At 71.9% G+C, this 55,415-nt stretch carries 54 protein-coding genes and 1 pseudogene (1 of these 55 running past the window's edge); 33 read left to right on the top strand and 22 right to left on the bottom strand.

What is annotated here, in order from left to right:
• The 7 genes in view from paaC to VFH10_RS12125 are tightly spaced (at most 35 nt apart) and all read left to right on the top strand, a layout consistent with a single transcriptional unit that may run on beyond the window.
• Nucleotides 1-255 carry the 3' end of a 1,2-phenylacetyl-CoA epoxidase subunit PaaC gene (gene paaC, locus VFH10_RS12155; protein WP_325128857.1) on the top strand. 537 nt of this gene lie to the left of the window's left edge, so 255 of the gene's 792 nt are visible here — the last part of the coding sequence; the start codon falls outside the window, past its left edge; it ends in the stop codon at nt 253-255.
• A gap of 8 nt (nt 256-263) precedes the next feature.
• Entirely contained in the window at nt 264-764 is a 501-nt protein-coding gene (paaD, locus tag VFH10_RS12150) for a 1,2-phenylacetyl-CoA epoxidase subunit PaaD (RefSeq protein WP_325128855.1), read from the top strand.
• A 31-nt stretch (nt 765-795) separates the two neighbouring features.
• A complete protein-coding gene (paaE, locus tag VFH10_RS12145; protein WP_325128852.1) occupies nt 796-1,884 on the top strand; it encodes a 1,2-phenylacetyl-CoA epoxidase subunit PaaE in 1,089 nt (362 codons plus the stop codon).
• A 35-nt stretch (nt 1,885-1,919) separates the two neighbouring features.
• Nucleotides 1,920-2,714: a thymidylate synthase gene (locus tag VFH10_RS12140; RefSeq protein ID WP_325128850.1), complete on the top strand. Its 795-nt coding sequence runs from the start codon at nt 1,920-1,922 to the stop codon at nt 2,712-2,714.
• Entirely contained in the window at nt 2,711-3,211 is a 501-nt protein-coding gene (locus tag VFH10_RS12135; RefSeq protein WP_325128848.1) for a dihydrofolate reductase, read from the top strand. The genes VFH10_RS12140 and VFH10_RS12135 overlap by 4 nt, the downstream gene beginning before the upstream one ends.
• Before the next feature lie 18 nt (nt 3,212-3,229).
• Complete coding sequence (gene dapA / locus VFH10_RS12130) at nt 3,230-4,141, top strand: 4-hydroxy-tetrahydrodipicolinate synthase (protein ID WP_325128846.1); 912 nt, start codon at nt 3,230-3,232, stop codon at nt 4,139-4,141.
• A 7-nt stretch (nt 4,142-4,148) separates the two neighbouring features.
• Complete coding sequence (locus VFH10_RS12125) at nt 4,149-5,843, top strand: ribonuclease J (protein ID WP_325128844.1); 1,695 nt, start codon at nt 4,149-4,151, stop codon at nt 5,841-5,843.
• Here the strand turns inward: VFH10_RS12125 and VFH10_RS12120 are convergent, their stop codons facing one another.
• The 4 genes from VFH10_RS12120 to VFH10_RS12105 form a co-directional block, all read right to left on the bottom strand.
• Nucleotides 5,844-7,394 carry a GGDEF domain-containing protein gene (locus tag VFH10_RS12120; RefSeq protein WP_325128842.1) on the bottom strand — a complete coding sequence of 517 codons (1,551 nt, stop codon included), beginning with the start codon at nt 7,392-7,394 and terminating at the stop codon, nt 5,844-5,846.
• Between the two features lie 73 nt (nt 7,395-7,467).
• On the bottom strand, nt 7,468-8,244 hold the full coding sequence (locus VFH10_RS12115; RefSeq protein ID WP_325128840.1) for a MerR family transcriptional regulator: 777 nt from the start codon (nt 8,242-8,244) through the stop codon (nt 7,468-7,470).
• Nucleotides 8,245-8,259: 15 nt separating this feature from the next.
• On the bottom strand, nt 8,260-9,078 hold the full coding sequence (locus VFH10_RS12110; RefSeq protein ID WP_325128838.1) for an ABC transporter permease: 819 nt from the start codon (nt 9,076-9,078) through the stop codon (nt 8,260-8,262).
• Nucleotides 9,075-10,043: an ATP-binding cassette domain-containing protein gene (locus VFH10_RS12105; RefSeq protein WP_325128836.1), complete on the bottom strand. Its 969-nt coding sequence runs from the start codon at nt 10,041-10,043 to the stop codon at nt 9,075-9,077. Before VFH10_RS12105 ends, VFH10_RS12110 begins: the two co-directional genes overlap by 4 nt.
• 116 nt (nt 10,044-10,159) lie before the next feature.
• Between VFH10_RS12105 and VFH10_RS12100 the strand changes: the two genes are divergently transcribed.
• Nucleotides 10,160-10,381, top strand: coding sequence for a hypothetical protein (locus VFH10_RS12100; RefSeq protein ID WP_325128834.1), 222 nt, complete (start codon nt 10,160-10,162; stop codon nt 10,379-10,381).
• Between the two features lie 197 nt (nt 10,382-10,578).
• Here the strand turns inward: VFH10_RS12100 and gvpJ are convergent.
• Nucleotides 10,579-10,773: pseudogene (gene gvpJ / locus VFH10_RS18330) on the bottom strand (gas vesicle protein GvpJ); the annotation flags it as partial.
• Between the two features lie 168 nt (nt 10,774-10,941).
• Between gvpJ and VFH10_RS12090 the strand changes: the two are divergent.
• From VFH10_RS12090 to VFH10_RS12070, 5 genes are all read left to right on the top strand, one after another.
• Complete coding sequence (locus tag VFH10_RS12090; RefSeq protein ID WP_325128829.1) at nt 10,942-13,491, top strand: FtsK/SpoIIIE family DNA translocase; 2,550 nt, start codon at nt 10,942-10,944, stop codon at nt 13,489-13,491.
• Nucleotides 13,492-13,510: 19 nt separating this feature from the next.
• A complete protein-coding gene (locus VFH10_RS12085; RefSeq protein WP_325128880.1) occupies nt 13,511-15,535 on the top strand; it encodes a helix-turn-helix domain-containing protein in 2,025 nt (674 codons plus the stop codon).
• Between the two features lie 119 nt (nt 15,536-15,654).
• Nucleotides 15,655-17,151, top strand: a complete 1,497-nt coding sequence (rimO, locus tag VFH10_RS12080; RefSeq protein WP_325128827.1) for a 30S ribosomal protein S12 methylthiotransferase RimO — start codon at nt 15,655-15,657, stop codon at nt 17,149-17,151.
• On the top strand, nt 17,148-17,765 hold the full coding sequence (gene pgsA, locus VFH10_RS12075) for a CDP-diacylglycerol--glycerol-3-phosphate 3-phosphatidyltransferase (protein WP_325128825.1): 618 nt from the start codon (nt 17,148-17,150) through the stop codon (nt 17,763-17,765). The genes rimO and pgsA overlap by 4 nt, the downstream gene beginning before the upstream one ends.
• Nucleotides 17,766-17,859: 94 nt before the next feature.
• A complete protein-coding gene (locus tag VFH10_RS12070) occupies nt 17,860-20,520 on the top strand; it encodes an ExeM/NucH family extracellular endonuclease (protein WP_325128823.1) in 2,661 nt (886 codons plus the stop codon).
• Nucleotides 20,521-20,551: 31 nt separating this feature from the next.
• Here VFH10_RS12070 and VFH10_RS12065 read toward each other — a convergent pair whose 3' ends face one another.
• Nucleotides 20,552-22,348 (bottom strand): glycoside hydrolase family 15 protein, encoded by a 1,797-nt coding sequence (locus VFH10_RS12065; protein ID WP_325128821.1) that lies wholly within the window; start codon nt 22,346-22,348, stop codon nt 20,552-20,554.
• 45 nt (nt 22,349-22,393) lie between these two features.
• On the opposite strand from VFH10_RS12065, the gene VFH10_RS12060 reads away from it, so the two are divergent.
• Nucleotides 22,394-22,876: a nicotinamide-nucleotide amidohydrolase family protein gene (locus VFH10_RS12060; RefSeq protein WP_325128819.1), complete on the top strand. Its 483-nt coding sequence runs from the start codon at nt 22,394-22,396 to the stop codon at nt 22,874-22,876.
• A 124-nt stretch (nt 22,877-23,000) separates the two neighbouring features.
• Nucleotides 23,001-23,357 (top strand): helix-turn-helix transcriptional regulator, encoded by a 357-nt coding sequence (locus VFH10_RS12055; protein WP_325128817.1) that lies wholly within the window; start codon nt 23,001-23,003, stop codon nt 23,355-23,357.
• A gap of 13 nt (nt 23,358-23,370) precedes the next feature.
• Here the strand turns inward: VFH10_RS12055 and VFH10_RS12050 are convergent, their stop codons facing one another.
• Both VFH10_RS12050 and VFH10_RS12045 read right to left on the bottom strand, forming a co-directional pair.
• Nucleotides 23,371-24,156, bottom strand: a complete 786-nt coding sequence (locus VFH10_RS12050) for an Fpg/Nei family DNA glycosylase (protein WP_325128814.1) — start codon at nt 24,154-24,156, stop codon at nt 23,371-23,373.
• 13 nt (nt 24,157-24,169) lie between these two features.
• The gene (locus VFH10_RS12045) at nt 24,170-28,873 is read right to left on the bottom strand and encodes an ATP-dependent helicase (RefSeq protein WP_325128812.1); all 4,704 of its coding nucleotides are present in this window, start codon (nt 28,871-28,873) and stop codon (nt 24,170-24,172) included.
• Nucleotides 28,874-28,955: 82 nt separating this feature from the next.
• Here VFH10_RS12045 and VFH10_RS12040 point away from each other — a divergent pair, with 82 nt between their 5' ends.
• Both VFH10_RS12040 and VFH10_RS12035 read left to right on the top strand, forming a co-directional pair.
• Complete coding sequence (locus tag VFH10_RS12040; RefSeq protein WP_325128810.1) at nt 28,956-29,795, top strand: class I SAM-dependent methyltransferase; 840 nt, start codon at nt 28,956-28,958, stop codon at nt 29,793-29,795.
• Between the two features lie 98 nt (nt 29,796-29,893).
• A complete protein-coding gene (locus VFH10_RS12035) occupies nt 29,894-30,697 on the top strand; it encodes an endonuclease/exonuclease/phosphatase family protein (RefSeq protein ID WP_325128808.1) in 804 nt (267 codons plus the stop codon).
• An 18-nt stretch (nt 30,698-30,715) separates the two neighbouring features.
• On the opposite strand, the gene VFH10_RS12030 is transcribed toward VFH10_RS12035, so the two are convergent.
• Nucleotides 30,716-31,534 (bottom strand): endonuclease/exonuclease/phosphatase family protein, encoded by an 819-nt coding sequence (locus tag VFH10_RS12030; protein ID WP_325128806.1) that lies wholly within the window; start codon nt 31,532-31,534, stop codon nt 30,716-30,718.
• A gap of 89 nt (nt 31,535-31,623) precedes the next feature.
• Nucleotides 31,624-32,295: a hypothetical protein gene (locus tag VFH10_RS12025; protein WP_325128804.1), complete on the bottom strand. Its 672-nt coding sequence runs from the start codon at nt 32,293-32,295 to the stop codon at nt 31,624-31,626.
• Nucleotides 32,296-32,465: 170 nt separating this feature from the next.
• Here VFH10_RS12025 and VFH10_RS12020 point away from each other — a divergent pair, with 170 nt between their 5' ends.
• From VFH10_RS12020 to VFH10_RS12010, 3 genes are read left to right on the top strand one after another with little or no spacing between them, the layout of a single operon-like run.
• Nucleotides 32,466-33,386: an ABC transporter ATP-binding protein gene (locus VFH10_RS12020; protein ID WP_414689869.1), complete on the top strand. Its 921-nt coding sequence runs from the start codon at nt 32,466-32,468 to the stop codon at nt 33,384-33,386.
• Entirely contained in the window at nt 33,386-34,222 is an 837-nt protein-coding gene (locus VFH10_RS12015; protein WP_325128801.1) for an ABC transporter permease, read from the top strand. Before VFH10_RS12020 ends, VFH10_RS12015 begins: the two co-directional genes overlap by 1 nt.
• Complete coding sequence (locus VFH10_RS12010) at nt 34,222-35,031, top strand: ABC transporter permease (RefSeq protein ID WP_325128799.1); 810 nt, start codon at nt 34,222-34,224, stop codon at nt 35,029-35,031. Before VFH10_RS12015 ends, VFH10_RS12010 begins: the two co-directional genes overlap by 1 nt.
• A 12-nt stretch (nt 35,032-35,043) precedes the next feature.
• Here VFH10_RS12010 and VFH10_RS12005 read toward each other — a convergent pair whose 3' ends face one another.
• The gene (locus tag VFH10_RS12005) at nt 35,044-35,580 is read right to left on the bottom strand and encodes a GNAT family N-acetyltransferase (RefSeq protein ID WP_325128798.1); all 537 of its coding nucleotides are present in this window, start codon (nt 35,578-35,580) and stop codon (nt 35,044-35,046) included.
• Between the two features lie 91 nt (nt 35,581-35,671).
• Here VFH10_RS12005 and VFH10_RS12000 point away from each other — a divergent pair, with 91 nt between their 5' ends.
• The 6 genes from VFH10_RS12000 to VFH10_RS11975 all read left to right on the top strand — a co-directional run bounded on the left by VFH10_RS12000 (nt 35,672) and on the right by VFH10_RS11975 (nt 41,407).
• Complete coding sequence (locus VFH10_RS12000) at nt 35,672-35,869, top strand: DUF3046 domain-containing protein (protein WP_325128796.1); 198 nt, start codon at nt 35,672-35,674, stop codon at nt 35,867-35,869.
• A complete protein-coding gene (locus tag VFH10_RS11995; protein WP_325128794.1) occupies nt 35,866-37,257 on the top strand; it encodes an MFS transporter in 1,392 nt (463 codons plus the stop codon). Before VFH10_RS12000 ends, VFH10_RS11995 begins: the two co-directional genes overlap by 4 nt.
• Before the next feature lie 196 nt (nt 37,258-37,453).
• On the top strand, nt 37,454-38,503 hold the full coding sequence (gene recA / locus VFH10_RS11990) for a recombinase RecA (RefSeq protein WP_325128792.1): 1,050 nt from the start codon (nt 37,454-37,456) through the stop codon (nt 38,501-38,503).
• A gap of 36 nt (nt 38,504-38,539) precedes the next feature.
• Nucleotides 38,540-39,232, top strand: coding sequence for a regulatory protein RecX (locus VFH10_RS11985; protein WP_325128789.1), 693 nt, complete (start codon nt 38,540-38,542; stop codon nt 39,230-39,232).
• A gap of 212 nt (nt 39,233-39,444) precedes the next feature.
• Nucleotides 39,445-40,890 carry a ribonuclease Y gene (rny, locus tag VFH10_RS11980; protein WP_325128788.1) on the top strand — a complete coding sequence of 482 codons (1,446 nt, stop codon included), beginning with the start codon at nt 39,445-39,447 and terminating at the stop codon, nt 40,888-40,890.
• A gap of 49 nt (nt 40,891-40,939) precedes the next feature.
• Nucleotides 40,940-41,407, top strand: a complete 468-nt coding sequence (locus tag VFH10_RS11975) for a hotdog fold domain-containing protein (RefSeq protein WP_325128786.1) — start codon at nt 40,940-40,942, stop codon at nt 41,405-41,407.
• Between the two features lie 10 nt (nt 41,408-41,417).
• On the opposite strand, the gene VFH10_RS11970 is transcribed toward VFH10_RS11975, so the two are convergent.
• From VFH10_RS11970 to VFH10_RS11955, 4 genes are all read right to left on the bottom strand, one after another.
• The gene (locus tag VFH10_RS11970; RefSeq protein ID WP_325128784.1) at nt 41,418-42,260 is read right to left on the bottom strand and encodes an amino acid ABC transporter permease; all 843 of its coding nucleotides are present in this window, start codon (nt 42,258-42,260) and stop codon (nt 41,418-41,420) included.
• Nucleotides 42,257-42,910: an amino acid ABC transporter permease gene (locus VFH10_RS11965; RefSeq protein ID WP_325128782.1), complete on the bottom strand. Its 654-nt coding sequence runs from the start codon at nt 42,908-42,910 to the stop codon at nt 42,257-42,259. The genes VFH10_RS11970 and VFH10_RS11965 overlap by 4 nt, the downstream gene beginning before the upstream one ends.
• A gap of 117 nt (nt 42,911-43,027) precedes the next feature.
• A complete protein-coding gene (locus VFH10_RS11960) occupies nt 43,028-43,918 on the bottom strand; it encodes a glutamate ABC transporter substrate-binding protein (protein WP_325128780.1) in 891 nt (296 codons plus the stop codon).
• A 60-nt stretch (nt 43,919-43,978) separates the two neighbouring features.
• A complete protein-coding gene (locus VFH10_RS11955; protein WP_414689868.1) occupies nt 43,979-44,719 on the bottom strand; it encodes an amino acid ABC transporter ATP-binding protein in 741 nt (246 codons plus the stop codon).
• Nucleotides 44,720-44,883: 164 nt separating this feature from the next.
• On the opposite strand from VFH10_RS11955, the gene VFH10_RS11950 reads away from it, so the two are divergent.
• Together VFH10_RS11950 and miaB are read left to right on the top strand one after the other, a co-directional pair.
• Nucleotides 44,884-45,534, top strand: coding sequence for a hypothetical protein (locus tag VFH10_RS11950; RefSeq protein WP_325128778.1), 651 nt, complete (start codon nt 44,884-44,886; stop codon nt 45,532-45,534).
• Nucleotides 45,535-45,561: 27 nt separating this feature from the next.
• The gene (miaB, locus tag VFH10_RS11945; RefSeq protein ID WP_325128776.1) at nt 45,562-47,106 is read left to right on the top strand and encodes a tRNA (N6-isopentenyl adenosine(37)-C2)-methylthiotransferase MiaB; all 1,545 of its coding nucleotides are present in this window, start codon (nt 45,562-45,564) and stop codon (nt 47,104-47,106) included.
• A gap of 74 nt (nt 47,107-47,180) precedes the next feature.
• On the opposite strand, the gene VFH10_RS11940 is transcribed toward miaB, so the two are convergent.
• The 5 genes from VFH10_RS11940 to VFH10_RS11920 are packed head-to-tail and all read right to left on the bottom strand — an operon-like array spanning nt 47,181 to nt 48,818.
• Complete coding sequence (locus tag VFH10_RS11940; protein ID WP_325128774.1) at nt 47,181-47,672, bottom strand: NUDIX domain-containing protein; 492 nt, start codon at nt 47,670-47,672, stop codon at nt 47,181-47,183.
• Between the two features lie 32 nt (nt 47,673-47,704).
• The gene (locus tag VFH10_RS11935; protein ID WP_325128773.1) at nt 47,705-48,016 is read right to left on the bottom strand and encodes a hypothetical protein; all 312 of its coding nucleotides are present in this window, start codon (nt 48,014-48,016) and stop codon (nt 47,705-47,707) included.
• The gene (locus tag VFH10_RS11930; protein ID WP_325128771.1) at nt 48,013-48,243 is read right to left on the bottom strand and encodes a hypothetical protein; all 231 of its coding nucleotides are present in this window, start codon (nt 48,241-48,243) and stop codon (nt 48,013-48,015) included. The genes VFH10_RS11935 and VFH10_RS11930 overlap by 4 nt, the downstream gene beginning before the upstream one ends.
• The gene (locus VFH10_RS11925) at nt 48,236-48,574 is read right to left on the bottom strand and encodes a hypothetical protein (RefSeq protein WP_325128769.1); all 339 of its coding nucleotides are present in this window, start codon (nt 48,572-48,574) and stop codon (nt 48,236-48,238) included. The genes VFH10_RS11930 and VFH10_RS11925 overlap by 8 nt, the downstream gene beginning before the upstream one ends.
• A 40-nt stretch (nt 48,575-48,614) precedes the next feature.
• Nucleotides 48,615-48,818 carry an antitoxin gene (locus tag VFH10_RS11920; protein WP_325128767.1) on the bottom strand — a complete coding sequence of 68 codons (204 nt, stop codon included), beginning with the start codon at nt 48,816-48,818 and terminating at the stop codon, nt 48,615-48,617.
• 50 nt (nt 48,819-48,868) lie between these two features.
• Between VFH10_RS11920 and miaA the strand changes: the two genes are divergently transcribed.
• Nucleotides 48,869-49,840 carry a tRNA (adenosine(37)-N6)-dimethylallyltransferase MiaA gene (miaA, locus tag VFH10_RS11915; RefSeq protein ID WP_325128765.1) on the top strand — a complete coding sequence of 324 codons (972 nt, stop codon included), beginning with the start codon at nt 48,869-48,871 and terminating at the stop codon, nt 49,838-49,840.
• 34 nt (nt 49,841-49,874) lie between these two features.
• Nucleotides 49,875-51,737, top strand: coding sequence for a gamma-glutamyltransferase (gene ggt / locus VFH10_RS11910; protein WP_325128764.1), 1,863 nt, complete (start codon nt 49,875-49,877; stop codon nt 51,735-51,737).
• A gap of 31 nt (nt 51,738-51,768) precedes the next feature.
• Here the strand turns inward: ggt and VFH10_RS11905 are convergent, their stop codons facing one another.
• The gene (locus VFH10_RS11905; RefSeq protein ID WP_325128762.1) at nt 51,769-51,948 is read right to left on the bottom strand and encodes a hypothetical protein; all 180 of its coding nucleotides are present in this window, start codon (nt 51,946-51,948) and stop codon (nt 51,769-51,771) included.
• Between the two features lie 73 nt (nt 51,949-52,021).
• Here VFH10_RS11905 and VFH10_RS11900 point away from each other — a divergent pair, with 73 nt between their 5' ends.
• From VFH10_RS11900 to hflX, 3 genes are read left to right on the top strand one after another with little or no spacing between them, the layout of a single operon-like run.
• The gene (locus VFH10_RS11900) at nt 52,022-52,492 is read left to right on the top strand and encodes an SRPBCC family protein (protein ID WP_325128760.1); all 471 of its coding nucleotides are present in this window, start codon (nt 52,022-52,024) and stop codon (nt 52,490-52,492) included.
• Nucleotides 52,493-52,501: 9 nt separating this feature from the next.
• Nucleotides 52,502-53,362, top strand: a complete 861-nt coding sequence (dapF, locus tag VFH10_RS11895; protein WP_325128759.1) for a diaminopimelate epimerase — start codon at nt 52,502-52,504, stop codon at nt 53,360-53,362.
• A gap of 8 nt (nt 53,363-53,370) precedes the next feature.
• Nucleotides 53,371-54,888, top strand: a complete 1,518-nt coding sequence (gene hflX / locus VFH10_RS11890; RefSeq protein WP_325128758.1) for a GTPase HflX — start codon at nt 53,371-53,373, stop codon at nt 54,886-54,888.
• 130 nt (nt 54,889-55,018) lie between these two features.
• Here hflX and VFH10_RS11885 read toward each other — a convergent pair.
• Nucleotides 55,019-55,415, bottom strand: a 397-nt coding sequence (locus tag VFH10_RS11885; protein ID WP_325128756.1) for an alkaline phosphatase PhoX, incomplete at its 5' end; no start/stop codon positions are given.

Genomic DNA, 55,415 nt, shown 5'->3' with positions numbered 1-55,415 from the left:
TACGTCGACGAGCTGTTCGAGGGGTCGTGGGTCGCGCCCGCCCTGGTCGAGTCCGGCGTCGCCGCCGACCCCGCGAGGCTGCGGGCGACGTTCGACCGGCGGGCCGCGGCCGTGCTCGCCGAGGCGACGCTGACTGTGCCCGAGGTGACCCCCGCGGTCACCGGCGGACGCCGGGGCGTGCACACCCAGGAGATGGGCTACCTGCTCGCGGAGATGCAGCACCTGGCGCGCTCGCACCCGGGGGCGACGTGGTGAGCCCGGGCATGACGGTCCCGACGGGCTCGACCACCGAAGCGTCCAGCACCGCCTGGCACATCGCCGCGGCTGTGGAGGACCCCGAGGTGCCGGTCGTCACCATCGAGGACCTCGGCATCCTGCGGTCGGTCGACGTCGACGCGGCCGGAGCCGTGCGGGTGGCCATCACGCCGACGTACTCCGGCTGCCCGGCGATGGACACGATCCGCGCCGACCTGCTGGCCGCGTTCGCGCGCGCCGGCTACGACGACGTCCGGGTGGACTTCGTGCTCGCGCCGGCGTGGACGACGGACTGGATGACCGAGGAGGGGAAGCGCAAGCTCGAGGATTTCGGCATCGCGCCCCCGCGGACGGTCGGCGGCGTGGTGTCCCTGACCCTGTCGCTTCGCTGCCCGCAGTGCGGCTCGCCCGACACCCGCGAGCTGAGCCGGTTCGGGTCCACGGCGTGCAAGTCGCTGTGGGTCTGCAACGCCTGCCGCGAGCCGTTCGACCACTTCAAGGCCCATTGAGCGCCGCCGAGCGACCCGAGGACCCTGCCGCGTGAGCCACAGCCACTCCGTCTTCCACCCGTTGACGATCGCGTCCATCGAGCCCGTCACCGACGACTCGGTCGCGATCACCTTCGACGTGCCCGACGACCTCAGGGACGACTACGCCTACTCCCACGGCCAGCACCTGACCATCCGCACGGAGCTCGCCGGCGACGACGTGCGCCGCAACTACTCGATCTGCTCGCCGGTCTCCTCCGGGCAGCTCCGCGTGGCCGTCAAGCGGCTGCCCGGCGGTGCGTTCTCCGAGCATGCCCTCGACGTGCTGAAGCCGGGCGACGTGCTCGACGTGATGACCCCGAGCGGGCGGTTCTTCACCGAGCTGGACCCGGAGCACAAGAAGCACTACGTCTGCATCGCGGCCGGCTCGGGGATCACGCCGGTGCTGTCGATCGTGGCGACGACGCTGGAGACGGAGCCCGAGTCCTCGGTGACCCTTCTCTACGGCAACCGCACCCACAAGTCGGTGATGTTCCTGGAGGACCTCGAGGACCTCAAGGACACCTACCCGCAGCGGTTCCACCTCGTGCACGTGCTGTCCCGCGAGCCGCAGGAGGTGGAGCTGTTCTCCGGTCGGCTCGACGTGGAGCGACTCAGGCGGATCACCGACACCGTGCTGCCCATCGACACGGTGGACGAGTGGTTCCTGTGCGGACCGTTCGAGATGGTCTCCTCGCTGCGGACGTTCCTCGTGAACGAGGGAGTCTCCAAGCGCGCGGTGCACGCGGAGATCTTCCACGTCGAGTCGACGCCACCCGTGCGACGGGCGCCGGCACCGGGAGCCGACGCGGCCCCCGAGGGCGGCGCCGACGTCACGATCACGCTCGACGGCCGCACGTCGTCGTTCCGGCTGGCCACCGATGGTCCCTCCGTGCTCGAGGCGGCGCTGACCGTCCGCGCCGACGCGCCGTTCGCCTGCAAGGGCGGCGTGTGCGGCACCTGCCGGGCGAAGGTGCTCGAGGGCAGCGTCGAGATGGACACCAACTGGGCGCTCGAGCCGGACGAGGTGGAGAAGGGCTACGTGCTGACCTGCCAGTCGCACCCGACCAGCGACACGGTCGTGGTCGACTACGACGCCTGACCCGCCACCGTTGTCGCCACGGCTACCCTGACCCAGTGCAGCAGTACCTCGACCTCGTGCAGCGGATCCTCGACGACGGCGTCGCCAAGGGCGACCGCACCGGCACCGGCACGCTCAGCGTGTTCGGGCACCAGATGCGGTTCGACCTGCGCGAGGGCTTCCCGCTGGTGACAACCAAGAAGGTCCACACCCGTTCGGTGTTCGCCGAGCTGCTGTGGTTCCTGCGCGGTGACACCAACGTCAAGTGGCTCCAGGACCGCGGGGTGACCATCTGGGACGAGTGGGCCGACGCCGACGGCGACCTCGGACCCGTCTACGGCTACCAGTGGCGCTCGTGGCCGACCCCGTCCGGCCAGCACGTCGACCAGGTGGCCCAGCTCGTCGACAACCTGCGCCGCGACCCGGACAGCCGACGGCACATCGTGTCGGCCTGGAACGTGGCCGACATCCCGCAGATGGCGCTGGCGCCGTGCCACGCGCTGTTCCAGTTCTACGTGGCCGAGGGCCGGCTCTCCTGCCAGCTCTACCAGCGCTCGGCCGACGTCTTCCTCGGTGTGCCGTTCAACATCGCGTCCTACGCCCTGCTCACCCACATGGTCGCCCAGGTCACCGGCCTCGAGGTCGGTGACTTCGTGCACACCCTCGGCGACGCGCACCTGTACTCCAACCACCTCGAGCAGGCGAGGCTGCAGCTCTCCCGCGAGCCTCGGCCGCTGCCGACGCTCTGGCTCGACCCGTCGGTGACCGCGATCGACGCGTTCGACCTCGAGCACGTCCGGGTCGACGGCTACGACCCGCATCCCGGGATCAAGGCACCGATCGCCGTATGACGGAGGCGACGCCGGCCCGCAAGCGGGTCGTGCTCGTCGCGGCGGTGGCCGACAACGGCGTCATCGGCAACGGTCCCGACATCCCGTGGCGCGTCCCGGGGGAGCAGGCCGAGTTCAAGGAGCTCACGCTCGGCCACGTGCTGGTCATGGGCCGCACGACGTACGAGTCCATCGGGCGTCCGCTGCCCGGCCGGACCACGATCGTGCTTACGCGGGACCCCACCTGGTCGGCCGAGGGTGTGCTGGTGGCCGGGTCGCTCGACGAGGCGCTCACGCTGGCCGGCGAGCTCGACGGTGACGTGATGGTCGCCGGCGGGGCGCAGGTGTACGCCGCCGCCCTGCCGGTCGCCGACGCGCAGGTGATCTCCCGGGTGCACCTCGAGCCGGAGGGCGACGTCCGCTACCCGGCGTACGACTCCAGCCAGTGGCGGGAGACCCGGCGGGAGCCGCGGGAGGGCTACGACCGGGTCTGGCTGGAGCGCGACAGCGCGAGCTGACCCGCTAGCCTGACCGACATGACGCTCGCCCCCGCTCCGTTCGGTCGCGTGCTGACGGCGATGGTCACCCCGTTCCGGGCCGACGGGTCGCTGGACACCGATGCCGCCGCCCGGGTCGCGGAGCACCTGGTCGACCACGGCAACGACGGCCTCGTCGTGTCCGGCACGACGGGGGAGTCACCGACCACCAGCACCGAGGAGGACGGCCGTCTCCTCCGCGCCGTCCTGGAGGCCGTCGGCGACCGGGCCACGGTGGTGGCCGGCGTCGGCACCAACAACACCGCCCATTCGGTGGAGCTGGCCGTCCAGGCCGAGAAGCTTGGCGCCGCCGGCACGCTGGTCGTGACGCCGTACTACAACAAGCCGACCCAGGAGGGCCTGGCCGCGCACTTCGAGGCCGTGGCGGACGCCGCCGGGCTGCCGGTGATGCTCTACGACATCCCCGGCCGGTCCGCGATCGCGATCGCCGAGGACACCTACCGCCGGGTCGCCACCCACGAGCGCATCGTGGCCGTGAAGGACGCCGTGGGCGACCTCTACCGCGGCGTCCGCGTGATGGCCGACACCGGCCTGGCGTTCTACTCCGGCGACGACGTGCTCAACCTCGCGTGGCTCACCCATGGAGCCTCGGGTGTCGTGTCCGTCGTCGGGCACGTCGCCGGGCGCCGCTACGCGGCGATGGTCGAGGCCGTCGACCGCGGCGACCTCGACACGGCCCTGGAGATCTACCGGTCGCTGGTCCCGGTCGTCGACGTGATCATGCACCGCGCCCAGGGCGCGATGACCGCCAAGGCCGCGTTGCAGGTCCTCGGCGTGCTCGACGGGCGACACGTCCGCCTGCCCCTCGTCCCCGCCGGCGACGACCTGGTCGCCGAGATCCGCACGGTGCTGCGAAGCGCCGGGCTGTTGGAGGAGCCCTCCCCGAAATGAGCTGTGAATGAGCCGCCCGCATCCCGAGCTGTCCGCCCCCGGCCCGCTGCAGAAGAACGGGCTCCGGGTCACCCCGCTCGGCGGTCTCGGCGACGTCGGCCGCAACATGACCGTGTTCGAGTACGACGGACGGCTGCTGATCGTCGACTGCGGCGTGCTGTTCCCTGAGGACCACCACCCCGGCGTCGACCTGATCCTGCCCGACTTCGAGTCGATCCGGGATCGGCTCGACTCGGTCGAGGCGCTGGTGCTCACGCACGGCCACGAGGACCACATCGGCGCCACGCCGTACCTCCTCCGCGAGCGGCAGGACATCCCGCTGGTCGGCTCGAAGCTCACCCTGGCGCTGCTGATGTCGAAGCTGCGCGAGCACCGGCTCAAGGAGACCGCGCAGCACGTCGTCAAGGAGGGCGACAGCATCACGTTCGGGCCGTTCCAGCTCGAGTTCGTGGCGGTCAACCACTCGATCCCCGACGCGCTCGCCGTCGCGATCCGGACCGGCGCCGGGACGGTGCTGCACACGGGCGACTTCAAGATGGACCAGCTGCCGCTCGACGGCCGGATCACCGACCTGCGCGCGTTCGCCCGGCTCGGCGAGGAGGGCGTCGACCTGTTCATGGTCGACTCCACCAACGCCGAGGTGCCGGGCTTCACGACGTCCGAGAAGGACATCACCCCCGTCCTCGACCGGGTCTTCCACCAGGCCCGCGACCAGCGGATCATCGTGGCCTGCTTCGCCTCCCACGTGCACCGGGTGCAGCAGGTGATGGACACCGCCGTCGCGCACGGCCGCAAGGTGGCGTACGTCGGACGCTCGATGGTGCGCAACATGGGGGTGGCCCGCGACCTCGGCTACCTCAACGTCCCGCCCAACACCCTGGTGGACGCCAAGGAGCTCGCGAACTTCCCGCCGGAGCGGACGGTTCTCATCTCGACCGGCTCGCAGGGCGAGCCGCTGTCGGCGCTGTCGCGGATCGCCCAGCGCAACCACAACTTCGTGCACATCGAGGAGGGCGACACGGTCGTCCTCGCCTCGTCGCTGATCCCGGGCAACGAGAACGCCGTCTACCGCGTCATCAACGGACTGTCCCGGTGGGGCGCCAACGTCGTACACAAGGGCAACGCGCTCGTGCACGTCTCCGGCCATGCGTCGGCCGGGGAGCTGCTCTACTGCTACAACATCGTCCGGCCGCGCAACGTCATGCCGGTGCACGGCGAGATCCGGCACCTCCGTGCCAACGCCGAGCTGGCCCGCGCGACCGGCGTGCATTCGAAGGGCATCGTGATCGCCGAGGACGGTGTGGTCGTCGACCTCGTCGACGGCAAGGTGCGGATCGCCGGCAAGGTCGACTGCGGCTACGTGTTCGTCGACGGCTCGTCCGTCGGCGACATCAGCGAGACGCTGCTCAAGGACCGTCGCATCCTCGGCGAGGAGGGGTTCATCTCGGTCATCGTCGTCGTCGACTCGGTGAGCGGGAAGGTCTCCGGCGGCCCCGAGATCCATGCTCGGGGGTTCGCGGAGGACGACTCGGTCTTCGAGGACATCAAGCAGCCGGTGATCGACGCGATCAACGCCGCGCTGCAGGAGGGCGTCGACGACACCTACCAGCTGCAACAGACGATCCGCCGCGTGATCGGCCGTTGGGTGTCCAACCGGCACCGTCGCCGGCCGATGATCATCCCGGTCGTCGTCGAGGCCTAGTCAGGCACCCTGCGCGGTCCGCCGGCCCTTGCCGCGGTACATGTCGAGGTCCGCGACCTCCAGCAGGTCCGTGGCCGTGGTCCGGTCGTCGGTGGTGCCGACGCCGACCGTCGCGGTCAGCCGGACGCAGCCGTGCGGGGTCGACACCGTCACCGCCGCGATCGCCTCCCGCAGGCGCCCGGCGAGAGCGGAGCCCCCGGCCTCGTCCGTGCCGCGCGCCAGCACCACGAACTCGTCGCCGCCGAGGCGGACCACGATGTCGTCGGCACGGGCGACGCGACGGATCGCGTCGGCGACGCCGCGGAGCACCTCGTCTCCGAGAAGGTGTCCGTAGCGGTCGTTGACCGTCTTGAACTCGTCGAGGTCGACGACGAGCAGGCTCCACGGCCCGTCCTCGTGCCGGCTGCGGCCCAGTGCGGCGTCGAGGGCACGCCGGTTGCCGACGCCGGTCAGCGGGTCCTCCAGTGCGCGGCGCTCGGCCACGGCGGTGTCCCGCCTCAGGCCCTCGACGGCGAGCGCGGCCCGGGCTCCTTGCAGGGTGCTGAGCCGCTGCTGCCAGAGGACGCGGGACAGCAGCCGTGCGTAGGCGTGCCCCGAGGCCGCGCCCGGCAGCCCCGCCTGGTGCTCCATCTCGACCAGCAGCCAGCGCACGGTGGCCGCGACGTGCCAGTCGCCGGCCGCGGCCGACAGCTCCGCGGCCTGTCGGGCCACGTCGAGGGCCTCGTCGTGCCGGCCGGTGCGCCACAGGGCCCGGGCCAGGGAGCTGCCGACCACGGCCCGACCGCCCTGGTGGTCGTTGTGGTCGGGGCTCTCGTAGGCCGCCCGGAGGTCGGCGACGGACGCCTCGGCCTGCGCCCGCGGACGGGAGCAGAGCGCGAGCGCCCCGGCGACCGCGGCCAGGCCGGCGGCACCCACCCGCTGGGCCTCGGCGAGGGCCGCCGACGCGATGTCGTGTCCGGCCGCGCGCAGCTCGTCGGCCTCGTCCTCCGCCGAGTCGTGGGGGAGGGCCCGCTCGAGCTCGTCGGCCCAGCGGACGTGCAGCTCGGCCAGGTTCAGCAGGTCGATCGCGCGGGCCTCGTTGAGCGGGATCGGACTCGCGTCGAGGTCGACGGCGGCCTCGAAGTGCGGCCGGGCGAGCTCGTACAGCCGGAGCTCCAGGTATCCATAGCCCAGTCCGGTGTGCGCCCAGCACGCCAGCGCGTCGTCCTCGATGCCGAGCAGGGCGGCCTCGGCCCGGGCGAGGTCCAGCAGCGCGGGCTCGACCCGGTCGGCGCGGAGGTGGGCCATCGCCCTGATCGACAACGCGTTGGACTGCCAGCCGTGGTCGTCCGCCCCGCGCGCGATGTCGAGGCAGCGGTCGGCGGCCAGCGCCTGCGCCTCGTAGTCGCCGTCGGCGTGGTGGGCCACCGCGAGGGCGTACCACAGCGCGGCGCGCTCGGCCGCCGAAGCGCTCCCGGCGTCGCGCAGCGTCGCGTGCGCCAGCCCCAGGGCGCCCTCGACGTCGCCGTCCTGGGCGAGCGTCATGACCTGGGCGGCCGCGTGGGAGAGCACGGGTCGATTGTCCCGGGTCGTCGGTCCGCGCACCGGGATTCCCCGAAGTCGGTCAAAACGGACAGGATCCGGTTCAGGACCCGCGGGCGTCGGACGTCGGCTCCAGCTGGGTCCACCCCGACCAGCCGCGCTCCTCCAGCAGCTCCAGGAGCCGCCGGGCCGCGGGCACCGAGTCGATGAAGATCGAGTCGATGAGCTCGGCGAAGTCGGCCGCGAGGACGTCCTCGGGGTCGTAGTCGTCCCAGTCGTCGGCGTTGGAGATGGCGGCCGCCAGCCAGTCGGCCAGCTCGGGAAGCCGCGGGTCGTCGGGCTGCCAGTCGATCATCTCGTAGAGCCGCCGGTAGAGCTCGACGACCTCAGGGTTCTCGATCTGCTTCCGCTTGAGGCTCATCCATCTCGCCATCCGCTCGGGCGAGTGTGCCGCGATCAGGATCCAGGCGTCCCGCTCGCCCTCGACGACGCGTTCCGGCACGCCGAGCTCGCGCAGCCGGTCCAGGTAGGCGACGGCCTCGGGCGGCAGTGCCAGGCTGTCGCCCGCCGCCAGCCGGAAGATCCGCTCCCGGTGTCGCTCCCGCTGCCGGATCTCGGCACGGAGTCGCCTGTCGATCTCGCCGACGGCGGACGCGAACTCCTCCTCGTCCGCCACCATCAGCTGCCCCACCCGCGAGAGCGGCACGCCGGCCTCGGCGAGCGTGCGGATCTTGATCAGGTCGACCACGGCCTTCGCGTCGTACCGCCGGTAGCCGGACGCGTCGCGCTCCGGCTCCGCCAGCAGGCCCTTGGCGTGGTAGTGGCGCACCGCACGGACCGTGACGCCGGCGTGCGCTGCCAGCTGACCGATGGTGAGCATGAGGCCAGTGTCCCCCTACTTCGTCGGGACCTTCGTGTACAGCCGTCGCGACCACAGGTAGCCGGCCACGGCGATCAGTGCCGCCCAGCCGATCGCCAGCCACAGGTCCGACCCGGCGCTCTGCCCGGCGGTCAGCGCCCGGAGACTGTCGATCATCGGCGTGAACGGCTGGTACTCCGCGAAGTGCCGCAGACCCCACGGCATCGCGTCGGTGGGCACGAACGCGCTGCTCAGGAACGGCAGCATCACCAGGAAGAGCGGCGTGTTGCTCGCGGTCTCCACGCTGTCGGCGGCCAGCCCCATGCCGACGGTCAGCCAGGTCAGGGCGAACGCCATCAGGACCAGCAGCGCGAGCGCGAGCAGCCAGTGCCCCACCCCGGCGTCGGACCGGTAGCCGAGCAGCACCGCGAACGCGAGCGTCACGACCACGGCGAACACGGTCTTGACCACCGCGCCGAGCACGTGACCGGTGAGCACCGACACCTTCGCGATGTCCATGGTCCGGAAGCGGGCGATGATCCCGCCGGTCATGTCCAACGCCACCTCGACCGCCGTGCCCAGCGCCACGCTGGCGACGGCCATGACCAGGATGCCGGGGGTGATGAACACCAGGTAGTCGCCGCGGTCGCCGACACCGGCAGCTCCGGGCAACCCGGCACCCAGCGTCCCTCCGAAGACGTAGACGAACAACAGCAGGAACAGGATCGGCTGGGCGACGAGCATGATCGCCAGCGAGGGGTAACGCAGCCAGTGCAGCAGGTTGCGGCGCAACATCGTGGCCGAGTCGCGGACCACGTAGCTCGTTGCCGGACGGGCCATCGTCTGGGTGCTCATCGCACTGCCTCCATCTCGTTCTCGTCCTCGGACGATCCCCGGGGCTCTGCCGGGTGGCCGGTGAGCGCCAGGAACACGTCGTCCAGGTCGGCGCTCTGCACGGTCACCCCGGCGACCGCGTCGTCGTCCAGCCGGTCCAGCAGCCGGCGCAGGGAGGCCACCCCCTCGTTCGCCATCCGCAGGGTCAGTGACTCGACGTCGGCGGTCGCCTCCGGGAGCACGGCGGCCAGCTCGGCCAGCCGAGCCGCATCCTTGAGCTGCACCTCCACACGCCCGCCCGGCACCCTGCTCTTCAGCTGGGCGGGCGTGCCCTCGGCGACGAGGACGCCGCCGTCGAGCACCCCCACCCGGTGGGCGAGCTGGTCGGCCTCGTCGAGGTACTGCGTGGTCAGCAGCACGGTCACGCCGTCGGCGACCTGCTCCCGGACGATCTGCCACAGCTCCCGGCGACTGCGCGGGTCCAGCCCCGTGGTCGGCTCGTCGAGGAAGATCAGCCGTGGTGAGCCGATCATGGTCATCGCCAGGTCCAGGCGGCGCTTCATCCCGCCCGAGTACGTCTGGGCCCGGCGGCCCGCCGCGTCCGCGAGCTCGAACCGCTCGAGCAGCTCGCCGATGACCTTCCGCGCGCGAGCGCGGTCGAGGTGGTTCAGGTCGGCCATCAGCTGCAGGTTCTCCCGGCCGGTGTGGAACTCGTCGATCGCCGAGAACTGCCCGGTCACTCCGATGGACCGGCGCACCTGGTCGGCTTCGGTCCGCACGTCGTACCCGGCGACCCGGATCTCCCCGGCGTCGGGGGTGAGCAGTGTGGAGCAGATGTTGACCGCCGTGGTCTTGCCGGCCCCGTTGGGTCCCAGGAGGGCGTAGACGCTCCCCTCCGGCACCTCGAGGTCGACGCCCTTGAGCACCTCGTTGTCGCCGTAGCTCTTGTGGAGCCCGGCCACCGATATCGCTGTGTTCGTCCTCATGCAGATCATGGTCGAGGGTTGACGCTGCGTCAGGGTCAAGCCTCGCTTCTCCGCGAGTTCCGGCAGGGTCCGGCGGGGCCTTGCCTCCGGGCGAGGGCGGGCCGCAGGGTGGTCCTATGAACCCCGACGAGCCGACCACCGCGGATCGCCCTGGAGGCGACGACAGCGGCGAGGACTACTCCTACGACCTGGCTCACGAGGTGCCGGAGTCGGCGCCCCGGGCACCCGCCGCCCAACCGGGGCACCGCTCGGGCGACGCCGAGCAGGATCCGCCGGTCGACCCGCACGGGGACTACTCCTACGACCTCGCCCACGAGGTGCCGCGCCACGGCGGCTGACGGATCCCGGACGACTACTTGCCGGGCACGACCTTCTTGACGACCTTCTCGGCCGCGTCGACTGCGGTGTCCACGACGTCGTCGACCTTCTTCTCGGCGACGTTGGAGGCGACCTTCTCGATGGCGCCACCGCCCACGTCCTCGACGAGCTCCGGAAGCGTCGCGCCGCCTTCGGGGTACAGGTCGAGACGGCTGGTCGCCTCCGCGAAGCGGAGGTAGGTGTCGACGCTCGAGATCACGATCCGGGCGTCCACGGTCAGCAGCTCGATCCCCACCACCGACACCCGCACGTAGGCGTCGATCACGACGCCCTTGTCGAGGATCACCTCGACCACGTCGGCCAGGCCGCTGGGCGCGGGCCGCTCGAGGTAGCCGCCGGACGGGCCGGTCATCGGCGGGCCCGGGTGGCGCTGGTCCGGTCGGTACGACGCAAGGGGGTCACCGGCCCTCCGTACCCGCCCAGGCCGCGTCGAAACGGCCAAGACCGCGGTTGTCGAGCCGGAGGGAACACGCGGCGTGTGAAGCATGTGACGGGAGTGACGATCACCTAGATTGTCACCATGGCGACCCGTACGTCTTCCCCGCCGGCGTCGTCGAAGAGCGGCACGTCTCGTTCCGCCTCTTCGAAGACCCGGTCGTCCGGTAGCCGGTCCCGGAGCAAGTCCGCGTCCAAGAGACGGTCGAAGTCGACCCGTCCCGCGCCGCGGGCGGTACGCAACGGCACCGGTCCCATTGCGCTGTTCTTCGGAGCCGTCGGTCGCGGCGTCGCGGGTTTCTGGCTGGGCGCGGCGCACGTGCTCGGGGCCGGCGTGCGCAAGGTCGGCCACACCGCCCGCGAGCTCGAGCCCGAGCACCGGCGCGACGGAGCGGGCCTGTTCCTGATCGGCCTGGCCGTGGTCGTCGCCGCCGCCGTCTGGTGGCAGCTGCCCGGGGGGGTCGGGGACTTCACCCGCACGGTCGTGAACGGGTCGGTCGGACTCGTCGGCTGGTTCGTGCCGCTGCTGCTCTGCTTCGTCGCCTGGCGCAACCTGCGCGACCCGGAGGCAAACGGTCCGATGGGTCGTCAGGTGATCGGCTGGGCCGCCCTCCTCTTCGGCGTCCTCGGGCTGATCCACATCGGCAACGGGATGCCGGAGCCGGCCCGCGGCGACATCGCGGCCCTCCAGCAGGCCGGCGGTGCGATCGGCTTCGTGATCGCCTCGCTCTTCGTCGACCTGCTCCGCAGCACGCTGGTCGTGATCCCGCTGCTCACGCTGCTCGCGATGTTCGGCGTCCTCGTGATCACCGCGACCCCGCTCTACCAGGTGCCCGCCCGGATCGCCGAGCTCCGCGACCGGATGCTCGGGCGCACGCCGACCCCCGACGGGGAGGCCTCGCCGACCGAGGACACCGCGCCGATCAAGCGCGGTCGGACCCGCCGGCGCGTGGGCGCCATGGCCGAGGACGACATCGACCCCGAGCTCGGGGACGCGCCGTACGACACCCCGGTCCTCGAGGAGCGCGCCCTCCTCGGCCGCAGGAAGAAGAAGGCCGCCCCGGACGCGACCGTCGAGGCGCCCGCCGACGAGGCCGACGAGAAGGTCGAGGCTCCGCCGCACACCCCGCTGCCGGCGCGCGTCGAGCAGCTCTCGCTGTCCGGTGACATCGCCTACGCCCTGCCGGCCAACGACGTGCTCAAGCCGGGCAGCCCGCACAAGGCGCGCTCGAAGGCCTCCGACGACGTGGTCGGCCGGCTCACCGAGGTGCTCGAGCAGTTCGACATCGACGCGCAGGTGACCGGCTACATGCGCGGCCCGACCGTCACGCGCTACGAGGTGGAGCTCGGCCCGGCCGTGAAGGTCGAGAAGGTCACCGCCCTCGGCAAGAACATCGCCTACGCCGTCGCGTCAGCCGACGTGCGGATCCTGTCGCCGATCCCCGGCAAGTCGGCCATCGGGATCGAGATCCCCAACAGCGACAAGGAGATCGTCTCCCTCGGTGACGTGCTGCGCTCGCCGATCGCGCGCAACGACCACCACCCGATGATCGTCGGGCTGGGCAAGGACGTGGAGGGCGGCTTCGTCGTCGCCAATCTCGCGAAGATGCCGCACCTGCTGGTCGCGGGAGCGACCGGTTCCGGCAAGTCCAGCTTCGTGAACTCGATGATCACCTCGCTGCTGATGCGCTCGACGCCTGACGAGGTGCGGATGATCCTCGTCGACCCGAAGCGTGTGGAGCTCAACATCTACGAGGGTGTCCCGCACCTGATCACGCCGATCATCACCAGCCCGAAGAAGGCCGCGGAGGCCCTCCAGTGGGTCGTGCGCGAGATGGACATGCGCTACGACGACCTGGCGGCGTTCGGGTTCCGGCACGTCGACGACTTCAACAAGGCGGTGCGCGCCGGCAAGGTGCAGCTGCCTGCGGGCAGCGAGCGGGTGCTCGCGCCGTACCCCTATCTCCTCGTCGTCGTCGACGAGCTGGCCGACCTGATGATGGTCGCGCCGCGCGACGTGGAGGACGCCGTCGTGCGGATCACCCAGCTGGCCCGTGCCGCCGGCATCCACCTGGTGCTCGCCACGCAGCGGCCGTCGGTCGACGTGGTCACCGGGCTGATCAAGGCCAACGTGCCGTCGCGGCTCGCGTTCGCGACGTCGTCGCTGGCCGACAGTCGGGTGATCCTCGACCAGCCGGGCGCGGAGAAGCTGGTCGGCCAGGGTGACGGGCTGTTCCTTCCGATGGGCGCTGGCAAGGCGGTCCGTGTGCAGGGCTCGTGGGTCACCGAGGCGGAGATCCACCACGTGGTCAAGCACTGCAAGGGCCAGCTGCAACCGACCTACCGCGAGGACGTCACCGCACCCGCGCAGTCCAAGCGTGAGCTCGACGACGACATCGGTGACGACCTGGACCTGGTGGTCCAGGCCGTCGAGCTCGTCGTCTCCACCCAGTTCGGCTCGACCTCGATGCTGCAGCGCAAGCTGCGCGTCGGCTTCGCGAAGGCCGGGCGCCTGATGGACATCTTGGAGAGCCGCGGCGTCGTCGGCCCCAGCGAGGGATCCAAGGCACGCGACGTGCTGATCAAGCCGGACGACCTCGATGACGTGATCGCCACCCTGCAGGGTGAGCAGTGAGGGGCAACCTGTGAGCGCCATGTACGACGAAGGCCGGCGCGCGGCCGACGACACCTCCGACCCGACCGGCGACGACCGCACCAGGGCGACGCCGGCCGAGCTGGCCGGCGCCCCGGTCGTGGTGCGCCGCAACGCCGCCTTCGCGGCGGCGATCGGGGCCGCCGCCTCGGCCATCGCGATCGCCTATCTGTGGCGCGCGATCCAGAGCGGTGCCGCCCTCGACTGGGCGCTGTGCGTGGTGATCACGCTGGTCGCGGGGTTCCACCTGAAGGGCCTGCTCGACGCACGCACCCCGCTCGCGGTCGCCGACGAGCTCGGCGTGCGGATCCGGCTCGGCGCCCAGTGGCGCGGTCTGCCGTGGGACGCCGTCGCCGCCGTCGAGGTGCTGCCTCGCCGCGGGCTGCTGCGCGACGGGCGGCTGGTGTTCCGGCCGCACAGCCTGGAGCGTGCGCTCGACGGTCTCGAGACCCCGGGACGGCGCGCGGCCGCCCTGAACCAGAAGCTGTACGGCGCCCCGCTCGCGGTGCCGATGGGCCTCACCACCCGCACCTCCGCCCCGCGCGCGGCCCTGGCCGACGAGCTGGCCGCTCTGGTGCGCGGCCGGACGACCGTCGAGGTTCTGCTGCCCGAGCCTCCCGAGCCTCTCGGGCTGCCCGAGCCGCCGGTGGACGAGACGCCGGCCGTCGACGTCGAGCCGGCGGGCGTCGAGAGCCCCCCGGTCGGTTCGGCCACCGAGACCCTCGACGTCACGGAGTCCGAGACCGCCCCGGCATCCGCCGCGGAGCAGCACGAGGATGAGCAGGACGTCGCGTCCGGGAGCGCGACGCGCGCCCCCCGGCGCAGCCTGGTGGGTGGTCTGGGAACGATCGTCTCCCGGGTCGCCAAGGGGCGCGGCCACGACGTCGACGCCGGGCCGGTCGTCGTACCCGGGGACGCCGAGGACACCGAGGACACCGCGAAGGCCGTGGAGACCGAGGTGCCCGAGGAGCACGACTCCGCGGACCCGGCGTCCGCCGACGCCGGCCCGGCCGCCCTCGCGGTGCCGCTGCGGGACGCCCGGCGCGGACTCCGCTCCGAGGTCAGGCGCGACGTGCCGGCGACCACGCTCGGGGCGGGCCGCTCGCAGGAGACCGGCGCCGGCGCGCCGGAGGGGCGCGAGCTGCGCCGTCCCGGCAGCGTCAACCTGGTGTTCGAGTCCGTGGACACCGCAACCGTCCGCCCGATCGCCCAGCTCGCCGACCCGGTCGAGCCGCTGGTCATCGACGACCTCGCCGCCGAGCCCGCCCCGGACCCGGTGATCGGCCCCCAGCTGGCCGCCGCCCGCACCCGGACCGGCCTGAGTGTCGACGAGCTGGCCGAGCGCACCCGGATCCGCCCGCACGTCATCGAGTCCATCGAGGTCGACGACTTCGCGCCCTGCGGCGGCGACTTCTACGCACGCGGGCACCTGCGCACCCTGGCGCGGGTGCTCGGTCAGGACCCGGTCCCGCTGCTGGAGAAGTTCGACAACCGCTATGCGACCGCGCCGATCAACGCCCGTCGCGTGTTCGAGGCCGAGCTCGCCACCGGCATGAACGGCAGCATCCGCAGCACGGTCGGCGGGCCCAACTGGGCGCTGCTCGTCGGGCTGGTGCTGAGCCTGGTGCTCGTCTGGGGCGTGGTCAGGCTCTTCGCCACCGAGACCCCCAACCCCGACGACGCCCTGCTCCCGACGCCCGCCCCCGCGCTGAACGGGTCCGCCGGCGTCGACCAGGAGTTCCCGCAGGCCGCGGGAGCGGCCAGGGCGACCGGCCCGCGGCTGCCGATCACGCTGGTCGCCACCCAGGCCGGCTCCCGGGTCGTGGTCCGGGGCGGCGACGGCAAGGTGGTCTACGCCGGTCCGATGGTGATCGGCGAGCGGAAGAGCCTCAAGGTGGACCCGCCGGTGCGCGTGCAGGCGCGCAACGCCGGCGCCATCGAGGTCCAGGTGAGGGGCAAGGACCGCGGCCCCGTCGGAGAGCTCGGCACCCCCGGTCGTCGTACGTTCCACCGGCCCGCCCGTTGAGAAGTGGGTGGTGAGGTGTTGAGACGCGCCCCCGGGGCGCGTCTCAACACCCCGTGAAGCGCGTCTCAACGGCTCGGTTCGCCCCGGAGCGGGGTGGGCGGTCATACTCGAACACGGTCATGACTACAGAACTCGCATCCGAACGCTCGAGCACGCCCGATTCGGCTGAACCGGTCACCGTCGCGCTGGTCACCCTCGGGTGCGCCCGCAACGAGGTCGACTCCGAGGAGCTGGCCGGCCGCCTGGAGCTCGGCGGGTTCCGCCTGGTCGACGACGCCGCCGACGCCCAGACCGTGGTCGTGAACACCTGTGGCTTCGTCGAGGCAGCCAAGAAGGACTCGGTGGACACGCTGCTCGAGGCCTCCGACCTCAAGGCCGGGGGTACGACGCAAGCGGTCGTCGCGGTGGGCTGCCTGGCCGAGCGCTACGGCAAGGACCTCGCCGAGTCGCTGCCCGAGGCCGACGCGGTGCTGGGCTTCGACGACTACCCCGACATCGCCGGCCGGCTGCGGTCCATCCTCGACGGGGAGCAGCAGCACCCGCACACGCCGCAGGACCGCCGCAGGCTGCTGCCGATCTCCCCGGCCGACCGCGACGCCGGCACGATCGTGGTGCCCGGGCACAGCATCGCCGCGCCCGACCTGCCCGCCGGAGCGGCGCCCGAGTCCGGTCCACGCGCCGTGCGCCGCCGCCTCGACGGCGGGCCGATGGCGCCGCTCAAGCTGGCCAGCGGCTGCGACCGGCGCTGCTCGTTCTGCGCCATCCCGTCGTTCCGCGGGTCGTTCGTGTCCCGCCGGCCGAGCGACGTGGTGGGCGAGGCCCGCTGGCTGGGGGAGCAGGGCGTCCGGGAGCTGTTCCTGGTCAGCGAGAACTCCACCTCCTACGGCAAGGACCTCGGCGACCTGAGGCTGCTCGAGACGCTGCTGCCCGAGCTGGCCGCCGTCGACGGTGTCGAGCGGGTGCGGGTGTCCTACCTGCAGCCGGCCGAGACCCGGCCCGGGCTGGTGTCCACGATCGCGGATACGCCCGGCGTCGCGCCGTACTTCGACCTGTCGTTTCAGCACGCGTCGGCCCGGGTACTCCGCAGGATGCGCCGGTTCGGCGACCCCGACAGCTTCCTCGGCCTGCTGGAACAGATCCGCGAGCGGGCCCCGCTGGCGGGCATCCGCTCCAACGTGATCGTCGGGTTCCCCGGGGAGACGGAGGACGACCTGCAGACCTTGTGCGACTTCCTCGAAGCCGGCCGCCTCGACGTGGTCGGCGTCTTCGGCTACTCAGACGAGGACGGCACCGAGGCGGCGTCGTACGACGGCAAGCACGACGACGACGAGATCCGCGAGCGCACGGAGCACGTCACACGCCTCGTGGAGGAGCTGACCGCCCAGCGGGCCGAGGAACGCGTCGGCGAGGAGGTCGTGGTGCTGGTCGAGTCCGTAGACGGCGAGACCGCCGAGGGCCGGGCCGCCCACCAGGGGCCGGAGGTCGACGGGACCACAACCCTGACGGGGCTTGGTGCGCTCGCGGACCGGCCACGCACCGGGGACCTGGTGACCGCCGTGGTCACCGGCTGCGACGGGGTCGACCTGCTCGCCCGAGCCGAAGGACGTGCCGCATGAGCCAGACCGCCGCGCCGAGCACGGTGAGCAACTGGAACGTCCCCAACGCGCTCACGACGCTGCGCATCGTGCTGGTGCCGGTCTTCGCCTGGGCGCTGCTCCACGACGACGGCGACTCGGTCGGCTGGCGGATGGTGGCGTTCGGCATCTTCCTGGCGGCGATGATCACCGACAAGATCGACGGCGACATCGCCCGCAAGCACAACCTGATCACCAACTTCGGCAAGATCGCCGACCCGATCGCCGACAAGGCCCTGACCGGCATGGCCTTCGTCGGGCTGTCACTGATCGGCGAGCTGTGGTGGTGGGTCACGATCGTCGTGCTGCTCCGCGAGTGGAGCGTGACCCTGCTGCGGCTGTCGATCATGAAGCACGTGGTGCTGGCGGCCAACCGCAGCGGCAAGGTCAAGACCGTGCTGCAGACCGTGGCACTGTGCGGGTTCATCCTGCCGCTGCTGCTGCTCGAAGGCGCCCTCGAGGTGCCCGGACAGGTGCTCTGGTACGCCGCGGCCGTGACGATGGCGGCCGCCGTGGCCATGACGATCTGGTCGGGCTGGGAGTTCGTCCGCGACGCCCGGCACCAGCACCGAGAGGCGACCCGCCCCGCCGCCTGACCGCGGCTGGTCGCCAAGTCGTTACCTTTCGACCCTCGCCGGGACGGCCGCGCACGCATAAGGTGTGCCGGTCACCTATCTCGGGAGGAAACCCGTGGCGTCATCACGCGCTGTCACCGCCCTCACCCTGGGCGCCCTCGTCGCCGCCTCGCTGACCCTGGCGTCATCCGCCTCCGCGGTCCCGGCGAACGACTCGACGATCTTCATCAACGAGATCCACTACGACAACGACGGCGTTGATGCCGACGAGCTCGTCGAGATCGCGGGTCCCGCGGGGACCGACCTCACCGGCTGGAGCCTCGTGCTCTACAACGGCAGTGGAGGAGCCACCTACGGCACCCTGCCGCTGGCCGGGACGATCCCCGACCAGCAGGGTGGCTACGGCACGGTCCGGGTGAACGGTCCAGCCGCCGGGATCCAGAACGGCGCCCCAGACGGCGTCGCGCTGGTCGACGACGGCGCGCTCGTCCAGTTCTTGAGCTACGAAGGCAACTTCGCGGCAACCGCCGGACCGGCCGCCGGCCAGACCAGCACCGACATCGGTGTGGCCGAGGGTGGCACCTCTACCGTTGGCCACTCCCTGCAGCTCACCGGCACCGGCACGACGTACGGCGACTTCGACTGGTCCGCCCCGGCGGAGGCCACCCCGGGGGCACCGAACACCGGCCAGACCTTCGGCGAGGACGACGGCGAACCCGACCCCGACCCGAACCCGATCGGCGAGTGCGGCGACCCGGCCACGGCGATCCACGACATCCAGGGCACCGGCACCACGTTCGACCCCGCCTTCGGCGGCCCGCGGGTCATCGAGGGCGTCGTCACCTCCGCCATGCTCGGCGGTGTCTGGGTCCAGGAGGAGACCGCCGACCGCGACACCGACCCGGTGACCTCCGAGGGCATCTTCCTGTTCCTGGCCGGTCGTTCCGCGCCCGCGGAGGGCTCGGTCGTCCGCGTCGCCGGCACCGTCACCGAGTTCGGCGACAAGACCCAGCTCGCCACCGTGACCGCGCTCGCGGACTGCGGCGCTTCCGAGACCCCGATCGTGCCGACGGAGGTCACCTTCCCGGTGGACGAGCCGGGCGACCTCGAGCGCTTCGAGGGCATGCTCGTCGAGCTCACCGACGAGCTGGTGATCAGCGAGTACTTCGAGTACGACCGGTTCGGTGAGGTCGTGCTCGCCAAGCCCGTCCAGGGCGACCGGATCTGGACGCCCACCGCCGTCGCCGACCCCGGCGCGGCGGCCAACGCGCTGACGGCGGAGTACGCGCGCCGCACGATCACCGTCGACGACCGCTCCACGCAGCAGAACCCGTCCACCATCCCGCACCCGGGCAACGGCGAGCCGTTCAGCCTGGACAACCGGTTCCGCGGCGGTGACACGGTCACCGGCATCCAGGGCATCCTCGACCACGCCTTCGCCCGCTACCGGCTGCAGCCGACCGACTACGGCCAGTACGCCGTCCAGAACCCCCGCCCGACGACGGCCCCCGCCGTGGGCGGTGAGGTCCAGGTGGCGAGCTTCAACGTGCTCAACTACTTCCTGACCCTCGACCGGGACGGCAACAAGTGCGGACCGGGGCTCAACCAGGACTGCCGCGGGGCCAACGACGAGACCGAGCTGGCGCGGCAGCGCGCCAAGATCGTCGCCGCGCTGGCGAAGCTCGACGCGGACGTCGTCGGCCTGATGGAGATGGAGAACAGCACCGGTGTGGAGCCGGCCGCCGACCTGGTCGCCGGGTTGAACGAGCTGCGCGGAGCCGGCACCTACGACTACATCGACACGGGCGTGGTCGGCACCGACGCCATCCGCCTCGGCTTCCTCTACAAGCCCGGCGCCGTCAAGCCGGTCGGGGGGACCGCGGTCCTGGACTCCTCGGTGGACCCGCGCTTCGACGACACCCGTAACCGGCCGATGCTGACCCAGACCTTCGACACGGTGCCGTCGGACGAGGCGGCCACCGAGCGGTTCACGGTCTCGGTCAACCACCTCAAGTCCAAGGGCTCGGCGTGCACGGGCGACCCCGACACCGGCGACGGCCAGGGCAACTGCAACGAGACCCGCACCGCAGCGGCGGAGGCGATCGTCGACCACCTCGCCGGTGACCCGACCAACAGCGGCGACCCCGACCACCTGGTGATCGGCGACCTCAACTCCTACGACCACGAGGACCCGATCGCGGCGCTCGAGGGCGGTGGCTTCGCCGACCAGGTGAGGCGCTTCGGTGGCGAGCTCGCCTACGGCTACGTGTTCGACGGCCAGGCCGGCTACCTCGACCACGCGCTCGCCAACGGGTCCCTCGCCGCGCAGGTGACGGGCACGGCGGAGTGGCACATCAACGCCGACGAGCCGGACATCCTCGACTACGACACGTCGTTCAAGCCGGCCCCGATCGACGCGATCAACGCGCCGGACGCCTACCGGTCCTCCGACCACGACCCGGTCCTGGTCGGGCTCGACCTGGTCGGCTCCGAGCTGTCGGTCAAGGTCACGCCGAAGAGCATCGAGGCCGGTCGCACCCGGCCGGTCGTCGAGGTCGAGGTGCGGACCTCGGACGGCGAGCGGATCGACGACGGGCTGGTCAGCGTGTACGACGGCGAGCGGCTGCTCGGTGCTCTGGCGCCCGACAACGGCCGGGTCCGGATCCCGCTCGCGCCGTTCACGAAGCCCGGCACGGTCACGCTGACGGTGCGCTACTCGGGTGGTGGCTCCACCAGTGACGCCGAGGAGCAGGTCACCGTCGAGGTGCGGTCCTAGCCGGTAGATACCACCGACCGTGGCGGCGTTCCTAGAGGGCGCCGCCACGGGAGGCAGCCACCGCGGCCTCGAGGTGGATGGCCGCGCCCACCAACGTCAGGTGCGAGAACGCCTGCGGGAAGTTGCCGACGAACCGCTGCCGGACCGGGTCGTACTCCTCGGGCAACAGGCCGACGTCGTTGGGCAGGGTCAGCAGCCGCTCCATCAGCGTGCCGGCGTCGTCGAGGCGGCCGGCCTGCGCGTACGCCGAGACCAACCAGAACGAGCAGGCCAGAAACGGGTGCTCTTCCCCGGAGAGGCCGTCGACGCCGGTCTCGGTGCGGTAGCGGAGCAGGAAGCCGTTCTCCGTCAGCTCGGCCTCGATCGCCTCGATGGTGCCGAGCATGCGCGGGTCGTCGCCGTCGATGAACCCGACGGTGGGCAGCACGAGCAGCGACGCGTCGACCGCCGCGGTGTCGTAGTGCTGGGTGAAGGTGTTGCGGGACTCGTCGAACCCGCGGTCCAGGACCTCGGCGCGCACCTCGTCGCGCAACGCCCGCCAGCGCTCCACGGACCCGGTCAGGCCGTGCTCCTCCACCGCGCGGACCGCACGGTCGAACGCCACCCAGACCATGACGCGGGAGTGCGTGAACCGTTGCTGCGGGCCGCGGATCTCCCACAGCCCGTTGTCGGGCTTCTCCCAGGTGTCGGCCAGCTCGTCGACGAGCGCCCGCTGCAGCGCCCAGGAGTCGTGGCTGTCCTCGAGCCCCAGCTCACGGGCGATGTGCAGGGCGGCCATCACCTCGCCGAGCACGTCGGTCTGCCGCTGCGCCACCGCGGCGTTGCCGATGCGCACCGGCCGCGACCCGGCGTACCCCGGCAGATGGTCCAGCTCACGCTCGGGCAGGTCCCGGCCGCCGTCGACGGCGTACATCACCTGCAGGTCGCACGGGTCGCCGGCGACCGCGCGGAGCAGCCAGTCACGCCACAGCCGCGCCTCCCCGGAGTAGCCGCAGGCAAGGAACGCCTCCAGGGTGAGCGCGGCGTCGCGCAGCCAGCAGTAGCGGTAGTCCCAGTTGCGCTCACCGCCGAAGTCCTCGGGCAGGGATGTCGTGGGAGCCGCAACGATTCCGCCGGTGCCGCTGTGGGTGAGCAGCCGCAGGGTGAGCAGGGAGCGCAGCACCGCCTCGCGATGGGGGCCGTCGTAGCTGCAGCGGGCCGCCCAGCGCTCGTGCGCCTCCAGGGTGTCCACCAGGCGGTGGTCGGTCTCCAGGGGGCGGGCCGGAGGCCTGTGGGAGGGCAGCCAGGTGGTCGTGAACGTGAGCTCGTCGCCCGCGGACACGTCGAACTCGTCGGCGTGGACGTGGTCGGCGGCGTGCGGGAGCCGGTCGCCGCGCAGGTTGAGGCGGTCGGGCCCGGCGACCGCGCTGATCACCCGGGTGCCGTGCACGTCGACGCGACGGACCCAGGGGCTGATCCGCCCGTAGCCGAACCGGACGATCCACTCGTGCCGCATCCGGACCGTGCCCTCGACGCCGGTGACCCGGCGCACGAGGTCCGCGCGCCCGTCGTTGACGGGCATCGCGTCGACGACGCGGACCGACCCGGTGGCCGTCCGGTGCGTCGTCTCCAGCACGGCCGAGTGTCCGACGTACCGCCGGGTGCTCACCGCCTCGTCGGCGGGGCCGAGCAGCCAGCGTCCGTGGGACTCGTCCCCGAGCAGCGCCGCGAAGCACGCGGGGGAGTCGAAGCGGGGCAGGCACAGCCAGTCGACGGAGCCGTCGCGACCGATCAGCGCCGCGGTCTCTGTGTCGCCCACGATCGCGTAGTCCTCGATGGGCAGCGGCATGGCCGTCAACCTACCGGGCACTCGGGTGTCCTCTACGCTGCCGCCATGGATCTTGGCGCCCAGCTGCACGCCGAGCTCTTGCTGCGCGGGCAGACCGTGGCCTGCGCGGAGTCGATGACCGGCGGGGGCGTCGCCCAGGAACTGTCGGCGGCCCCCGGAGCCAGCGAGACGTTCGTGGGCGGAGTGGTGAGCTACGCCACCGAGGTGAAGATGGGCGTGCTCGGCGTGCCCTCGGAGCTCGTCGAGGAGCACGGCGTCGTGTCGGCTGACTGCGCCGAGGCGATGGCCGACGGGATCCGCCGCGTCCTCGACACCGACTGGGGAGTGAGCACGACCGGCGTCGCCGGTCCGACCACCCAGGAGGGCAAGCCGGTCGGCCTGGTGTACGTCGGGCTCTCCGGGCCGACCGGGACCAGCGCGCGCGAGCTGCACCTGGACGGTGACCGGGCGGAGATCCGAGCCGCAGCCGTGGCCGCCGCGGTCGAGACCCTGCTTGCAGCCGTCACAGAAGTCAGCGACAACGACTAGCGTGTTCGGACGGTTGCCGTGCGGGAAGTTTTCTTCGACCGGTAGCGTTGGGCTACACGTACCGGCACCGCATTGTGGAGCCGGACCGACAGCACCTGATCGGGCAGAGCGAAGGGAGAAGCGGATGGTCCTCTTCCGACGCCTGCTCGGCGAGGTGCTCCGTTCCCAGCGGATGCGGCAGGGCCGCACGCTGCGCGAGGTGTCCGCCGACGCGCGGGTCAGCCTCGGCTACATCTCCGAGATCGAGCGTGGCCAGAAGGAAGCCTCCTCAGAGCTGCTCGCCTCCCTGTGCGCGGCGCTCGACGTGCCGTTGTCCGAGGTGCTCTCCGAGGTCAGCGACGCCGTGGCGCTCGAGGAGGCCGCCCTGGCCATGCAGCTCGAGGACGTCAGGCTCGACACGACGTCCCTCCAGGGCTCCATGCAGCGCGGTCGGACCGGGTCCGGGTCCCGCCCGGGCGACGTGGTCGCCTCCGCCGCCTGAGCCGGACCCTGCGCTACGCCTCCGGCTGGCACGTCGGGCACCAGTAGGTCGCCCGCTGCTGCCCGTCCGGTCCCTGCATCGCCACCCGGATCGGTGTCCCGCAGCGGCGGCACGGCTGCTTGTCGCGCCGAAACACCCACATCGTGCTGCCGCGCCGGGTGTCACCCGTGGTCGTCTGCTCGACGCGTTGCTTGTTGGCGTCGAGCACGAGGTGGGCCCGGCGTACCAGCCGGTCGAGCGCCGCGACCTCGGAGACCGGCCGCCACGGGTGCAGCCCCGCCAGGAAGCACAGCTCGGACTTGTACATGTTGCCCACGCCGGCCAGGTTGCGCTGGTCGAGCAGCGCGTCGGCGATCGCGCGGTCGGGTCGCTCGCGGACCCGGCGGACCGCCTCGTCGGGGTCCCAGTCGGGACCGAGCAGGTCCGGTCCGAGGTGCCCGACCGCCGACTCCTCCTCGGACCGGGGGATGACCTCCACGATGCCGAGGGCGAAGCCGACTGCCGACCACGGCTGCGTGCCGAGCACCACCCGCGCCTCGTGGGCCGGGCGACGCCATCGCGATCCCGGCTTGTAGAGGTGCCACGAACCCTCCATCTTCAGGTGGGTGTGCAGGGTGTGGTCCGGGCCGATCCGGGTGAGCAGGTGCTTGCCGCGCGCCACGGTGGACTCCACCACGCGCCCCGACAGGTCGAGGGTCGCGAGCTCCGGCACCCGGAAGTCGGTCTTCGTCAGGGTCTGCCCGGTGATCGCCCGGTCGAGGTGACGGGCGGTGCGCCACACGGTGTCTCCCTCGGGCATGGCTCTCGTGCTCTCAGCCGCGCAGCCGCAGACCCCGCGGGGTCACCACGAACCCGGCGTCCTCCAGGGCCCTCCGCAGCGCCCCGGCCCGGTCGCTGCCGGCCAGGATGCTGGTGCCGTCGGCGCGCTCGACCGTGAGCCGACCGAGTGCGCCCTGGCGGACCGCGGTGGCCAGCGCACCGAGTGCCGAGCCGAGCGCCTCGGCGTCCTCGGTGAAGGTGAGCAGGGTCTTGCCGCCCCGCTCGACGTAGACCGCGAGGTCGCCGTCGACCACGACCACCAGCGCGCCCGCCTTGCGTCCGGGTCGGTGCCCGGAGGTGCCGGTGGCGTCGTCGGCGCGCACCGGACGCTCCGGCCACGGCAGAGCCGCGCCGTAGGGGTTGGCCGGGTCGGTGGCGGCGAGCGTGACCGCGGACCGCTTGTCCGGGGCCGCGTCGCTCGACGGCTCGGCACCGGACAATTCGCGGGAGAACGAGCGCAGCCGGTCGACCGCGCCCGGCACCCCGAACTGGGCGGCGCCGAGGGAGCCGACGAAGTAGCCGCGGCGGCACCGGCCGGAGTCCTCGAACGCCGACAGCACCTTGTAGACGCCCGCGAACCCGCCGGGCACCCGCTCACTCATGACCGCACCGCGGGTGACGACTCCGTGCCGCTCGAGCAGGCCCTCGGCGGCGGCGTGTGCCCGCCGGGTGTCGTCCGTGTCGATGGCGGGCAGCAGCGACCAGCGACCTGCGGCCGTGGCCGGGCCCGTGCGCGACGGCAGCTCCGGGCGCCCGATGGCGGGACGACGGCTCCCGGTGCGCACGCGGGGTGGTGGGCGGCGCGACCGGTGTGTCGTGCGTCCGCCGGACGTCAGGGCCCGGACCGGGGCCAGGGTGTCGTTGGTCAGGCGGCCCGACCAGACCAGGTCCCACAGGGCGGCCTCGAAGGCCCGGTCGTCGACGGACCCGACCGTGGCACCCACGGTCGTGGAGAGCTGCCGGAAGAAGTAGGCCCCGCCGCCCGCCAGCGCCTCGAGGATCGCCTCGTGCAGCGGTGTGGTCTCCAGATCGCCCGCGAGCTCGGCCGGATCGGGCAGGGTGAGGTGCGCGGAGTCGGCCAGGTGCAGGCTGGTCCAGCCATCGTTGCCGGGGAGGCTGCCGTGACCGCCCCAGACGACCTCGCCGGTGGTGGTGAGCTCGTCGAGGAGTGCCGGGTGGTAGTCGACGACTCGGCTGCCGAGCACCAGCGGCTCGAGCGCGGAGGCAGGCACCGCGCAACCGGCGAGCTGGTCGACGACGGTCAGCACCCCGTCGGCTCCGCGCAGCCGGTGGCGGGTGCTCGAGCCGGTCGGGAGGACGTTCTGCCAGATCGGCAGGAACCGGCCCAGGGTGGCCGGCTCGACCGGCTCGACCTCCTTGCGCAGCGCGGCCAGCGAGCGCCGCCGGAGTCGGCGCAGCACGTCGGCGTCGCACCACTCGGCACCGGAGCCGGCGGGCCGGAACTCGCCCTCGAGCACCCGGCCCTGGGACGCCAGCCGGTTGAGCGTCTGCTGCACGACCGCGACCCCGAGGCCGAGCCGGGTCGCCACGTCGGTGACGGTGAACGGGCCGTGGGTGCGGGCGTAGCGGCCGACCAGGTCGGCCAGTGGGTCGTCGACGGGCTCGGTGAACACCTCGGGGGTGCCGGGCGGCACCGGCACGCCCAGCCCGTCGCGCAGCCGGCCGACGTCCTCGACCGCGGCCCAGCGTTCGCCGCCGGCGAACCGGACCTCGACGACCCGCCGGGACTCGCGCAGCAGCTCCAGCCAGGGTGCTGGGTCCTCCCGGGAACGGTCGGCGACCTCCTGGGTGGAGAGCGGCCCGAGGAGACGCAGCAGGTCGGCCACGCCCTCGGCGTCGCGCGCCTTGCGGTCGTCGGTCAGCCGCTGCAGCTCGCGCTCGAGCTCGTGCAGCGAGTCGGGGTCGAGCAGCTCGCGCAGCTCCGCCCGACCGAGCAGCTCGGCGAGCAGGCCTTGGTCGAGGCTGAGCGCGGCGGCGCGGCGCTCGGCGATCGGGTTGTCGCCTTCGTACATGAAGGCGGCGACGTAGCCGAACAGCAGGCTGCGCGCAAACGGCGACGGCTGGGTGGTGCTGACCTCGACCGTGCGGAGCCGGCGGGCCGCCAGGTCGCGCATCAGGCCGGTGAGGGCGGGCACGTCGTAGACGTCCTGCAGGCACTCGCGGACCGCCTCGAGAACGATCGGGAAGGAGGGGTACTTCGACGCGACCTCGAGCAGCTGCGCGCTGCGCTGCCGCTGCTGCCACAACGGCGACCGGCGGCCGGGGTCACGGCGCGGCAGCAGCAGGGCGCGGGCGGCGCACTCCCGGAACCGGGACGCGAACAGGGCCGAACCACCCACCTCGGTGGTGACGATGTCCTCGATCTCGTCGGGCTCGAACACCACCACCTCGGCGCCGGGCGGCTCCTGGTCGGTCTCGGGGATGCGCAGCACGATGCCGTCGTCGCCGGGCAGCGCCTGGGCGTCGATGCCGTAGCGCTCGCGCAACCGGACCCCGATCGCCAGCGCCCACGGGGCGTGCACCTGGGCGCCGTAGGGGGAGTGCACGACGAGGCGCCAGTCGCCGAGCTCGTCGCGGAAGCGCTCGACGAGCACGGTGCGGTCGGTGGGCAGCGTCGTGGTGGCCTCGCGCTGCTCGGCGAGGAACGCGACCAGGTTGTCGGCGGCCCACTCGTCGAGGCCGGCGTCACGGCAGCGGGCGATCGCCCGGTCGACGGGCAGGGCGGACAGCTCGCGGGTGAACGCTCCGATCGCCGCACCCAGCTCGGCGGGCCGGCCGATCTGGTCGCCCTTCCAGAACGGCAGCCGGCCGGGCTGACCGGGTGCGGGGGAGACCAGCACCCGGTCGTGGGTGATGTCCTCGATCCGCCACGAGGTCGCCCCGAGCGCGAACACGTCCCCGACGCGGGACTCGTAGACCATCTCCTCGTCGAGCTCGCCGACCCTGGCCCCTCCGGACTTCGAGCCGGTCGCGGCCCCCACGAGGAACACTCCGAACAGGCCGCGGTCGGGGATGGTGCCGCCACTCGTGACCGCCAGCCGCTGTGCCCCGGGGCGGCCCGACAGCGTGCCGGCCACCCGGTCCCAGACCACGCGGGGTCGCAGCTCGGCGAACTCGTCGGAGGGGTAGCGGCCACTGAGCAGGTCGAGGGTGGCGTCGTACGCCGAGCGGGGCAGCGTCGTGAAGGGCGCCGCCCGGCGTAGAAGGGTGTAGAGCTCGTCGACGTCCCACTCGTCGACCGACGCGGCGGCGACGACCTGCTGGGCGAGCACGTCGAGGGGGTTGGCCGGGATGTGCAGCGACTCGATGGCGCCGACCCGCATCCGCTCCACCGCCACGGCGGTGTGCACGAGGTCGCTGCGGTGCTTGGGCAGCAGCACGCCGCGGGACACCTCGCCGACCTGGTGACCGGCGCGGCCGACGCGCTGAAGAGCGCTCGCCACCGACGGCGGGCTCTCGATCTGGACGACGAGGTCGACCGCACCCATGTCGATGCCGAGCTCGAGGCTGGAGGTGGCCACCACGCAGGGCAGTGCCCCGCGCTTGAGGTCGTCCTCGATGCGGGCCCGCTGCTCCTTGGACACCGAGCCGTGGTGGGCCCGCGCGATCACCACGTTGTCGGCGTCGGCGCCGCGCGACTGCCCGGACTGGGCCATGATCGCAGCCGGCATCCCGGTGCCGGGGATCGCCGTGGGTTCCGCGGTGGTCGCGCCCGTCGAGCCCGCCGCTCGGTCGGTGGCGATCTCGTTGAGCCGGGCGGTCAGCCGCTCGGCCAGCCGCCGGGAGTTCGCGAACACGATCGTGGAGCGGTGCTGCTCGACGAGGTCGACCACCCGCTCCTCGACGTGCGGCCAGATGGAGCCGTGCCGGTCGCCGGCGGCCGCCGACCCCTCGGACGGCTCCTCGGCGGCGGCCCCGAGCTCGGTCATGTCCTCGACGGGCACGACGACCTGGAGGTCCCACTCCTTGGTGGAGGCTGGCGCCACGACCTCGACCGGACGGGGACCGCCGAGGAACCTGGCGACCTCCTCGATCGGCCGGACCGTCGCGGAGAGGCCGATGCGCTGCGCGGGTGACTCGAGCAGCTCGTCGAGCCGCTCGAGGGACAGCGCGAGGTGCGCCCCGCGCTTGGTGCCGGCCACCGCGTGCACCTCGTCGACGATCACCGTGTCGACGCCCCGCAGCGCCTCGCGCGCCTGCGAGGTGAGCATCAGGAACAGGGACTCGGGAGTGGTGATCAGGATGTCCGGAGGGGCGGTGGCGATCCGGCGCCGGTCGGCCGCCGTCGTGTCACCCGAGCGGACTGCCACCGCGATCTCGGGGACCGTCTCGCCGAGCCGCTCGGCGGTGTGCCGGATGCCGGTGAGCGGGGCGCGCAGGTTGCGCTCCACGTCGACCGCCAGCGCCTTGAGCGGGGAGACGTAGAGGACGCGGCAGCGTCTGAGCTTGTCGGCCGGGCGCGGCTCGGTCGCGATCCGGTCGAGCGACCACAGGAACGCCGACAGCGTCTTGCCGGACCCGGTCGGGGCGACGACGAGGGCGTTGCGCCCCGCAGCGACCGCCTGCCAGGCGCCGACCTGCGCGGCCGTGGGAGTCGCGAAGGCGGTCTCGAACCAGGTGCGGGTGGGCGCGCTGAAGACGTCGGGCACCCGCGTCGTGCTCGCCCCATCGGCCATCCCTCCATCCTGCCGCACGCCTCCGACAGTTCGCCGGGTGCGGACCTTGGCACCGGAGGCGCCGACCCCTGACACTCGGCACATGGCGACACACCCGACACCCGCCGAGACGGGCGGGGCGGGCGTGCGCCGCTACTACGACGCGAACACCTGGAAGTTCCTGCTCACCGGCAGCCAGCGGGCGCTGCACCGGGAGCTGTGGGGGCCGGGCGTGACGACCCGCGCGGAGGCCGTGCACCACACGCACGACCTGGTGCTGGCCGAGCTCGGCGCCGCCGACCGGCGCGTGCTCGACCTGGGGTGCGGGGTCGGCACCGCCGCGCTGTACGTCGCGCGGCGCCGCCCGGTCGACGTGGTCGGCGTGTCGATCAGCCCCGCCCAGGTGCGGCTGGCCCGGCGGTACGCCGACCGGAGCGGACCGCTGCTGGGCGACGTCCGGTTCGCGGTCGCGGACTTCACCGACCTGCCGGACGAGCTCACCGGGTTCGATCTCGCCTTCGCCATCGAGTCGTTCGTGCACGCCGACCCGGCGCCGGCGTTCTTCCGCGAGGTGGCTTGCGCCCTGCGGCCGGGCGGCGCCCTCGTCGTCGTCGACGACGTGCGCACAACCGACACGGCGGACCGCCGCATCGTCGACTTCTGCGACGGCTGGCACGTCTCGTCCCTGCTCACCGTCGCGGAGGCGGCGGCGCTGGCAGCCGGTGCCGGCCTGCGGCTGGTCGACTCGCGGGACCTGTCGCCGATGCAGCGGCTCGGCCGGCCGCGGGACCGGGTCGTCCGGGCCCTCCAGCCGGTCCTGCGGCGGGCCCGCGGCCGGTCGGCCTGGGCCGACTCCATGGTGGGCGGCGACGCCCTGCAGCGATGTCACCGGGCCGGGCTGCTGGAGTACCGCCTGCTCCGCTTCGTCCGGGAGGCGGACTGACACCCGGTTGGGACGGCCGGGGTCCGGACCCGTCCCGGACCGGCGCCGGGTCGAACCACTCCTGAGCACGTCGACCCCGACCTCGTCAGGAGCAGCCGGTGCGCAAGCCCGCCACCCTCGCTATCGCGGTCGGCTTCCTGCTGGCGGTGCTGCTGCCGGCCCCGACCGCCGGCGTGGCCGGGTCGGCGCCGTCCCCGGGCTACACCGTCCTGCAGATGAACCTGTGCCTGTCCGGCGCGGCCGGCTGCTTCGCGCGCACCGCCTACCCTGCCGTGATCGACGAGGCGACCGCCCAGGTCGTCGCCCAGGACGCGGAGGCGGTGACGCTCAACGAGGCGTGCAGCGGCGACGTCGAGACGCTGGCTCGTCGTACCGGCTACCGGATGCGGTTCTCCGCCGTCCTCTCAGGCGGCGCACGCGTGCCGTGCGTCAGGCCGGGTGGCCGCGGCGTGTACGGGATCGCCGTCCTCACCAAGGCGGCCGTCCGCAGCGCCCACGACGGGGCGTTCGAGGTGCATGCGGGCGCCGAGGAGCGACGGTGGCTCTGCGTGACGACGGGCCGCCGGACCACGGTCTGCAGCGCACACCTCGACACTCGCGGGTCGGCGGTGGCCCGGGTCTTCAACGACGCGGAGTGCCGCCAGCTGAAGGCCGTCCTCGCGCGGTACGACGAGGCCGGGGTCACGGTGTTCGGCGGGGACGTGAACCGCCGGGACCCGTGTGCTCCGGGCACCATGTGGACGCGCGACGACGCGGCGGCCACCCAGCTGCCGGGGATCCAGCACGTCTACGGCAGCAGGTCGCTGGGTCCACCGGCCGCGCGGGTCGCTGCGGCGACGTACACGGACCACGACTTCCTTTCCGCGAGCATGCCGCTGGAGGCCCGCACCACGAGGGGCTGAGGGCGACGGACCCGGTCGTCAGCGCCCGCCCGGACGGGCCCGGACGTAGAGCACGTCGTGGTCGCTGTGCGGTGCCGCCAGGACCTGCGCGCGGGGTGAGCTGAGCGTGCTCCGGCTCCCGTAGACGTGCTGCACCCCGGCCCGCTGGCCGGCCGAACGGTCGGTGCGGGTCCAGAAGCCGCCCGGGGCACAGGAACTGCCACGGTTGACGTCGCCGCCGAACACCACGCTGCGCACCGCCGCGCGACGTGCCAGCAGCGCGCCCAGCTCGACGCACTGGTCGTCGTTCGCCGCGGCGAAACCCCTGCTGCGGATCTCGAGGTGGGCCGTGCACACGTCCTGGTCCTCACTCGTGGTGACGCAGAGCCACCGTCGCTCCTCGGGGCCGAACTGGCCCTCGAAGACCTCGGTCTCCGAGCTCCTCACGGCTGCCCTGGTGAGCACCGCGTTGCCGAACAATCCGCGTCCGCCGGGGTCGACGCAGGGCAGCAGCTCGCGGTCATAGATCACGCTCACGAAGCGCAGGTGGTAGCCGGTGCGTCGGGCGATGGCGGCCGCGTCGACCCGGCAGGCCTCGTTGAGGGTGACCGCGTCCGGGCGCGCCTGCCGGATGCGGGCGACCACGTCCCGTACGCCGGCCGGGTACGCCACCGTGTCGTAGCAGCCGGACATCCCGGAGAGGCACACGTTCATCTGCATGAGCACGAACGACGAGGGCGCCGCACGCGGGGCGGCCACCGCGGAGCCGTCCGAGGTGCCGGGCGTCGTGTCCAGGCGGCCCCACCCCACCAACGCGAGCACCAGCGCGCCGCCCAGCCCGATGACGAGCAGGGCCACGGACGTGCGAGAGACGCCGTCGCCGGGGCGGCGTGCGGGTAGCTGCAGGATCCCTCGACGGTACCCGGACCCGGCGATGTCGGCGCGCCTCAGCCGACCGGCTCGACCGCGTTCGGAAGCCGCAGCGCGATCAGCACGGCGGCCGCGCAGGCGAGCGCGGCGAACACAGGTTGTACCACCGAGACGGTGAAGCCGGAGATGACGAACAGCACCAGCGCGACGGCGTATCCCCAACCGGCGAGCCGCAGCGAGTCCGATGTTCGCGCCACCGCGCGGCCGAACATGACCGCACCGGCCAGGAAGCACACCGCTCCGATCCCGAAGGTGGTGAGCAGCGGGGTGCCGTACACCTCGTCGTACAGTCCCTCGGCTCCTTCCTGGCCGGCCAGGAAGGCCCTCCCGATCGCGGGCTGGGCGAACGCGGCCGCCGCGAAGAGACCCGTGAAGAGGACGTTGCCCACGATCGTCAGGGCGGTCGCCACGGTCGCCGTGGCCGCGGCCGGACCACGGACCAGGAAGAGCAGCGCCGAGACGATCCCGACCAGGCCCAACGCGGCGCCGAGGATGCTGCCGACGATGTGGTTGACCAGGAAGATGTCGGTGGTGACGTAGCGCGACCAGTCGCCGAACGCCTCGGCGTGGTCGGGCTCGTGCGTGAGGGTGCTCAGGGCGAGCAGGAGTGCGTAGAGGGGGAGCAGCCACAGGCCTGCACTCGCGAGCCCCAGCCCGCTCCCCGTGCGTTCGTGCTGTGCTGTGGTCACCGTTCGACGGTACGACGGCGGTGCCGGCCCGGGCATGGCCCGAGTCGGCCACTTCCGGCGGGACCGATGCGCCGAAAACTCGGATGAACCACGTCGGTGCCCGGGGATAGGGTCGAACGGTGCCTCACGCCGTCCCCGACCCCGTCGACACCGCCGCCGCGGCCCGTCCCGTGTCCCTGATCCGGGCCACCGGTCTGCGCAAGTCGTTCGGCGACCTCGAGGCCGTTCGCGGCATCGACCTCGACGTGGCCGCGGGTGAGGCGTTCGGCTTCCTCGGGCCCAACGGCGCGGGCAAGTCCTCCACGATGCGCATGGTCGCGGCGGTGTCCCCGCCGACCGCGGGCGAGCTCAGCATCCTCGGCATGGACCCCGCCACGCAGGGTCCGCAGATCCGGGCGCGGATCGGCGTCTGTCCGCAGGAGGACACGCTGGACACCGAGCTCAGCATCCGCGACAACCTCGTCGTCTACGGGCGCTACTTCGGGCTCGCACGCAACGAGTGCGCGGCCCGCGCCGACGAGCTGCTGCGCTTCTTCCAGCTCACCGAGAGGGCCGGGCAGAAGGTCGACAAGCTGTCCGGCGGCATGAAGCGTCGGCTCACCATCGCCCGCTCGCTGATCAACCAGCCCGACCTGCTGCTGCTCGACGAGCCGACCACCGGCCTCGACCCGCAGGCCCGGCACGTCTTGTGGGACAAGCTGTTCCGGCTCAAGCAGCAGGGCGTGACGCTGGTGCTGACCACGCACTACATGGATGAAGCAGAGCAGCTCTGTGATCGGCTCGTGGTCATGGACAAGGGCCAGATCGTCGCAGAGGGCTCGCCGCTCTCCCTGATCCGCGAGCACTCCACCCGCGAGGTCACCGAGCTGCGCTTCGGGGTCGGCGAGCACGAGGCCCTGGCCGCCCGGGTCGCCGACCTCGCGGAGCGCGTCGAGGTGCTGCCCGACCGGCTGCTGCTCTACACCGAGGACGGCGAGGAGACCCTGGCCAGGGTCCACGAGCGGGGTCTCGACCCGACCGCGGTGCTGGTGCGCCGCTCCACGCTCGAGGACGTCTTCCTGCATCTCACCGGCCGGACGCTGGTGGACTGATGGCCGAGGTCTCGACCCCCGGACCCGTCGCCTCCGGCCGGGGCGCCGCCGCGCCCGGGCACGGCGAGCGGGTGCTCCGCCAGCTCGACTACTGGGTCACCGTCTACAAGCGCACCTGGCGGGCGTCGATCGCGAGCTCGTTCCTGGCCCCACTGTTCTACGTGGTGGCGATGGGCGTCCTGCTGGGCGGCTTCGTCGACGCCGGGGGAGCGGCGCTCGAGGGCGCCCCGTCGTACCTCGCCTTCATCGCGCCCGGCCTGGTCGCGGCTCATGCGATGCAGACCGCGGTGGGGGAGACCATGTACCCCGTCCTCGGCGCGATCAAGTGGAACAAGACCTATCTCGGCATGGTGGCCACACCGTTGACCCCGGCCGACGTGGTCGCCGCCCATCTGGGGTTCGTGGTGTTCCGGGTCGCCACCGCGTGCGGGGCGTTCCTGCTGGTGCTGTCGCTGTTCGGGTTGTTCGTCTCGGTGCCCGGCGTGCTCGTCGCGTTCCTGGTCCAGCTGCTGATCGGGCTGGCCTTCGGCACCCCGCTCTACGCCTACAGCGCCGGGCTGTCCGACCCCACGCCGTTCGCGGTGATCTTCCGGGTGCTGATCATGCCGCTGTTCCTGTTCTCGGGAGCGTTCTTCCCGATCTCCAACCTGCCCGACGGGATCGAGTGGCTGGCCTGGGTGTCCCCGCTGTGGCACGGCGTCGACCTGACCCGGATGCTGACGCTCGGCACGCTCGACGTCCCGCTCGCGCTCGTACACGTCGGCTACCTCGGCGTGCTCGCGGCCGGCGGCTGGTGGTGGTCAGTGCGCCGCCTGACCAGGAGGCTGCTCAGCTGATGGCCGTCGTCACCACCTCCCTGGGGCGTCTCGACACCGACGCGACGCGCTGGTCGCCGTCGTGGCGGCTCGTCGCGCGCAACTACCTGGCCCACCGGCGCAGCAAGGTCTTCTTCCTCACCGGGTTCCTCGAGCCGGTGCTGTTCCTGTTCTCGATCGGCATCGGGGTCGGTCAGCTGATCGACTCGTTCGAGTTCAACGGCCGCACGGTCGAGTACGCCGCGTTCGTCGCACCCGGCATGCTCGCCGCCTCCGCCATGAACGGCGCCGTCCTCGACTCGACGTTCTCGGTCTTCTTCAAGCTCAAGTTCGAGAAGCTCTACGACGCCGTGCTGGCCACGCCGTTGCGGCCGTTCGACGTGGCGCGGGGGGAGATCACCTGGGCGCTGCTGCGCGGCGGGGTCTACTCCGTCGGCTTCCTCGTCGTCATGCTGCTGATGGGGCTGGTGCACTCCTGGTGGGCGCTGCTCGCCGTGCCGGCCACGCTGCTCATCGGGTTCGGGTTCTCGGCGGTGTGCATGGCGCTCACCACGTTCATGCGCTCGTGGCAGGACTTCGACCTGGTCACCCTCGCGGTGATGCCGCTGTTCCTGTTCTCGGCGACCTTCTTCCCCGTCACGGCCTTCGACGGCGCGCTGCGCTGGGTCGTCGAGGCCAGCCCGCTCTACCGCGGCGTGGTGCTGTGCCGTGAGCTCACCACCGGCGCGATCTCCTGGGACTCGGCGGTCTCGGTCGTGTACCTGCTGGTGATGGGCCTGGCCGGGCTCTACGTCGTCTCGCGCCGGCTCGGCACGCTGCTGCTGCGCTGAGGGGCCGTCGGGTCAGCTCGGGCCGAGCAGCTTCTGGTACCACTCGACGTCGATCCACTGGTCGAACTTGTAGCCGACCTCGCGCATCGTGCCGACGTGCTCGAACCCCACCGCCTTGTGCAGCGCGACGCTGCCCGGGTTGGGCAGCGCGACCAGCGCGACGGCGGTGTGCACACCGGACTGCGCCATCGCGTCGAGCAGCGCGGGGTAGAGGATCCGGCCAATGCCCTTGCCGCGCACCGACGGGTCGAGGTAGATCGAGGTCTCCCGGGTCAGCTCGTACGCCGGACGCGGCCGGTAGGACCACGAGTAGGCATAGCCGACCACGTCGCCGTCGGAGTCGACCGCGACCAGCAGGTGGTCGCCCTGGTGGTTGCCCTCGAGCTTCTCGCGCCAGTACGCCAGCGTCGGGGCCTCCAGGTCGAACGTCGCGATGCTGTTGGCCACCTCGTGGTTGTAGATCGTCGCGATGTCGCGCAAGTCGTCCTCGACGGCGGGACGGACCGTCACGGGGTCGTGCGCGGGTTCGGCGGGGCTCTCGGCGGCCATCCGACCATTCTCCCAAATCCGCCGACGGCGCGGACGACACGTCCAGCCCGGACGGCGGGATGCCGCCCGGGGCCGTCGTAGGCTCCTCACCGTGCGGCACACGGAGTTCTGGGAGCGGATGGAGCAGGCGCTCGGGTCGTCGGCGTACGCCCGGCACTGGTCGGAGCAGCAGGTGATGGCCGCGCTCGGGGGCCGCACCGCCGCCGAGGCGCTGGCCGAGGGCGAGACCCCCAAGGTCGTGTGGCGCGCCGTCTGGGAGACGCTCGAGCTGCCGGCGAGCGAGCGATGAGCGACCCGGGCGACCCGGCGGCCCGGGCCGGTCGGCGGATCGCCGGTTGGGTCGGCGCCGGTGCCCGCGACGTGGCGTCCGGCCTGGCCCGCGGTGTCGCCGGGGGCGTGAGGTGGCCGGACCACGAGGTCCGGCGTGTGCAGCGTCGTACCCTCGGCACGCTCGTCGTCGCGCAGTCCCTCGGCGGCATCGGCATCACCATCGGGATCGCGGTCGCGGCGATCCTGGCCGAGGACCTGTCCGGCTCCGAGAGCCTGGCCGGCCTGGCCCAGACCTCGCAGGTGCTCGGCACCGCGCTGGCGTCGTTCCTGCTCGCTCACCTGATGGGCCGTCGGGGGCGACGACCGGGTCTCGTGCTCGGCTACGTGGTCGGCGCGGCCGGCGCGGCGCTCTGCGTCGTCGCCGGGGTGGTCGAGATGTTCCCGCTGCTGCTCGTCGGGGCGACTCTGCTCGGCGCCACGACGGCGGCGAACAACCAGTCCCGCTACACCGCCACCGACCTCGCCCCGCCGGACCGTCGGGCCCGGTCGCTGTCCCTGGTCGTGTGGGCGACCACCATCGGCGCGGTCGCCGGGCCCAACCTCACCGGTGTAGCCGGTCGGGCGGCCCGGGCGATGGGGCTGCCCGGCCTCACCGGACCGTTCCTCTTCGGGCTGCTGGGGATCCTGGCGGCCGGGCTCGTGGTCGCGGTCTTCCTCCGGCCCGACCCGCTGATGGTCGCGCGGGAGGCGGCCCTGGACCGGGGCGTCTCCACCGGCCGTACGTCGACGTCCTGGGCGCGCGTCCGGGAGGTGATCCGCCAGCGGCCGGCCGTCCGTGCCGGCGTCGCGGCGCTCGCGCTCGGACACGGCGTGATGATCGCCGTGATGGTGATGACCCCGCTGCACATGCACCACGGCGGCGCGACCCTCGAGGTCATCGGGGTCGTCATCTCGGTGCACGTGCTCGGCATGTTCGCGTTCGCGCCGGTGGTCGGCTGGGCCGCCGACCGGTTCGGACGGCCCCCGGTCCTGACCGCCGGGGCGCTGGTGCTGTTCCTCGCGCTGTTCCTGTCCGGCTCGTCGCCGGCCGGCGCTTCGACGACGATCGGCGTCGGCCTGTTCCTGCTCGGACTGGGCTGGTCGCTCTGCAACGTCGCCGCCTCGACCCTGCTCTCCGAGTCCGCGCCGCTCGACGCCCGCACCGACGTGCAGGGCGCCGCCGACCTGGTGATGGGCCTGGTGGCCGCCGCCGCCGGCGTCGTGGCCGGGCTGGTGATGGACGGCTTCGGGTACGTCGCGCTCAACCTCTTCGCCGCGGTCCTGGTCACCGGGGTCGCGACGGCGGCCGAGGTCGCCCGGCGTACGACGCAGCGGGGCCACCGCGGGGCCGACACGCCCGCCCTGTAGCGCCCACGACACGCCCGCGTGTCGTCTCGGATCGAACACACGTTCGGGCTACGCTGGCGGCGACGCCAGGCCCGGGGACGCTCTCCACAGGCTCCCGGCCCGGGGTCGAAACTGTCGGAGGCCCTGCCTAGGGTCGCTCCCGATGAAGAAGACGACACGATCCGCGGACAAGCGGACAGACGGACGGGTGGCATCCATGGCTGGTGGAGACCGCGACAAGGCGCTCGATGCGGCGCTCGCGAACATCGAGCGGCAGTTCGGCAAGGGGTCGGTGATGCGGCTCGGCGAGGAGACCCGCGCCGCGCTCGGGGTGATTCCGACGGGCGCGATCTCGCTCGACGTGGCCCTCGGGATCGGCGGGCTGCCGCGCGGTCGCGTGGTGGAGATCTACGGGCCGGAGTCCTCCGGCAAGACCACGGTGGCGCTGCACGCGGTGGCCAACGCCCAGGCCGCCGGCGGCATCGTGGCGTTCATCGACGCCGAGCACGCCCTCGACCCGGAGTACGCCAAGGCGCTGGGCGTCGACACCGACGCGCTGCTGGTCTCCCAGCCCGACTCCGGTGAGCAGGCACTCGAGATCGCCGACATGCTGATCCGCTCCGGTGCGCTCGACCTGATTGTGATCGACTCGGTGGCCGCGCTGGTCCCGCGTGCGGAGATCGAGGGCGAGATGGGCGACAGCCACGTCGGCCTGCAGGCCCGGCTGATGAGCCAGGCGCTGCGCAAGATGACCGGCGCGCTCAACGGTGCCGGCACGACGATGATCTTCATCAACCAGCTCCGCGAGAAGATCGGTGTGATGTTCGGCTCGCCCGAGACGACGAGCGGTGGGCGCGCCCTGAAGTTCTACTCCTCCGTCCGGCTCGACGTCCGCCGGATCGAGACGCTCAAGGACGGCCAGGAGATGGTCGGCAACCGCACCCGGATCAAGGTCGTCAAGAACAAGGTGGCCCCGCCGTTCAAGCAGGCCGAGTTCGACATCATGTACGGCCAGGGCATCAGCCGCGAGGGCGGTCTGATCGACGTCGGGGTCGAGGCGGGCCTCGTCCGCAAGGCCGGCGCCTGGTACACCTACGAAGGCGACCAGCTCGGCCAGGGCAAGGAGAACGCCCGCAGCTTCCTGCGGGACAACCCCGACCTCGCCAACGAGCTCGAGAAGCGCATCCTCGAGAAGCTCGGCGTCGGCCCGCAGGTCGACACCGCGGCGGCGGCGCCGGCGGCCGAGCCCACCGGCATCGACTTCTGAACGGCGCCCTGCACATGAGCTGCCGATGACCGGCCGATGAGCTCCGGCCAGCGCCCGGCCGACCGCCCGTCCGACCCCGAGCTCCCACGGGGCCGGACGGGCGACGTGCGTCTCGGCGTCGAGACCTGGCTGGCGGCCCACGGGGCCGGCCCGCCCGGTTCCGGTGCCATCGCCGGGACACCGCCGCCGGAGGACACCGCCGCGCTCGGCCCCGAGGCCGACCAGGAGGCGGTGGCCCGCAAGATCCTGCTCGACCAGCTCACCGGCCAGGCGCGCAGCCGGTCCCAGCTCGCCGACAAGCTGGCAGCCAAGGGCGTGCCCGACGAGATCGCCGAGCGGCTGCTCACCCGGTTCGAGGAGGTCGGTCTCGTCGACGACGAGGCCTTCGCCCGGTCCTGGGTGCAGTCCCGCCAGTCCGGCCGGGGCCTGGCCCGCAGGGCGCTGGCCCAGGAGCTGCGTCGCAAGGGCATCGCCGACGACGTGGCCGGCGAGGCGCTCGACGAGGTCGACCCGGACGCGGAGGTCGAGACGGCGCGGGCGCTGGTGCGGCGCCGGCTGCGGTCGGTGGCCGGGGTCGACCACACCACCGCCGTACGCCGGCTCAGCGGCATGCTGGCGCGCAAGGGCTACCCGCCCGGCACGGCCTTCCGCGTCGTCCGCGAGGAGCTCGACGCGGCCGGGGCAGGCGTGGACCCCGAGCTCGACGGCGTCGACCCCGACCTTCCTTGACCGGGTCCACCCCGCGACCTAGCCTCGAAACTGCATCACTGAAACTCCGGGGGACCGGAGGCTGAACTGACAACGAACCCGGCGACAGCCGGGCCGCGCTCGACCTGTCGATCCTGCTGACGATCCCGTCGCCGCGAGGCTGTCGGGGCGCTGCGTCGTCCGTCGGGACCGCCGGCGGTCGGCTCGCCGGGCGCGAGGAACAGGAGCGCCCCATGAACGCGACTCTGGCCGAACTGCTCATCGGGGTCATCGGGGTGATGCTCCTGCTGGCCGTGGTCTCGGTGGGAGTGCTCCTCTACCACCGGCACCGGTCCGCCGCCCGCGAGCACCGGCTCCACGAGGACCTGCACGAGCAGCGCCAGGACATCGAGCGCCGCGAGCACCGGATCTCCGAGCGCGAGGAGCGCCTCGACTCCGAGCAGCGACACCTCGACGAGCGCACCCACCAGCTCGCCGACGCCGAGGCCGCCCTCGAGGCCCGGAAGGCCGAGCTGCTGGACATCGAGGCCGACCGACGGGCCGTGCTGGAGTCGGTGGCCGGCCTCACCGCCGAGGACGCGCGCGCCGAGCTGATGGTGGCGGTCGAGTCCGAGGCCCGCCGCTCCGCCGCCCTGCTGGCCCGCGACATCGAGAGGCTCGCCACCGACGAGGCGGAGAAGAACGCGAAGAAGGTGCTCGCCACCACCATCCAGCGGCTCGCGGCCGAACAGACCAGCGAGTCGGTGGTGGCCGCCGTGCACCTCCCCTCCGACGACATGAAGGGCCGCGTGATCGGCCGCGAGGGTCGCAACATCCGCTCCTTCGAGCAGATCACCGGAGTCAACGTCGTCATCGACGACACCCCCGAGACCGTGCTGCTCAGCTGCTTCGACCCGGTGCGCCGCGAGGTGGCCCGGGTGACCCTCGAGGAGCTCGTCGCCGACGGCCGGATCCACCCCACGCGGATCGAGGAGGTGCACGCCCGCTGCCTGCAGGAGGTCGAGCGGATGTGTGTGCGCGCGGGAGAGGAGGCGGCGTTCGAGATGGGCATCACCGACCTGCACCCGGAGCTGGTCGCCACCATGGGCCGGCTGCGCTACCGCACCTCCTACGGCCAGAACGTGCTCAAGCACCTCGTCGAGTCCGGCCACGCCGCCGGGCTGCTCGCCGACGAGATCGGCCTCGACCGCACCACCTGCGTCCGCGGGGCGTTCCTGCACGACATCGGCAAGGCGCTCACCCACGAGGCCGAGGGGTCGCACGCCCTGGTCGGCGCGGACCTGGCGCGTCGCTACGGCGAGTCCGACGACGTCGTGCACGCGATCGAGGCCCATCACAACGAGGTCGAGCCGCGCACCGTCGAGGCTGTGATCACCCAGGCGGCCGACGCCATCAGCGGCGGTCGGCCGGGCGCCCGGCGGGAGTCGCTCGAGGCCTACGTGCAACGGCTGCACAAGCTCGAGGAGCTGGCGGCCGCCAAGGACGGCGTGGAGCGGGTCTTCGCCATGCAGGCCGGCCGCGACGTGCGGGTGATGGTCAAGCCCGACGTGGTCGACGACATCGGTGCCCAGGTGCTGGCCCGCGACCTCGCGAAGCAGTTCGAGGAGGAGCTGACCTACCCCGGCCAGATCAAGGTGACGGTGATCCGGGAGTCCCGGGCGACCGAGGTGGCGCGCTGAGGGCGGGTGACCCTCGACCTGTTACTGACGGGTAATATAGGCTCGCGGGATGGCGAGCGTGCTGCACCTCTACGACCGGGTCACCCGACTGCCGCAGGGACACCGCATCTTCTCGGTGCTGTTCAGCCTGAAGGCGCCCTACTTCGCGACCGTCCGACCGCGGTTCACCGAGCTCCGCCCGAACTACGCCGAGCTCACCGTCCGCAAGCGCCGCCGGGTGCACAACCACATCGGCACCGTGCACGTGATCGCGATCTGCAACGGGCTCGAGGCCGCGATGGGTGCGCTCGCTGAGGCGACGGTGCCGGCGCGCAAGCGCTGGATCCCGAAGGGGATGGACGTCGCCTACACGGCCAAGGCCACCAGCGACATCACCTGCATCGCGCAGACCGACCCCGAGCGCTGGACCGGCGACGACCCCGAGGTCCCCGTGCTGGTGCGCGGGGTCCGCGACGACGGCACCGTCGTCGTCGAGGGCGTGATCCGTCTGTGGGTGACCGAGAAGCCGGCGTCCTAGGTAACCCCCGTCACTCCCCGGTCTCCTGGGGGGCGGTGGCCAACGCGAGCGGCTTCCGCTCGCCGACGAACTTGCGCTGCGCCCACGTGGCGATCCAGGTCAGGACCAGGTTGGCCAGGATGTAGAGCGCCGCGACGACGATCGCGACCTGGAACTGGTTGCCGAACTGGATCCAGATCCCGCGGCCGACGGCGGTGAGGCCGGGCGCGAGGATGTAGAAGCCGAGGCTGGTGTCCTTCAGGGCCACCACGCACTGGCTGATGATCGCGGGGAGCATGATCTTCACGGCCTGCGGCAGGAGCACGATGTTCATGACCTGGGTTTTGCGCATGCCGATGGCGTACGCCGCCTCGCTCTGGCCTCGGGGGACGGCGTTGACGCCGGCCCGGAACACCTCGGCGAGCACCGCACCGTTGTAGAGGGTGAGCCCGACGACAACGGACCAGAACGAGCCGATCCCGTCGCCGACGCCGAACGAGAAGAAGATGAAGATGATCAGCAGCAGCAGCGGGACGGCGCGGAAGAACTCGACGACGACCCAGCACGGCCAGCTCACCCACGAATGGTCCGAGAGCTTGCCCATGCCGAAGACCAGACCGAACACGACGGCGAGGACGATCGACAGGAACGCCATCTGCAGCGTCTTGAGCAGGCCGTCGACGAGCAGGGCCTCGATGTAGGCCGGGGTGAGCAACGGCTCCCACTGGTCGTAGGCGAACTGGCCGGTGTCGTACATCCGCCAGACCGCGGCGGCGGCCAGCGCGGCCAGGGCCACGTAGGCGATGATCGAGTAGAGGCGGTGCCGCGCGACGGTGCGCGGTCCGGGGGCGTCGAACAAAATGCTGGTGCTCATCTCGCGACCCTCCATCGCCGCTCGAGCGAGAACGCGCCCGCCGACATCACCTCGACGATGATGATGTAGCCGATGGCGAAGCAGATGAAGATCCCGGTGCGCTGGTCGGCGTTGTCGTTGGTCAGCGAGCGCATCCGGGCCGTCGCCTCCAGGATCCCGAAGGCCGCGGCCACCGAGGTGTTCTTCGCCAGCGCGATCAGCACGCTCGCCAGCGGCGGCACCACGGCCCGGAACGACTGCGGCAGGATCACCTGGGTCATCGTCTGCGTGAACGTGAGGCCGACCGCGCGGGCGGCCTCGGCCTGTCCGAGCGACACCGCGTTGATGCCCGAGCGGATCGCCTCGCACACGAAGGCGGAGGTGTAGATGGTCAGCGCCACCACGCCCTTGACCAGGAACGGCGTGTCCACGAACAGGTCGAGGGTCGGCAGCGCGTTGAAGATGAAGATGAAGACGACGAGCAGCGGGGTGTTGCGCACGATCGAGACGTAGAGCGATCCGAACCGCCGGAGGACGGCGATCGGCCCCACTCGCATGGCGGCGAGGAAGGTGCCGAGGACCAGGGACGCCAGGGCCGAGTACACCAGCAGCTGGAGCGTGACCCAGAAGGCGCGCAGCACCAGGTCGAAGTTGGAGAACACGGCTTCCATGTCGCGTCAGCTCCTTGTCGGGGGTTCGCTCGTCGCACCGTGACGGCGGGCGCGCCGCCGTACGCCGCCCGGGCGGGGCGACGTACGGCGGCACACGGCGTTCAGGTCAGCCTCGACTCACTCGCACGGGTCGAGCGCCGGCGGCTCCGGGGTGTCGACCCCGGACTCGCCGAGGGTGGCCTCGAAGGCCGTCTCCCAGTCACCGTTGTCCATGGCTTCGGTGATCGTGTCGCTGATCCACTGGCACATCTCGGGGCGGTCCAGGCTGTAGCCGACGCCGTAGCGCTCCTCGGAGAACGGGTCCACCACGACCTTGAGTTCGTCGGGGTTCTCCGCGACGTAGCCGAGCAGGATCGCGCCGTCGGTGGTCATCGCGTCGACGGTGCCGTTGAGGACCTGGTCCACGCACTCGGAGTAGGTGTCGAAGCCGCGCGGGGTGGCGCCCTCGGCCTCGATGTTCTCCAGCGACGTCGACCCGGTCACGGAGCAGACCTCGGTGCCCTCGACGTCGTCGAGGCTGTCGATGTCGCTGTCGGCAGGGACCATCAGCTGCTGGCCGGTCACGTAGTACGGGCCGGCCTGCCCGACGATCGCGCGACGCTCGTCGGTGATGGAGTACGACGCGATGACGAGGTCGACCTCACCGGACTGGAGGAACGGCTCGCGGTTGTCCGAGATCGTCTCCTTCCAGGTGATGTCGTCGGCCGGGATCCCCAGCGAGGCGGCGAGGATCTTGCCGATCTCCGGGTCGAAGCCCACCGGGACGTCGTCAGCCGCGCCCTTGAAGCCGATGCCGGGCTGGTCGAACTTCACGCCGATGGTGATCTCGCCGCTCTCGGCGAGCTCCTTCATGCGGGTGCCGTCGTCGAAGTTGTCGGCGGCGTTCTCGACGACCTCGTAGTCGCCGCCCGCACTGTCGCTGCTGCCCGCTTCGCCGCAGGCTGCCAGGCTGAGCGCGAGGCCGAGACCCGTGGCGACCGCGGCCGCCTTGGTCTTGTTGAATCGCATCTTCTCTCCCTTGTTGTGCGACCCGAGTTCCCCCAGGGCGCTGCTTGGTTGGAGGACAGGTCAGTGCTTGAGGATCTTGCCGAGGAAGTCCTTTGCGCGGTCCGACTGCGGGTTGGTGAAGAACTGCTCGGGAATGTTCTCCTCGACGATCAGCCCATCGGCCATGAAGACCACGCGGTCGGCCGCCGTGCGGGCGAAGCCCATCTCGTGAGTGACCACGACCATGGTCATCCCGCCCCTGGCGAGGTCGACCATGACGTCGAGGACCTCCTTGATCATCTCGGGGTCCAGAGCGGACGTCGGCTCGTCGAAGAGCATGACCTTGGGCTCCATGGCCAGGGCTCGTGCGATCGCGACCCGCTGCTGCTGGCCGCCCGAGAGCTGGGCGGGGTACTTCTCCGCCTGGTTTGCGACGCCGACCCGCTCGAGCAGGGTGCGCGCCCGCTTCTCGGCCTCGGACTTGGACACACCGCGGACCTTGGTCGGGCCCAGCGTGACGTTCTCGAGGATCGTCTTGTGCGCGAACAGGTTGAACGACTGGAACACCATGCCGACCTCGGCGCGGTGCGACGCCAGGGCCTTGCCCTCGGCAGGCAACGGTGCCCCGTCGAGCGTGATCGACCCCTTGTCGATGGTCTCGAGCCGGTTGATCGTGCGGCACAGCGTGGACTTGCCGGACCCGGACGGTCCGATCACCACGACGACCTCGCCCTTGGCGATCGACAGGTTGATGTCCTGCAGCACGTGCAGGTCACCGAACCACTTGTCGACATGGTCGAGGACGACCAGAGGGGTGCTCATGGCACGAAACCTAGCGTTGGCGGGACCGTCTGACCATTGCTGACATGCGGTTGGTCCGCACAGTTGCCGGACCGTGACCACGGGCCGACCGGCCCGGAGTGCCTCTCGGTCCCTGTGCTTGAATCCGACTCACGGACCGAAGTCCCACGAGAGGTAGTGCCGACGTGCCCCGAAAGTTCCCGCTTCCCGCGCCGCTCGACAAGCTGAAGGACTCGGCCTTCGACGCCGTGAAGGACCCGAAGGGTACGTCGGAGCGGCTGATCGGGCAGGCGAAGGGAGCCGCCACCGTCGGCCGGCACCTCGCCGAAGGGCTCGCCAGCACCATCGCGGAGCAGGTCAGCACGCGCACCCGCGGCCGTCGCGCCGCCGACGCCCCGCGTGCCGAGCCTCCCGTCGAGCCGCGTCCCGACTCGCACGCGACGCCGTCGCCGGGTCCCCGCAAGGTCCAGGGCGACCCGGTGGCGCCGCACCCGGCGACCGACGCGCCGTCCGCCGAGCCCGTGCCCACGACCGAGGCGAAGGTGAACGCCAGGAAGGCCACACCGGCCGACGTCGCGAAGAAGGCGACGAAGAAGTCGCCCGCCAAGAAGACGACCGCCAAGAAGTCGCCGGCCAAGAAGTCGCCGGCCAAGAAGACGCCGGCCAAGAAGACGGCGGCGAAGAAGACCGCCGAGACGCCACCTGCGCAGGAGACGGCTGCCCCCGCGCCAGGAGCGCCGGGCGACAAGCTCCCGCCGCGCACCACGGACGACACCGCGCCACCCCCGCCGCCGCAGCAGGTCGAGCCGAACCCCGAGGCGACCCCGCCGCGGTGACCGAGGGCGCCGTACCCTGGTGCGGACATGTCTCGAACCTACGAAGTCCGCACCTACGGCTGCCAGATGAACGTCCACGACTCCGAGCGGCTCACCGGGCTGCTGGAGGACGCGGGCTACGTCCCCTTCGACCCCGCGGCCGATGACGAGCCCGCCGGCCACGCGGATGTCGTCGTCTTCAACACCTGCGCGGTCCGGGAGAACGCCGACAACAAGCTCTACGGCAACCTGGGCCACCTCGCGCCGGTGAAGGCAGCCCGCCCGGGCATGCAGATCGCCGTCGGCGGCTGCCTGGCGCAGAAGGACAGAAGCGAGATCACGAAGAAGGCCCCGTGGGTCGACGTCGTGTTCGGGACGCACAACATCGGGTCGCTGCCGGTGCTGCTCGAGCGCGCGCGGGTGCAGCGGGAGGCGCAGGTCGAGATCCTCGAGTCGCTCGAGGTGTTCCCGTCCACGCTGCCCACCAAGCGCGAGTCGGCGTACGCCGCATGGGTGTCCGTCTCGGTCGGTTGCAACAACACCTGCACGTTCTGCATCGTCCCGGCGCTGCGCGGCAAGGAGAAGGACCGCCGGCCGGGTGACGTGCTCGCGGAGATCCGCGCCCTGGTCGCGGAGGGCGTCAGCGAAGTCACCCTGCTCGGGCAGAACGTCAACACCTACGGCGTGGAGTTCGGCGACCGGTACGCCTTCGGCAAGCTGCTGAGGGCGTGCGGGGAGATCGAGGGCCTGGAACGGGTCCGGTTCACCAGCCCGCACCCGGCCGCGTTCACCGACGACGTCATCGAGGCGATGGCCGAGACGCACAACGTGATGCCGCAGCTGCACATGCCGTTGCAGTCCGGCTCGGACAAGGTGCTCAAGGAGATGCGACGGTCCTACCGGCAGGAGCGGTTCCTCGGGATCATCGACCGGGTCCGGGCCGCGATGCCCGAGGCCGCCATCACCACCGACATCATCGTCGGCTTCCCGGGCGAGACCGAGGAGGACTTCCTGCAGACCATGCACGTCGTGCGGGAGGCCCGCTTCTCGGGGGCGTTCACGTTCCAGTACTCCAAGCGCCCCGGCACGCCGGCCGCCGTGCTCGACGAGCAGGTGCCCAAGGCGGTCGTGCAGGAGCGCTACGAACGACTCGTCGCGCTGGCCGACGACGTCGCCTGGCAAGAGAACCGCCGGCTCGAGGGGCGGGTCGTCGAGCTCCTCGTCGCCGAGGGCGAGGGCCGCAAGGACGAGGCCACCCACCGGCTCTCGGGACGGGCCCGGGACAACCGGCTCGTGCACTTCTCGCCGGTGGACGCCTCGGGTGCCCCGGTCGCCGTCCGGCCGGGGGACCTGGTCGAGGTCGAGGTCACCTACGGCGCCCCGCACCACCTGGTCGCGGACAGCCCGGTGCGCTCGGTGCGACGCACCCGGTCCGGCGACGCCTGGGAGGCGCGGGTCTCGACGGGCTCGACCACCGGCAACGGCTCGACCATCGGCAATGTCTCGCCCACCGGCAACGGCCGCGGGGTCTCGCTCGGCCTGCCCACCGTCGGCGTACCCGCACCGCTCCCCGAGGCTCCCTCCTGCCGCTAGCGCCCGCGAGGAGTCAGAACTTCAGGCACCTCGGCGGCGTGTCGCTGCATCCGTGACCCCTCGACGGCCTCGGATCAGAAGCCGTGGGTGACAATCGGCTGGAGGGCGCCGTCGCGCACCCCGGTGAGCACCGCCAGCTCATGCGGTACGACGGGGTCGGGGAGCGAGTCGAGCCGGAACCAGCGCAGGTCCGCGCACTTGTCGGGCTCCACGATGCGCGGCTCACCCGTCCACGCCGTGCACGCGAAGAAGTAGTCGACGCGCTCGTCGATCGCGAGGCCGGTGTTGTTGCTGCGCTGCATCGCCGTCAACGGAGTGAGCACCACGTCGGTGAGGGCGACCTCCTCCTCGGCCTCACGAGCCGCGGCCGCGAAGACCGACTCGCCGCGCTCGACGTGCCCGGCCGCGGCACACGCCCAGTGGTCGTCCATGTAGCCGGTGCCCTGGCGCAGCTGGAGGAGCACCTCCCGGGTATGAGTCTGGCCGCGGAGGAAAACGACGTACGCGGCCGGCACGACGGAGAACCGTCCGTGCAGGTCGTGGTCGTGGTCGGGGGTCTCGGGCATGCAGGCGAACCTAGTACCCCACCGCCGGGGGGTCAGGCGTCGTCGCGGTGCGGGTGCGGGTTGGCCTCGCGGATGTGCTCGTGGGAGGGCAGCTCGGCGGTGTTCTCCTCGACCTCCTGCACCTGCCGGTGCACCTCGGTGCTCGGTTCCACCTGGTCGGGATGAGTCTCGACGTCGCCGTCGGTGTGGCCCTTGGCGGACCCGACCGTGCCGGTGCCCTCGATCCCCTCGAACGGACCGGTGCGCTCGCTGCTGACGCCCAGGTCGCCCTCGAGGCCGTGCTCACTCTCGGCGTTGGGGTTGCCGGCCCGGCTGCCGGACTCGCCGCTGTCGGAGGCGGTCATTCGCCCTCCTCCGCGAGGAGCTCCTCGTCGTGCGGCGTCGACTCGGGCTCACCCGTCTGGTCGTAGGCGGTGCCGGTGTCCTCGGACACCCCACCCTGCTGGTCGTTGGACATGTAGTCCCCGGGGTTGGCGTCGCCCGCGGGCGGCTCGCCCACGAAGGCGTCGTCCTGCCCCGGCTCGGGTGCGAGCTCGCGCTGGTCGTCCATCTCGTGCTCCATCTCACGCACCGCCCGATCCGTCGGACGGCTGGTCGAGCGAGGTCTCTGCGTTCTCGACCTGGACCGCGTGCTCGTGGTCCGGGTCCGGATCTGGCCCCGGCTCGCCCTCGGGCGTGGTCGGCGACGGGATCGTGGTGGGACCGTCCGGGGTGCTGCTCGGGTGCACGTCCGGGTCGGGCCCAGGGGGATCGGGGTCCACCGGACCGGTGGGGTTCACGTCGGCGTCCGGCCGGTCCTGGCGCAGCGGGCCTCCAGGGGGCGTCGGCGCGTCGAGGTCGGTGTGGGCGGCGTGGTTGGCCGGGCCACCCTTCACGGGCTGGTCGTCCTCACGGGGTGCCATACCGTCGCCGTACCCGAACCCACCACCCGGAAACGTCTGCCTACTTGATGTCGTCGTTCTTGCCGTCGAGCTTGTCGAGCGCGTCCTTGGCCTGGGTGCGCCCCTTCACGATCTTGTCGGTGTGCTTGCCGCCGGTCTTCTTGTCGATCGCGTCGGCCGCCTGGTCCACGCCCTTGGCGATCTTGTCGCCGTGCTGGTCGACCGCCTTGGTGAGCTGTGACTTGGCCTTGTCCAGGAATCCCACTGCCGTCCCCTTCCGTCGCGCGCACGTGCCCCTTTGCCAGACTCTTGCCCATGAACGGTGACGAGACAAGGGCCGCCGGTTCGCCGCGGACCCCGCCGGTCGTCGCCGTCGTCGGACCGACCGCCGCCGGCAAGACCGAGCTGTCCCTCGACCTCGCGGAGGCCCTCGGCGGCGAGGTCGTCAACACCGACTCGATGCAGGTGTACCGGGGCATGGACATCGGTACGGCGAAGCTGCCCGAGGACGAGCGGCGGGGCATCAGGCACCACCTGCTCGACATCCTCGACGTGACCCAACCGGCGACCGTCGCGGAGTTCCAGGGCTGGGCCCGCGCGGTCGTCGACGACTGCCGGAGCCGGGGGGTCACACCGGTCCTCGTCGGCGGCTCGGCGCTCTACACGCGGGCGGTGCTGGACCGGTTCGAGTTCCCCGGCACCGACCCCGTCGTACGCGCCGGCCTGGAGGCCCTGCTCGAGATCGAGGGGCCGGCCGCGATGCACGCGCGCCTCGCCGAGGTCGACCCGATCGCCGCCACCGCCATCATCCCGACCAACGGCCGACGGGTGGTCCGGGCGCTCGAGGTCGTGCAGATCACCGGCCGCCCGTTCAGCGCGACGCTGCCCAGGCAGGAGTACTTCTACGACGACGCCGTGCAGGTCGGCGTCGACATCCCGCGGCCGGTGCTCGACGACCGCATCGAGCTCCGGGTACGCCGCATGTGGGCGGCCGGCTTCGTCGACGAGGTGCGCGCCCTGGTCGCGGCCGGCCTGCGCGAGGGCCGCACCGCCTCTCGGGCCCTGGGCTACCAGCAGGTGATGGCTTTCCTCGACGGACAGATCACCGAGGACGAGGCGCTGGACCAGACCGTGACCGGCACCCGCCGGTTCGCGCGCAAGCAGGATGCCTGGTTCCGCAAGGACCCGCGGATCACCTGGGTGCGATGGGACGACCCGGAGCGCGCGGCCGGTGCCGTGGCCGCCGTGCGGCGAACGGCAACGATTGACGGGCGGGCGCGGGGGTAGTAAGCCGGGAGGCTCTGACCCCTCGGGAGGACCGATGACCCCACGCCAGGCACCACGCCAGCTCACCCGCGGCCGCGCATCCGCGGCCCTTGCCGGACTGACGGCGCTCTGCGTCGCCGGCGGCCTCACCACGGTCGGCGCCGCGGCGTCGGCCGCACCCAGACCCGAACCGCCCAAGATCCCGACCAGCACCGGGTTCGGCGGTGCCGTCACCTCCGTCGACCCGGAGGCGACCAAGGTCGGGCTCCGCGTGCTCGAGCGCGGCGGCAACGCCGTCGACGCGGCGGTCGCCACGGCCGCCGCCCTGGGCGTGACCGAGCCCTACAGCGCCGGCATCGGCGGCGGCGGGTTCTTCGTCTACTACGACGCGGACAAGAAGAAGGTCCGCACGATCGACGGGCGCGAGACCGCGCCCCGGGACATGCCGCGCGACGCCTTCATCGATCCCAGCACTGGCGAGCCCTATCCGTTCACCCCCGACCTGGTCACCAGCGGCGTCTCGGTCGGCGTTCCCGGCACCCCCGCGACCTGGGCGAAGGCGCTCAAGCGCTGGGGCAGCTACGACCTCGGCAAGGCGCTGCGACCGGCCGCCAGGCTGGCCGCCCGCGGGTTCGTGGTCGACCAGACGTTCCACGACCAGACCAAGGACAACCAGGAGCGGTTCGAGGCCTACACCACGACGCCGGAGCTGTTCCTGCCCGACGGCAAGCCGCCGCGGGTCGGCTCGGTGTTCAAGAACCCCGACCTCGCCGCGACGTACCAGCTGCTCGGCCGGCGCGGCACCGACGCCTTCTACGGCGGCGCGCTCGCCAAGCAGATCGCCCGGGCGACCCGGAAGCCGCCGAAGAGCCCCGGCACCGAGCTGCCGGTGCCCAAGGGGTTCATGCGGGTCTCGGACCTGAAGAGGTACGAGGCGCTGAACCAGCGACCGACCAAGAGCGACTACCGCGGGCTCGACGTGTACGGGATGGCGCCGGTGTCGTCCGGCGGCACGACCGTCGGCGAGGCTCTCAACATCATGGAGCGGTTCGACCTCGCGTCGATGTCGCCGCAGGACGCACTGCACCACTACCTGGAGGCCTCCGCGCTCGCCTTCGCCGACCGGGCGAAGTACGTCGGCGACCCGAAGAAGGTGGACGTGCCCACCCGGGACCTGCTCAACGACGGCTTCGCCACCGACCGGGCCTGCAACATCGACCCGGACACGGCCATGGCCAAGCCGGTGGCCGCTGGCAACGTGAATTCGTACGACGGCAGCTGCACGACGCCCGGTCGGACCGCCGCCAGCACCGCGCCGGACACCGAGAACGTCGAGACGACCAACCTCACCGTCACCGACCGCGAGGGCAACGTCGTGGAGTACACCCTCACCATCGAGCAGACCGGCGGCTCCGGGCTGCTGGTCGAGGACCGCGGGTTCCTGCTCAACAACGAGCTGACCGACTTCTCGACCGAGTTCGTCAGGAGCGACCCGAACCGGATCCAGCCGGGCAAGCGGCCGCGCTCGTCGATGTCGCCGACGATCGTGCTCAGGAACGGCAAGCCGGTGCTGGCCCTCGGGTCCCCGGGCGGTTCGACGATCATCACCACCGTCTTGCAGATGCTGTTCAACTACGTGGACCGCGGCATGTCCATCGAGGAGGCGATCGCCGCGCCACGGGCGACCCAGCGCAACACGGCAGCGGTGCTCGCGGAGCCGGAGTTCATCGCCACCTACGGGGACCTGCTCACGCCGTACGGCCACACGCTCACCCCGTCGGGAGACCAGTTCACCAGCGCCGCGGAGATCGGTGCGGCGACGGCGATCGAGTTCGGCAGGAAGGGTCGGCTGACCGCGGTCGCCGAGCCCACCCGCCGCGGCGGCGGCTCGGCCCTGGTGGTGTCGCCCAGACGCTGACCCGAGCGAGCGGTTCGCCGGCAGGCAGGCGTCAGCCGGCGAGCCGCTTGGTCAGCGCAGGTTGCGGCGCCTCGAGCAGGAACACCGCGGCGTCGCACGACGTGCAGCAGAAACCGTCGAAGCCGTCGGTCGGCAGCAACACGCACTCGTCGGCGCAGTCGGGGCAGCGGGCCACCGTCGCGTGCAGCATCAGCACCTCTGAGGTCTCCATGAACTCACAGTGACACCCGGAGCCGACAGATTCGGGAGACACGCGCGGGCCGTCGCTGCCCTAGGATCCGGCCATGGCAGCCGACAACTGGACCGTCGAACGATCGACCACCATCGACGCACCCCCGGGGCGGGTCTACGAGCAGCTGGCCGACTTCCACAAGTGGCGCAACTGGTCGCCCTGGGAGGACGTCGACCCCGACCTGCAGCGCGACTACTCGGGGCCCGAGTCCGGCCCCGGCGCGGTCTACAGCTGGTCGGGCAACCGTAAGGCCGGCTCGGGCCGCATGGAGATCGTCCGGGCCGTCGACAGGGAGCGCGTCGACATCGACCTGCAGTTCCTCAAGCCGTTCAAGGCCCGCAACGACACGTCGTTCGTGCTGACTCCGCAGGGCGAGTCGACGCAGGTGCTCTGGCACATGACCGGCAAGAAGACCTTCGGGATGAGGGTGATGAGCATGTTCGGCGGGATGGACAAGATGATCGGCCCGGACTTCGAGAAGGGTCTGAGCCGGCTCAAGAGCGTCGCCGAGGGTCGCTCCTAGACTGACGGGGTGACCAGCTTCCCGTTCCTCAAGGGCCACGGCACGGAGAACGACTTCGTGCTGCTGCCCGACCCCGACGGGACCGTGCACGGCGAGCTCGCGCCCGGCCTCGTGGCCCGGCTCTGCGACCGGCGTGCCGGGTTGGGGGCCGACGGCGTGCTGCGCGTGGTGCGCGCCTCGTCGTACGACGACCCGGCGGCCGTCGCCGCCCGCGGCCGCGCCGAGTGGTTCATGGACTACCGCAACGCCGACGGGTCGACCTCGGAGATGTGTGGCAACGGGATCCGGCTGTTCGCGCGCTACCTCGTCGAGCACGAGGGCGTCGACCCGTCGCGGGCGGTGCCGATCGGCACCCGCGCCGGCGTGCTCACGGTGACCTTCGACGAGGCCGGCGCGGCCACCGTCGACATGGGCCGACCGCGCGTGCTCGGCGAGACCAAGGTGTCCGTCGGGCCGTCTGCCTGGCCGGCGACGCACGTGTCGATGGGCAACCCCCACGCGGTCGCCTTCGTGGAGTCCCTCGACGACGCCGGCCCACTGCTCGAGCCGCCGGGACACGACGAGGCGGTGTACCCGCACGGCGTCAACGTCGAGTTCGTCGTACGCCACGGGCCGCGTCATGTGGCGATGCGGGTGCACGAGCGAGGGTCGGGGGAGACCCGTTCCTGCGGCACCGGGGCATGCGCGGTGATGGTGGCCAGCGCCATTGCCGACGGCGTGGGTCGGAATACGTCCTACCGCGTGGACGTTCCAGGAGGGACGCTGCACGTGACCTGGACCGACGAGGACCACGTCCTGCTCACCGGCCCCGCCGTACTGGTGGCGTCAGGTAATTGGCTGGTGACTGACGACGTTCCCGTGCGAACCTGAACGGACTTATGACGAACGCACATACCCAACCAGAAGACTTCGACCTCGACGCCGAGCTCGCCGACACCGAGTCGTGGGACGACCCCGCCGACCTGGACGCCGGCGAGTTCGAGTCCGGCTACTCCGACGAGGACCCGGAGGAGGCCGACGGCACCACGGGTGACTACGACCTCGCCGAGCGGCACGCGCTGCGCCGCGTCGTCGGCCTGTCCACCGAGCTCGAGGACATCTCCGAGGTCGAGTACCGCCAGCTCCGCCTGGAGCGGGTGGTGCTGGTCGGCGTGTGGACCGACGGCTCGATCGAGGACGCGGAGAACTCGATGGCCGAGCTCGCGCTGCTCGCCGAGACGGCCGGTTCGCAGGTGCTCGACGCCCTGTACCAGCGGCGGCATAAGCCCGACCCGGCGACCTACATCGGTCGCGGCAAGGTCGACGGGCTGCGTGAGATCGTGCAGGCCACCGGCGCCGACACCGTGATCTGCGACGGCGAGCTGGCTCCCTCGCAGCTGAGGAACCTCGAGGACCGGGTCAAGGTCAAGGTCGTCGACCGGACCGCGCTGATCCTGGACATCTTCGCGCAGCACGCGAAGTCCAGGGAGGGTCAGGCCCAGGTCGAGCTGGCCCAGCTCAACTACATGAAGCAGCGGCTGCGTGGCTGGGGTGGCAACCTCTCCCGACAGGCCGGTGGCCGGGTCGGATCGCAAGGTGGCGGCATCGGTGGTCGTGGTCCCGGTGAGACCAAGATCGAGACCGACCGTCGCCGCATCAACACCAAGATCGCGAAGCTGCGCCGCGAGCTGGCGCACATGCGCACCACCCGCGACACCAAGCGCGCCGAGCGCCGCCGCCACCAGGTGCCGTCGGTCGCGATCGCGGGCTACACCAACGCCGGCAAGTCGTCGCTGCTCAACCGGCTGACCGACGCCGGGGTGCTGGTCGAGGACTCGCTGTTCGCGACGCTCGACCCGACGACCCGGCGTACCCAGACCTCCGACGGCCGGGTCTACACGATGTCCGACACCGTCGGCTTCGTGCGGCACCTGCCGCACCAGCTCGTCGAGGCGTTCCGCTCGACGCTCGAGGAGGTCGCCGACTCCGACCTGGTGCTGCACGTCGTCGACGGCTCGCACGCCGACCCGGAGGGCCAGCTCTCCGCGGTGCGCGAGGTGTTCGCGGAGATCGGCGCCGACAAGGTGCCCGAGCTCGTCGTGATCAACAAGGCCGACGCGGCCGACCCGATGGTGCTCGCCCGGCTGCGCCAGCGCGAGCCGCACTCGGTCGTGGTCTCGGCGAAGACCGGCGAGGGCATCGTCGATGCGCTGCGGCTGGTCGAGGAGGACCTGCCGCGACCCGGCGTGGCCTTCGAGGCGCTGCTGCCCTACGAGCGCGGCGACCTGCTCAACCGGATCCACACCTCCGGCGAGGTGGAGCACCTCGAGCACACCGGTGACGGCACCGTCGTCCGCGGTCGCGTGCACGAAGCGCTGGCCGGCGAGCTCGAGCCCTACCTCACCACCCCCGCCTGACCCCCCGCCTGCCCCCGCGAGTGTCAGGAAATGGTCGCGCGAGTGTCAGACTTTGGCGCCAAGGCCTGACACTCGGGGAGCCATGGCCTGACACTCGGGGAGCCATGGCCTGACACTCGGCGGGGCCGGGTCAGACGCCGATCTTGCGCCAGGGTCCCCAGATCGCGAACGTCATGCCGCGGGAGGCCTGGATGTTGACGAACAGGGTGTGACCGTCCGGGCTGAACGTCGATCCGGCGAACTCGTCGCCGAAGCGGGGCAGCCCGGTGAGCTGGCTGACGACGCGGTTCAGCGCGATGTCCCAGAGCTGCCCGCCGCGGGACAGGCCGCGGATGTAGTTGTCGACCAGGGAGTCCTCGCAGACGACCAGCGTGCCCCGTCGGCTCGTGGTGATGTTGTCCGGGAAGTCGAAGCGCAGGTTGGCCTCGGCCGGGTCGACCGGTGCCTGGTAGATCACCTGCAGCTTCTGCGACCGGCAGTCGTAGGCCCAGACCTGGCCGTTGCCGCGACCGAAGCCGTTGGCGTTG

It is taken from the genome of Nocardioides sp. (genome assembly GCF_035697785.1).
Taxonomy (GTDB): Bacteria; Actinomycetota; Actinomycetes; order Propionibacteriales; family Nocardioidaceae; genus Nocardioides_B.
This window is presented reverse-complemented; position numbering and strand designations above follow the sequence as displayed.

Excerpts from the sequence above, each read along its gene's own strand:
- rimO (WP_325128827.1), top strand. The coding sequence starts at position 15,655 with ATGACTACAGAACTCGCATCCGAACGCTCGAGCACGCCCGATTCGGCT.
- VFH10_RS12105 (WP_325128836.1), bottom strand. The coding sequence starts at position 10,043 with ATGAGGACGAACACAGCGATATCGGTGGCCGGGCTCCACAAGAGCTAC.
- VFH10_RS11965 (WP_325128782.1), bottom strand. The coding sequence starts at position 42,910 with ATGGAAGCCGTGTTCTCCAACTTCGACCTGGTGCTGCGCGCCTTCTGG.
- VFH10_RS11970 (WP_325128784.1), bottom strand. The coding sequence starts at position 42,260 with ATGAGCACCAGCATTTTGTTCGACGCCCCCGGACCGCGCACCGTCGCG.
- VFH10_RS11935 (WP_325128773.1), bottom strand. The coding sequence starts at position 48,016 with ATGACCGCCTCCGACAGCGGCGAGTCCGGCAGCCGGGCCGGCAACCCC.
- miaB (WP_325128776.1), top strand. The coding sequence starts at position 45,562 with ATGTCTCGAACCTACGAAGTCCGCACCTACGGCTGCCAGATGAACGTC.
- VFH10_RS12135 (WP_325128848.1), top strand. The coding sequence starts at position 2,711 with ATGACGGAGGCGACGCCGGCCCGCAAGCGGGTCGTGCTCGTCGCGGCG.
- VFH10_RS12005 (WP_325128798.1), bottom strand. The coding sequence starts at position 35,580 with ATGGCCGCCGAGAGCCCCGCCGAACCCGCGCACGACCCCGTGACGGTC.
- VFH10_RS12085 (WP_325128880.1), top strand. The coding sequence starts at position 13,511 with ATGTACGACGAAGGCCGGCGCGCGGCCGACGACACCTCCGACCCGACC.
- VFH10_RS12060 (WP_325128819.1), top strand. The coding sequence starts at position 22,394 with ATGGATCTTGGCGCCCAGCTGCACGCCGAGCTCTTGCTGCGCGGGCAG.
- VFH10_RS11900 (WP_325128760.1), top strand. The coding sequence starts at position 52,022 with ATGGCAGCCGACAACTGGACCGTCGAACGATCGACCACCATCGACGCA.
- rny (WP_325128788.1), top strand. The coding sequence starts at position 39,445 with ATGAACGCGACTCTGGCCGAACTGCTCATCGGGGTCATCGGGGTGATG.
- VFH10_RS11955 (WP_414689868.1), bottom strand. The coding sequence starts at position 44,719 with ATGAGCACCCCTCTGGTCGTCCTCGACCATGTCGACAAGTGGTTCGGT.
- pgsA (WP_325128825.1), top strand. The coding sequence starts at position 17,148 with ATGAGCCAGACCGCCGCGCCGAGCACGGTGAGCAACTGGAACGTCCCC.
- miaA (WP_325128765.1), top strand. The coding sequence starts at position 48,869 with ATGAACGGTGACGAGACAAGGGCCGCCGGTTCGCCGCGGACCCCGCCG.
- VFH10_RS12090 (WP_325128829.1), top strand. The coding sequence starts at position 10,942 with ATGGCGACCCGTACGTCTTCCCCGCCGGCGTCGTCGAAGAGCGGCACG.
- VFH10_RS12010 (WP_325128799.1), top strand. The coding sequence starts at position 34,222 with ATGGCCGTCGTCACCACCTCCCTGGGGCGTCTCGACACCGACGCGACG.
- VFH10_RS12125 (WP_325128844.1), top strand. The coding sequence starts at position 4,149 with ATGAGCCGCCCGCATCCCGAGCTGTCCGCCCCCGGCCCGCTGCAGAAG.
- VFH10_RS12055 (WP_325128817.1), top strand. The coding sequence starts at position 23,001 with ATGGTCCTCTTCCGACGCCTGCTCGGCGAGGTGCTCCGTTCCCAGCGG.
- VFH10_RS11940 (WP_325128774.1), bottom strand. The coding sequence starts at position 47,672 with ATGCCCGAGACCCCCGACCACGACCACGACCTGCACGGACGGTTCTCC.
- VFH10_RS12110 (WP_325128838.1), bottom strand. The coding sequence starts at position 9,078 with ATGAGCACCCAGACGATGGCCCGTCCGGCAACGAGCTACGTGGTCCGC.
- VFH10_RS12045 (WP_325128812.1), bottom strand. The coding sequence starts at position 28,873 with ATGGCCGATGGGGCGAGCACGACGCGGGTGCCCGACGTCTTCAGCGCG.
- VFH10_RS12100 (WP_325128834.1), top strand. The coding sequence starts at position 10,160 with ATGAACCCCGACGAGCCGACCACCGCGGATCGCCCTGGAGGCGACGAC.
- ggt (WP_325128764.1), top strand. The coding sequence starts at position 49,875 with ATGACCCCACGCCAGGCACCACGCCAGCTCACCCGCGGCCGCGCATCC.
- recA (WP_325128792.1), top strand. The coding sequence starts at position 37,454 with ATGGCTGGTGGAGACCGCGACAAGGCGCTCGATGCGGCGCTCGCGAAC.
- VFH10_RS11960 (WP_325128780.1), bottom strand. The coding sequence starts at position 43,918 with ATGCGATTCAACAAGACCAAGGCGGCCGCGGTCGCCACGGGTCTCGGC.
- VFH10_RS11985 (WP_325128789.1), top strand. The coding sequence starts at position 38,540 with ATGAGCTCCGGCCAGCGCCCGGCCGACCGCCCGTCCGACCCCGAGCTC.
- VFH10_RS11995 (WP_325128794.1), top strand. The coding sequence starts at position 35,866 with ATGAGCGACCCGGGCGACCCGGCGGCCCGGGCCGGTCGGCGGATCGCC.
- VFH10_RS12115 (WP_325128840.1), bottom strand. The coding sequence starts at position 8,244 with ATGCTCACCATCGGTCAGCTGGCAGCGCACGCCGGCGTCACGGTCCGT.
- hflX (WP_325128758.1), top strand. The coding sequence starts at position 53,371 with ATGACGAACGCACATACCCAACCAGAAGACTTCGACCTCGACGCCGAG.
- VFH10_RS11975 (WP_325128786.1), top strand. The coding sequence starts at position 40,940 with ATGGCGAGCGTGCTGCACCTCTACGACCGGGTCACCCGACTGCCGCAG.
- VFH10_RS12050 (WP_325128814.1), bottom strand. The coding sequence starts at position 24,156 with ATGCCCGAGGGAGACACCGTGTGGCGCACCGCCCGTCACCTCGACCGG.
- paaD (WP_325128855.1), top strand. The coding sequence starts at position 264 with ATGACGGTCCCGACGGGCTCGACCACCGAAGCGTCCAGCACCGCCTGG.
- VFH10_RS12040 (WP_325128810.1), top strand. The coding sequence starts at position 28,956 with ATGGCGACACACCCGACACCCGCCGAGACGGGCGGGGCGGGCGTGCGC.
- VFH10_RS11905 (WP_325128762.1), bottom strand. The coding sequence starts at position 51,948 with ATGGAGACCTCAGAGGTGCTGATGCTGCACGCGACGGTGGCCCGCTGC.
- VFH10_RS12015 (WP_325128801.1), top strand. The coding sequence starts at position 33,386 with ATGGCCGAGGTCTCGACCCCCGGACCCGTCGCCTCCGGCCGGGGCGCC.
- VFH10_RS12065 (WP_325128821.1), bottom strand. The coding sequence starts at position 22,348 with ATGCCGCTGCCCATCGAGGACTACGCGATCGTGGGCGACACAGAGACC.
- dapA (WP_325128846.1), top strand. The coding sequence starts at position 3,230 with ATGACGCTCGCCCCCGCTCCGTTCGGTCGCGTGCTGACGGCGATGGTC.
- VFH10_RS11925 (WP_325128769.1), bottom strand. The coding sequence starts at position 48,574 with ATGGCACCCCGTGAGGACGACCAGCCCGTGAAGGGTGGCCCGGCCAAC.